At 44.9% G+C, this 50,659-nt stretch carries 47 protein-coding genes and 3 tRNA genes; 19 read left to right on the top strand and 31 right to left on the bottom strand.

What is annotated here, in order from left to right; all coding sequences use genetic code 11:
• Nucleotides 1-507: 507 nt before the first annotated feature.
• The 14 genes from R7E00_RS20370 to R7E00_RS20305 all read right to left on the bottom strand — a co-directional run bounded on the left by R7E00_RS20370 (nucleotide 508) and on the right by R7E00_RS20305 (nucleotide 15,129).
• Nucleotides 508-1,662, bottom strand: a complete 1,155-nt coding sequence (locus R7E00_RS20370) for a flagellin (protein ID WP_005382038.1) — start codon at nucleotides 1,660-1,662, stop codon at nucleotides 508-510.
• Nucleotides 1,663-2,089: 427 nt separating this feature from the next.
• On the bottom strand, nucleotides 2,090-3,283 hold the full coding sequence (flgL, locus tag R7E00_RS20365; RefSeq protein ID WP_005382037.1) for a flagellar hook-associated protein FlgL: 1,194 nt from the start codon (nucleotides 3,281-3,283) through the stop codon (nucleotides 2,090-2,092).
• A gap of 13 nt (nucleotides 3,284-3,296) precedes the next feature.
• Nucleotides 3,297-5,237, bottom strand: a complete 1,941-nt coding sequence (flgK, locus tag R7E00_RS20360; protein WP_065274248.1) for a flagellar hook-associated protein FlgK — start codon at nucleotides 5,235-5,237, stop codon at nucleotides 3,297-3,299.
• A 160-nt stretch (nucleotides 5,238-5,397) separates the two neighbouring features.
• Nucleotides 5,398-6,324 (bottom strand): flagellar assembly peptidoglycan hydrolase FlgJ, encoded by a 927-nt coding sequence (gene flgJ, locus R7E00_RS20355; protein WP_054579495.1) that lies wholly within the window; start codon nucleotides 6,322-6,324, stop codon nucleotides 5,398-5,400.
• 16 nt (nucleotides 6,325-6,340) lie between these two features.
• On the bottom strand, nucleotides 6,341-7,432 hold the full coding sequence (locus R7E00_RS20350; RefSeq protein WP_262606272.1) for a flagellar basal body P-ring protein FlgI: 1,092 nt from the start codon (nucleotides 7,430-7,432) through the stop codon (nucleotides 6,341-6,343).
• Nucleotides 7,433-7,475: 43 nt separating this feature from the next.
• Nucleotides 7,476-8,255 (bottom strand): flagellar basal body L-ring protein FlgH, encoded by a 780-nt coding sequence (gene flgH, locus R7E00_RS20345; RefSeq protein ID WP_005382033.1) that lies wholly within the window; start codon nucleotides 8,253-8,255, stop codon nucleotides 7,476-7,478.
• A 30-nt stretch (nucleotides 8,256-8,285) separates the two neighbouring features.
• Nucleotides 8,286-9,074 carry a flagellar basal-body rod protein FlgG gene (gene flgG, locus R7E00_RS20340; RefSeq protein ID WP_005382032.1) on the bottom strand — a complete coding sequence of 263 codons (789 nt, stop codon included), beginning with the start codon at nucleotides 9,072-9,074 and terminating at the stop codon, nucleotides 8,286-8,288.
• An 18-nt stretch (nucleotides 9,075-9,092) separates the two neighbouring features.
• Entirely contained in the window at nucleotides 9,093-9,842 is a 750-nt protein-coding gene (gene flgF, locus R7E00_RS20335; RefSeq protein WP_005382031.1) for a flagellar basal-body rod protein FlgF, read from the bottom strand.
• 331 nt (nucleotides 9,843-10,173) lie between these two features.
• Nucleotides 10,174-11,487 (bottom strand): flagellar hook protein FlgE, encoded by a 1,314-nt coding sequence (gene flgE / locus R7E00_RS20330; protein ID WP_005382030.1) that lies wholly within the window; start codon nucleotides 11,485-11,487, stop codon nucleotides 10,174-10,176.
• A 30-nt stretch (nucleotides 11,488-11,517) separates the two neighbouring features.
• Complete coding sequence (gene flgD / locus R7E00_RS20325) at nucleotides 11,518-12,228, bottom strand: flagellar hook assembly protein FlgD (RefSeq protein WP_005382029.1); 711 nt, start codon at nucleotides 12,226-12,228, stop codon at nucleotides 11,518-11,520.
• Between the two features lie 17 nt (nucleotides 12,229-12,245).
• Nucleotides 12,246-12,659 carry a flagellar basal body rod protein FlgC gene (flgC, locus tag R7E00_RS20320; RefSeq protein WP_005393132.1) on the bottom strand — a complete coding sequence of 138 codons (414 nt, stop codon included), beginning with the start codon at nucleotides 12,657-12,659 and terminating at the stop codon, nucleotides 12,246-12,248.
• Between the two features lie 5 nt (nucleotides 12,660-12,664).
• Nucleotides 12,665-13,060, bottom strand: a complete 396-nt coding sequence (gene flgB / locus R7E00_RS20315; RefSeq protein WP_005382026.1) for a flagellar basal body rod protein FlgB — start codon at nucleotides 13,058-13,060, stop codon at nucleotides 12,665-12,667.
• A 303-nt stretch (nucleotides 13,061-13,363) separates the two neighbouring features.
• The gene (locus tag R7E00_RS20310) at nucleotides 13,364-14,191 is read right to left on the bottom strand and encodes a CheR family methyltransferase (RefSeq protein ID WP_005382024.1); all 828 of its coding nucleotides are present in this window, start codon (nucleotides 14,189-14,191) and stop codon (nucleotides 13,364-13,366) included.
• 11 nt (nucleotides 14,192-14,202) lie between these two features.
• On the bottom strand, nucleotides 14,203-15,129 hold the full coding sequence (locus R7E00_RS20305; protein WP_005382022.1) for a chemotaxis protein CheV: 927 nt from the start codon (nucleotides 15,127-15,129) through the stop codon (nucleotides 14,203-14,205).
• Nucleotides 15,130-15,205: 76 nt separating this feature from the next.
• Between R7E00_RS20305 and flgA the strand changes: the two genes are divergently transcribed.
• The 3 genes from flgA (at nucleotide 15,206) to R7E00_RS20290 (ending at nucleotide 16,836) form a co-directional block, all read left to right on the top strand.
• Nucleotides 15,206-15,952: a flagellar basal body P-ring formation chaperone FlgA gene (gene flgA / locus R7E00_RS20300; RefSeq protein WP_005382020.1), complete on the top strand. Its 747-nt coding sequence runs from the start codon at nucleotides 15,206-15,208 to the stop codon at nucleotides 15,950-15,952.
• Nucleotides 15,953-16,068: 116 nt separating this feature from the next.
• A complete protein-coding gene (gene flgM / locus R7E00_RS20295) occupies nucleotides 16,069-16,383 on the top strand; it encodes a flagellar biosynthesis anti-sigma factor FlgM (protein ID WP_017819976.1) in 315 nt (104 codons plus the stop codon).
• 27 nt (nucleotides 16,384-16,410) lie between these two features.
• The gene (locus R7E00_RS20290) at nucleotides 16,411-16,836 is read left to right on the top strand and encodes a flagella synthesis protein FlgN (RefSeq protein WP_005382015.1); all 426 of its coding nucleotides are present in this window, start codon (nucleotides 16,411-16,413) and stop codon (nucleotides 16,834-16,836) included.
• A gap of 102 nt (nucleotides 16,837-16,938) precedes the next feature.
• Here R7E00_RS20290 and flgP read toward each other — a convergent pair whose 3' ends face one another.
• A complete protein-coding gene (gene flgP, locus R7E00_RS20285; protein ID WP_005382014.1) occupies nucleotides 16,939-17,370 on the bottom strand; it encodes a flagellar assembly lipoprotein FlgP in 432 nt (143 codons plus the stop codon).
• Between the two features lie 9 nt (nucleotides 17,371-17,379).
• Nucleotides 17,380-18,018, bottom strand: a complete 639-nt coding sequence (locus R7E00_RS20280) for a FlgO family outer membrane protein (RefSeq protein WP_005382013.1) — start codon at nucleotides 18,016-18,018, stop codon at nucleotides 17,380-17,382.
• 169 nt (nucleotides 18,019-18,187) lie between these two features.
• On the opposite strand from R7E00_RS20280, the gene R7E00_RS20275 reads away from it, so the two are divergent.
• The 3 genes from R7E00_RS20275 to R7E00_RS20265 all read left to right on the top strand — a co-directional run bounded on the left by R7E00_RS20275 (nucleotide 18,188) and on the right by R7E00_RS20265 (nucleotide 20,360).
• On the top strand, nucleotides 18,188-19,321 hold the full coding sequence (locus R7E00_RS20275) for a flagellar assembly protein FlgT (protein ID WP_005382012.1): 1,134 nt from the start codon (nucleotides 18,188-18,190) through the stop codon (nucleotides 19,319-19,321).
• Nucleotides 19,322-19,497: 176 nt separating this feature from the next.
• Nucleotides 19,498-19,574: transfer RNA gene (locus tag R7E00_RS20270), tRNA-Arg, on the top strand.
• A 279-nt stretch (nucleotides 19,575-19,853) separates the two neighbouring features.
• Nucleotides 19,854-20,360 carry a hypothetical protein gene (locus R7E00_RS20265; protein WP_005382011.1) on the top strand — a complete coding sequence of 169 codons (507 nt, stop codon included), beginning with the start codon at nucleotides 19,854-19,856 and terminating at the stop codon, nucleotides 20,358-20,360.
• Nucleotides 20,361-20,475: 115 nt separating this feature from the next.
• Here R7E00_RS20265 and R7E00_RS20260 read toward each other — a convergent pair whose 3' ends face one another.
• From R7E00_RS20260 to chiP, 4 genes are all read right to left on the bottom strand, one after another.
• A complete protein-coding gene (locus R7E00_RS20260) occupies nucleotides 20,476-21,438 on the bottom strand; it encodes an OmpA family protein (protein WP_005382010.1) in 963 nt (320 codons plus the stop codon).
• A 640-nt stretch (nucleotides 21,439-22,078) separates the two neighbouring features.
• Complete coding sequence (gltX, locus tag R7E00_RS20255; protein ID WP_005384075.1) at nucleotides 22,079-23,506, bottom strand: glutamate--tRNA ligase; 1,428 nt, start codon at nucleotides 23,504-23,506, stop codon at nucleotides 22,079-22,081.
• 177 nt (nucleotides 23,507-23,683) lie between these two features.
• Nucleotides 23,684-24,280, bottom strand: a complete 597-nt coding sequence (locus R7E00_RS20250) for a DUF2057 domain-containing protein (RefSeq protein ID WP_005382008.1) — start codon at nucleotides 24,278-24,280, stop codon at nucleotides 23,684-23,686.
• Between the two features lie 123 nt (nucleotides 24,281-24,403).
• A complete protein-coding gene (gene chiP, locus R7E00_RS20245) occupies nucleotides 24,404-25,525 on the bottom strand; it encodes a chitoporin (protein WP_005382007.1) in 1,122 nt (373 codons plus the stop codon).
• Nucleotides 25,526-26,003: 478 nt separating this feature from the next.
• Here chiP and R7E00_RS20240 point away from each other — a divergent pair, with 478 nt between their 5' ends.
• Nucleotides 26,004-28,700 (top strand): heavy metal translocating P-type ATPase, encoded by a 2,697-nt coding sequence (locus R7E00_RS20240; RefSeq protein WP_262606271.1) that lies wholly within the window; start codon nucleotides 26,004-26,006, stop codon nucleotides 28,698-28,700.
• A gap of 21 nt (nucleotides 28,701-28,721) precedes the next feature.
• Nucleotides 28,722-29,171 (top strand): DUF411 domain-containing protein, encoded by a 450-nt coding sequence (locus tag R7E00_RS20235; RefSeq protein WP_047102912.1) that lies wholly within the window; start codon nucleotides 28,722-28,724, stop codon nucleotides 29,169-29,171.
• A gap of 65 nt (nucleotides 29,172-29,236) precedes the next feature.
• On the opposite strand, the gene R7E00_RS20230 is transcribed toward R7E00_RS20235, so the two are convergent.
• Both R7E00_RS20230 and R7E00_RS20225 read right to left on the bottom strand, forming a co-directional pair.
• Nucleotides 29,237-29,929 carry an oligogalacturonate-specific porin KdgM family protein gene (locus R7E00_RS20230; RefSeq protein ID WP_206971054.1) on the bottom strand — a complete coding sequence of 231 codons (693 nt, stop codon included), beginning with the start codon at nucleotides 29,927-29,929 and terminating at the stop codon, nucleotides 29,237-29,239.
• 438 nt (nucleotides 29,930-30,367) lie between these two features.
• Nucleotides 30,368-33,019 (bottom strand): beta-N-acetylhexosaminidase, encoded by a 2,652-nt coding sequence (locus R7E00_RS20225; RefSeq protein ID WP_262606270.1) that lies wholly within the window; start codon nucleotides 33,017-33,019, stop codon nucleotides 30,368-30,370.
• Nucleotides 33,020-33,513: 494 nt separating this feature from the next.
• On the opposite strand from R7E00_RS20225, the gene R7E00_RS20220 reads away from it, so the two are divergent.
• Both R7E00_RS20220 and R7E00_RS20215 read left to right on the top strand, forming a co-directional pair.
• Entirely contained in the window at nucleotides 33,514-34,386 is an 873-nt protein-coding gene (locus R7E00_RS20220; RefSeq protein WP_054576682.1) for a TraB/GumN family protein, read from the top strand.
• Nucleotides 34,387-34,523: 137 nt separating this feature from the next.
• Nucleotides 34,524-34,907 (top strand): hypothetical protein, encoded by a 384-nt coding sequence (locus R7E00_RS20215; protein ID WP_005384085.1) that lies wholly within the window; start codon nucleotides 34,524-34,526, stop codon nucleotides 34,905-34,907.
• Between the two features lie 442 nt (nucleotides 34,908-35,349).
• Here R7E00_RS20215 and R7E00_RS20210 read toward each other — a convergent pair.
• Nucleotides 35,350-35,426, bottom strand: a tRNA-Pro gene (locus tag R7E00_RS20210).
• A gap of 259 nt (nucleotides 35,427-35,685) precedes the next feature.
• On the opposite strand from R7E00_RS20210, the gene R7E00_RS20205 reads away from it, so the two are divergent.
• The 3 genes from R7E00_RS20205 to rluF all read left to right on the top strand — a co-directional run bounded on the left by R7E00_RS20205 (nucleotide 35,686) and on the right by rluF (nucleotide 37,792).
• Nucleotides 35,686-35,826: a DUF3149 domain-containing protein gene (locus R7E00_RS20205; RefSeq protein WP_005382236.1), complete on the top strand. Its 141-nt coding sequence runs from the start codon at nucleotides 35,686-35,688 to the stop codon at nucleotides 35,824-35,826.
• A 132-nt stretch (nucleotides 35,827-35,958) separates the two neighbouring features.
• On the top strand, nucleotides 35,959-36,540 hold the full coding sequence (gene smrA, locus R7E00_RS20200; RefSeq protein ID WP_005382233.1) for a DNA endonuclease SmrA: 582 nt from the start codon (nucleotides 35,959-35,961) through the stop codon (nucleotides 36,538-36,540).
• Nucleotides 36,541-36,634: 94 nt separating this feature from the next.
• Nucleotides 36,635-37,792, top strand: a complete 1,158-nt coding sequence (gene rluF / locus R7E00_RS20195; RefSeq protein WP_158173715.1) for a 23S rRNA pseudouridine(2604) synthase RluF — start codon at nucleotides 36,635-36,637, stop codon at nucleotides 37,790-37,792.
• Nucleotides 37,793-37,858: 66 nt separating this feature from the next.
• Here rluF and ybaK read toward each other — a convergent pair whose 3' ends face one another.
• The 8 genes from ybaK to hemA all read right to left on the bottom strand — a co-directional run bounded on the left by ybaK (nucleotide 37,859) and on the right by hemA (nucleotide 45,714).
• A complete protein-coding gene (ybaK, locus tag R7E00_RS20190) occupies nucleotides 37,859-38,332 on the bottom strand; it encodes a Cys-tRNA(Pro) deacylase (RefSeq protein WP_005384092.1) in 474 nt (157 codons plus the stop codon).
• 102 nt (nucleotides 38,333-38,434) lie between these two features.
• Nucleotides 38,435-40,117: a bifunctional UDP-sugar hydrolase/5'-nucleotidase UshA gene (gene ushA / locus R7E00_RS20185; protein WP_262606269.1), complete on the bottom strand. Its 1,683-nt coding sequence runs from the start codon at nucleotides 40,115-40,117 to the stop codon at nucleotides 38,435-38,437.
• 220 nt (nucleotides 40,118-40,337) lie between these two features.
• The gene (gene kdsA, locus R7E00_RS20180) at nucleotides 40,338-41,189 is read right to left on the bottom strand and encodes a 3-deoxy-8-phosphooctulonate synthase (protein ID WP_005384095.1); all 852 of its coding nucleotides are present in this window, start codon (nucleotides 41,187-41,189) and stop codon (nucleotides 40,338-40,340) included.
• A 53-nt stretch (nucleotides 41,190-41,242) separates the two neighbouring features.
• A complete protein-coding gene (locus R7E00_RS20175; protein ID WP_005384098.1) occupies nucleotides 41,243-42,052 on the bottom strand; it encodes a SirB1 family protein in 810 nt (269 codons plus the stop codon).
• A 5-nt stretch (nucleotides 42,053-42,057) separates the two neighbouring features.
• Nucleotides 42,058-42,441 (bottom strand): SirB2 family protein, encoded by a 384-nt coding sequence (locus R7E00_RS20170; protein WP_005382225.1) that lies wholly within the window; start codon nucleotides 42,439-42,441, stop codon nucleotides 42,058-42,060.
• 40 nt (nucleotides 42,442-42,481) lie between these two features.
• Complete coding sequence (prmC, locus tag R7E00_RS20165) at nucleotides 42,482-43,336, bottom strand: peptide chain release factor N(5)-glutamine methyltransferase (protein WP_017634841.1); 855 nt, start codon at nucleotides 43,334-43,336, stop codon at nucleotides 42,482-42,484.
• 3 nt (nucleotides 43,337-43,339) lie between these two features.
• A complete protein-coding gene (gene prfA, locus R7E00_RS20160) occupies nucleotides 43,340-44,428 on the bottom strand; it encodes a peptide chain release factor 1 (RefSeq protein WP_005382222.1) in 1,089 nt (362 codons plus the stop codon).
• Nucleotides 44,429-44,457: 29 nt separating this feature from the next.
• Entirely contained in the window at nucleotides 44,458-45,714 is a 1,257-nt protein-coding gene (gene hemA, locus R7E00_RS20155) for a glutamyl-tRNA reductase (RefSeq protein WP_005384104.1), read from the bottom strand.
• A gap of 134 nt (nucleotides 45,715-45,848) precedes the next feature.
• On the opposite strand from hemA, the gene lolB reads away from it, so the two are divergent.
• The 6 genes from lolB to R7E00_RS20125 all read left to right on the top strand — a co-directional run bounded on the left by lolB (nucleotide 45,849) and on the right by R7E00_RS20125 (nucleotide 50,533).
• Nucleotides 45,849-46,487: a lipoprotein insertase outer membrane protein LolB gene (gene lolB / locus R7E00_RS20150; protein WP_017634843.1), complete on the top strand. Its 639-nt coding sequence runs from the start codon at nucleotides 45,849-45,851 to the stop codon at nucleotides 46,485-46,487.
• Nucleotides 46,484-47,356 carry a 4-(cytidine 5'-diphospho)-2-C-methyl-D-erythritol kinase gene (gene ispE, locus R7E00_RS20145; RefSeq protein ID WP_064369040.1) on the top strand — a complete coding sequence of 291 codons (873 nt, stop codon included), beginning with the start codon at nucleotides 46,484-46,486 and terminating at the stop codon, nucleotides 47,354-47,356. Before lolB ends, ispE begins: the two co-directional genes overlap by 4 nt.
• A 27-nt stretch (nucleotides 47,357-47,383) precedes the next feature.
• Nucleotides 47,384-48,328, top strand: coding sequence for a ribose-phosphate pyrophosphokinase (locus R7E00_RS20140; RefSeq protein ID WP_005393176.1), 945 nt, complete (start codon nucleotides 47,384-47,386; stop codon nucleotides 48,326-48,328).
• 151 nt (nucleotides 48,329-48,479) lie between these two features.
• Complete coding sequence (gene pth / locus R7E00_RS20135) at nucleotides 48,480-49,070, top strand: aminoacyl-tRNA hydrolase (RefSeq protein ID WP_104978865.1); 591 nt, start codon at nucleotides 48,480-48,482, stop codon at nucleotides 49,068-49,070.
• A gap of 10 nt (nucleotides 49,071-49,080) precedes the next feature.
• Nucleotides 49,081-50,172 carry a redox-regulated ATPase YchF gene (ychF, locus tag R7E00_RS20130; RefSeq protein ID WP_005393178.1) on the top strand — a complete coding sequence of 364 codons (1,092 nt, stop codon included), beginning with the start codon at nucleotides 49,081-49,083 and terminating at the stop codon, nucleotides 50,170-50,172.
• Between the two features lie 284 nt (nucleotides 50,173-50,456).
• A tRNA-Met gene (locus R7E00_RS20125) sits at nucleotides 50,457-50,533 on the top strand.
• Nucleotides 50,534-50,659: the final 126 nt, after the last annotated feature.

Genomic DNA, 50,659 nt, shown 5'->3' with positions numbered 1-50,659 from the left:
TGGTGATTTCTCCAATTGATTTTCCGGTGTAGCGGTTTCCGACGTCTCGGAAAACCAAGTAGTTCTCTCAAAGTTACCTCTATTAACGACACCAAATTCAGAAGCTTTAGAAAAAAGTTTAAAAAAATAACATTGCGAGATTTAGCTAATAAAATTGAAGAAAAGTAAGAAAAAGTGCTCAAGTTTCCACAAATCGAGCCGAGAGGGCTAAATTGTATAGAAAATCAGCAAAAGGAAACAATTAAAGGTAAGTTCGCAGACGATAGACGTGAAGATTAGAAAAGAAAAAGCCCCTTTTCCTTTGAGAGAACTGGGGCTAGGTTGGTCGCCAGAGCCTATGTGGAGATCAAGAGAAATGAACACATTTCCGGCATACCGAGTGCAACTTTACATTGAAAATGATTGGCAGGTGAGAGATGAGAGAGCCGCTCATTCTATTGTAAAGCTGCTTGCCAAAAGCCTGCATTCCCATCCACGTCTGAATGTATTGAGTACAGGCTAAGTAAACTACTGCAATAGTGACATTGCAGAGTTTGGCAACTGTTTCGCTTGAGCAAGAATCGATGTACCTGCTTGTTGCAAAATTTGTGCTTTGGTCATTTGCGTGGTTTCTTTCGCAAAATCTGTATCTTTAATTCGGCTGTTCGATGCGTCAACGTTTTCTTGGATGTTTGCCAAGTTGTTGATGCTGTGACTCAAACGGTTTTGCTTCGCACCTAAGTCTGCACGTTGCGAGTCTACGTATTTCAGTGCCGAATCCAGCACAGAAATCGCGTTTTGAGAACCTTGTACCGTGGTCATATCAATATCTTGTACTGACGTTCTGATAGGTTCGTCACTCAGGCCAAGCTCAGATGCTAATCCACCAGAAATAGAAATCTCACCCTGAACGTTTGGATGCGCGACAAAAACTTGCAACTTGCCATCTTCACTTACAGACGCATTAATCATATCAGACTGACCATTAATGTAAGTGGCAAGCTCTTCGATGTCGTCGCCCGCTTTGGCATTAATGTTGATTTCTAGATCATCAACATTGCCGTCTTCGTCTTCACCCATACCTGGTAGCGTGATCTTCAAGTCAGATTTAGCTGGGTCAACACTCCAGTTTTTATCTTTACCGTTCTCAGATAAGAAGGTCACACCGCCCATGCGAGTATCGTCCGCACGAATGCTGGTGAGTCCCATGATCATGGCTTCACCTGAGCTCGCACCAATCTGGAATGCCGCTTCACCGAATGAGCCGTTCAATAGACGACGACCACCAAATGAAGTGGTTTCTGCAATACGGTTTAGCTCGTCAATCAATGCCATTGACTCTTCGTTGATCGCCTGACGCTCAGCCGGAGAGTTAGTACCGTTCGATGATTGAATCGCAAGGTCACGCATTCGTTGCATGACAGAGGTTGCCTCATTCATCGCACCTTCAGCGGTTTGTGCAATCGAGATACCATCGTTCGCGTTACGCATTGCGACATCTAGGCCACGAGACTGTGCAGTTAAGCGGTTAGAGATCTGTAGACCTGCCGCATCATCTTTTGCACTGTTAATCTTATGTCCTGAAGATAAGCGCTCCATCGACGTGTTTAATTCATCAGTCGCTTTGTTTAGGTAACGCTGCGCGGTCATCGCGGAGACGTTAGTACTAACTGTTACAGCCATTTTGCTCTCCTGTTGAGTTCGCAAGCTTTTGCGAAGCGGCCAGCTTTACTCTCATTTGGATAAGCACTGACCGTAAAAGTTACTTGCTAAATCTGCCTTAAACGCAGGGTTTAGAATCTCTAAATCTGTTCTGATATTTTCAATACAATTTGTGTGCCAACTTGCGTAAATTATTTAACTACTTTTAAAAGAATCAAATAAACAATAAGTTAGCTTTATCATTAAGCTATTTCCGGTTTGTCAGACTCATCTTAGCCCAAGGGTATTGAACGCTGCCCTGTTGCCGCCCGACTTGCCTCCCGCATCATTGCCGCTTTGGGTAAAATCGTGCCGCATGACATCTCAGACTCTCAGGTTACGTCGACTTATCGCGCTTAAGGCTTTGCACATAAGGCATCAAAATCAGACAATGTGTATGAGTGTCATACTAGATGTAGTTAAACAACGTTAGATCTTTGGTCTTACCGAATGCTTGTTGCGATGCCTGTAACGCTCGCGAGTTTTCACTGAACTCGATCACGGCTTTAGAGTAATCCAAGTCCTCAAAGTTGCTCTTCGCTTTTGCCAGAGACAAATTAAAGTCTTCATGATTTTGCTCTTGGATATCCAGCGTACTCAATCGAGCACCGGCATCTGTACGCGCTTTATTCAAATGGATAAAAGCAGCGTGGAATTCTTCTGTCATTTGGTGCAATTTAGCAGTCGCCGACGTATCCGAAACCGATTTGTCTGACCATGCCATTGCATCCTTGAAGGTATCGAAAATGCTGAACTCTGCCCGCTTTTCGATCTCAATGCTGTCACCAGGCGTAATTTGGCCTTTTACGTGCACTTTCAGGCCTTTGTATTCAATCCCTTTCTCTGGAGAAAACTCATCGGCATCCACTACTTTGCCGTTACGCTCTAATTGGTAACCAAATTTGCCGTTATTCATATCGACAAATGTCACGCGATACGCGGCATCATCCTTCGCGTCAACGTTAGTGGCTTTGTTTAGCAACAGCTCAGAGCCGTTTTGTAGATCGTAATTCGGCTGATAGTCGCCAAATGGGTTTGGTATCTCCATAAACAGCTTGCTGCCAGGATCGTTCATTGGCATCTCGAGCATGCTAGAGACTTTCATTTTGCGCTGATAATCGTCTCCAGCGTACTGAACACTACCGTCTTTATCGCGATAGAATGGTTGACTTTTTGGCTTAGTGCCCGCAAACACGTAGTTACCAGATTCATCTTGCGAGTTCACTAAGTTAAGGAAGTTGTTCGCAATCTCTTCTAACTCACGCTTCTTTGCTTGTCGGTCTTCAGCAGAAAAGGCACCGTTAATCATCTCCATCGTTAAGCGCTTCGACTCGTCGGCAAAATTCTCCGCATTGGCGATATTAACTTCGTGGTTTTCTAAACGATTACGCACCAACACTATCGAGCTAAGATATTGTTGTAGCTGTTCTTGTTGCTGACTAATGTTTTGGATGTAATGCGCAGCGAGGGGGTCGTCACTAGGTTTCAGTAACTTTTTCCCTGAAGCAAGTTGCTCTTGGTTGTGGTGAACCTTATTCTCTTGACGACGCAGATCATTTTGTACGGACTGATAGTTATGGAAACTAGAAATTCGGGTTAGCACTTATCTCTTCTCCTTACCTCAGTTGTAAAATGGTATTGAAGGTATCATTCGCCGCTTGCATCACACGTGATGAAGCCATGTACGCTTGTTGAAACTTCATCATGTTGGCCGCTTCTTCATCGAGGTTAACACCAGAAATAGAAGCAACGCGCTCTTGCGCCGCTTCATGCTCTAAACGAGCGACGGAGGCTAAACGGTTTGCTGTAGAAGACTTCAGTCCAACTTCGGTATTGAGGTTATGATAAACATCGATCAAGGTACTGGATTTTCCATCCATCATCTTGTCTGTTTGGATCTTCTGCATTTTTCTCAAGTTGCCGTTACCACCTTCAGAAGGCACCAAGTTTGCGGTGAATTTATCATTCATCAGAGCGCCTTCGCTCAACTCAAACACGGTTGCATCGCCGTTTTTATACAGCGGATGGCTTTTCGGCACTGATATTTCAATCATCGGGTTATCTTTATCTAACGGGTATGAGTATTTGTCCGATAGTAAATTACCCTTGTTATCCGTGATCTTTAACCACGGCTTATCATGCTTCTCGTCGGCTGGTTGTACGGTAACCTCAAACTCTTTAACATCCCCCGCCTCACGAATTTTAAACTTGGCGTTACCTTGGGCAAAAGTGGTTGAGGCTTCATAACTTTGTGCGGCAATAGCTTTTGCGTCATTGGTTTCCATCTTTATGATGGCTGCACCACTTCTCGTTGGGCGTAGCAATACGCGCTCACCGGCGGCAAGGCCTTCACCAATTTGCACTTTCATACCATCCAGAACAAACGACGAATCCGAACGGTCGATGTTCAACGACATTTGCTCACCTTTCGGTGTTGTCACGCTGTATTGGTCGCCATCATAACGCAGCGAATATTCACCACCTTTGATCGCGGAAATATCCTCGATGTAAACCGCAACATCAGCTTGAGAGTCAGGCGCAGCAAAAACTCGAGATTTTGCCACCAGCTCAGAGTTCACATCGGTAAATACGTCTTTACCTATCTTACCGTTGAGATCCAGACCTTGAGATTGCAGCTGATTAATTTTGTAGGAGAAGCCCGTTGCTAAACGGCCCATTTCATCTTGCAGTTGTGGGATGTGTTTGTCACGCATTTCAAGTAAAGCGCCGATTTTTCCATCCATATCATCAGACTTGATCGCTTTAATACCATTCCCTTCCACCATTGCTAATCGTCTTTGATGAACATCCGGATAGCCATCGATCATTTTGAGCTGGCTTGCTTCCGTGCCAGAAACAAGAGTGTGTCCATTACCGATATGAACATTAAACCCTTCGGCATTTTTGCGTGGGGTTACGGTAACTTTGGTGTACTCTGACAGCTCAGTAACCAGCTTTTCATGCTGATCCATCAGGTCATTATGTGGGCCGGGGGTGCGCATCATCAGTCGATGAATATCGCGAATTTCCAACGCAAGTTGGTTAACGCGCTCAATGCCCATATCCAATTTTTTATTGGTGACATCAGATTGCAGTCGCACGGTTTCGTGGAAATCATTTAATGTATCAGAGAAGATTTTCGCCTTTTCCAATACCACTTTTCGTGCCCCTAAATCGTTCGGGGTATCTGCCATGGTTTTTACCGCATCGAACCACTCATTCAGGTTCTCGGGAATTTTCTTCGATGCCACAGAGCTCAACATGCTAGAAAGCATATCAAGATTATCTTGGGTATCCGTTTTGTTGGCATTGTTGGTCGACGACAGGTTCAGTTCATTCACGGCAAACTGATCCCACGAGCGGCGAACATTTTCCACATGCACACCCATGCCGTAGGTAGAACCACCGAACATGCGCGGATCATTCGTGCCTTGGATAACAGACTGACGGCTATAACCCTCTGTATTAACATTAGAAATGTTATGACCAGTGGTGTTTAATTGTCTCTGAGCAGTAAGCACACTTTGAGTACCTACATTCAGAAGATCTGACGCCATACATGCCCCCAAAAACGAAATATAAATCGGCAAAACCGATCACCTAGACACATTAAAAGCAAAAGATGTGCCAAGTGATAGAAAGGCGTAGATGTTCAGATAAAGTGAAGGCTTGCACTATGGCAAGCCTTCGAGAACGTCATAAATTGTCGCAGAGACATTACATACTTTCGATTTTATCCTTCACCTGCAGGACTTTATCTGCGTAATTCGGATCGGTCGCGTAACCCGCACTGTGGATACCGCGAATAAACGACTCTGAATTCCCGCGTTGCTGCAATGCTGTATCGTAACGTGGGTTGTCATTCAAAAATCGTACAAAGTCATTAAAGCTGTCTTCGTAACTTGAGTAGGAGCGAAACGCTGCCGTCTCTTTCACTGGCGTGTTATCGTGGAACTCTAAAGTTTGAGTCGTCACTTTGTCACCCTGCCAGCTTCGATCTGCTTTGATATTAAATAAGTTGTTGCTGCTGCCACGCGCGTTCTTCACGACCTTTTGTCCCCACCCCGTTTCCAAAGCGGCTTGCGCAAGTAGCAAAGATGGCTCGACACCTAGGGCTTTCGCAGCTTTCTCCGCGTATGGCTTCATCGAGTTAACAAAGGATTCTGGTGAATCGAATCGAGTGGGTTCATTGCTTGGTCGAGATAGTTGACCAGATTCAATCAAGCGCTGTTCAATCTCGCGCGCTTTTTTCGGGTCAACACGACGATATTCCGCAGCATTGTTTGCCGCATCACGCATAGCCGTTTCTTTTTTGTCGTTCCCTTGCCCAGCCGTTAATTGCTTAACAATCATATCGGCCAGTCCCATTGAACCAGACGAACTCAATTCACTCGCCATCTGTTCATCCAACATTTGTCGATAGAACTTCTCGTTTTGGCTGTTCATCATGTTGGACTCAAAGCCCTCATTGGCTTCTCGCATGGATTTCAACATCATGGAGGTGAAAATAGATTCGAACTGACGAGCTGCTGCACGCAGTGCTTCTTGCTCGCCATCTTTACCTTCCTTCACTGCTTTTTGACGCAAGGTATCCAGCGAACTGATGTCATGAATAAAACCAATGTCGTTAGGATTGTTCATTATACCTACCTCCTAACCATTAAATGATGATCAACTGGCCTTCAATGGCACCAGCTTGTTTCAATGCTTGCAAGATAGCCATCAAATCCGACGGCGCTGCGCCGACTTGATTCACTGCACGGACCAAATCATCCAACGTTAAGCCTGGCTCAAACTTAAACATCTTGCCCTGCTCTTCGCTGACTTCGATATCCGAGTCTGGTACGACAACGGTTTGCCCACCAGAAAAGCCGTTAGGTTGGCTAACATGCAGGTTTTCTTTGATCGCAACCGTCATGCCGCCATGCGTTACTGCTGCAGGTTTAAGACGCACATGCTTACCAACTACGATGGTGCCCGTTCGTGAGTTAACGATGATTTTGGCTGCACCATCTGCTGGGTCGAACTCTAGGTTTTCGATTGCCGATAAGAACGCAACACGCTGGCTGACGTCACGAGGAGCACGCACGCGCACTGATGTCGCGTCAACAGCGCTCGCCATTTGTGGGCCAAGGAAGTTGTTTACAGCATCCGCCATACGTTGAGCCGTTGTGAAGTCTGACTCAAGCAAGTTGAACGTGATGTAATCACCACGACCAAATGGGTTTGGAATTTCGCGCTCTACTGTCGCACCACTAGAGATAAGACCAACGGTTGGATTGTTACCTACGATTTTAGAACCGTCAGCGCCTTCAGCACTGAAGCCGCTCACTACTAAGTTACCTTGAGCAACCGCGTAAACTTGACCGTCGAGACCTTTGAGGAACGTTTGCAGCAAGGTGCCGCCACGCAAACTTTTAGCACTTCCGATGGAAGAGACAGTCACGTCCACTTGCTGACCCGGTTTAGAGAAAGGCGGCAATTCGGCCGTAACCATGACTGCGGCAACGTTTTTAATTTTTGGCTTTGTGCCCGGCGGCATCTGAATGCCGAAGTTTTGCAGCATGGCGGCGAAACTTTGCTCTGTAAACGGGTTCGCTTCACCCGTACCAGGTAAGCCTGAAACCAAACCATAACCCACGAGTTGGTTGCTTCGTACACCTGCCACTTGCGCGACGTCTTTGATACGTGCGGCTTGGGCTACGGTAGAAAACAGAGCAACGCTCATCAGTACTAAAAGGAGTTTTTTCATGCTTACTTATCTCTTGCAGTCAAATTGCCGTCAGCACGGCGTGTTATAGCGCTACATTAAAGAATCGTGCCAAGAAGCCTGGCTCTTGCATATCTTGTTGCAAACCAGTGCCAGAGTACTGAATTCTTGCGTTAGAAACGCGATTTGATGCAATGGTGTTGTCGAAATTAATATCATCCGGACGAATAGTGCCACTTAAACGTATGTACTCATCACCCGTATTTAGCGTCATCCACTTCTCACCGCGGATCACGAGGTTGCCGTTTGCCAGTACTTCGATCACCTCAACAGTGATGTAACCACTGATGCTGTTGCTCTGCTTTGCAGAAGAGTCACCTGCAAATGAGTTGGAGTTGTTTAAGTCATAAGAGAAATTATATTTTCCGCCAATTTGCAGCTCTTCTCCGCCCACTTGAAGCGGGTCCATTTGCGCTTCATTGGTTTTCGATAAATCGGCATTTGCGCTTTTCGTCGCACTGGTTGTCTCATCCAGTGTTACGGTAATAATGTCGCCAATACCACGTGGTTTAGAATCGTCGTATAGGTCGGTAATGTGCTCGGCGCTAAACAACGAACCTGTTGCAGCAGCGTAATGCTCAGGCTTGTTTTTCGGATGAATTGGAGCCCAAGCAGGGTCGCCAGCAACCGGATCACTTCTACCACGTAAAGTATCTACAATACCGCTGCTCTCTTCTTTCGATTTATCGCCTTCTACTGCGTCGACCACAGTGGTTGCTTGTGTCACTTCATCCGTTTCAATCGGTTCCAACATGGCACATCCCGACATCGTAGCAATCAAAGCGAGTAGGCAAATACGTTTCATCGTGAGCTCCTCAAATCTTGCTCTTAATCGTTACAATTGCTGGTTAACGAAGCTCATCATTTTATCGACTGACGAGATCACTTTTGAGTTCATTTCGTAAACGCGCTGGGCTTCGATCATGTTGACCAACTCTTCCGTTACATTCACGTTGGACGCTTCCAGCATGGATTGACGAATTTCCCCCAAACCGTCCAAACCAGGAACACCCTCTTGTGGATCGCCACTGGCACCCGTTGGTAAGTAAAGGTTCTGACCAATTGGCTCTAGGCCACCCGGGTTAACAAAGTCTGTAATGGTTAGCTGACCAACGACTTGGTTGTCTTGCTGACCTCGGACGCGAACCGACACTTCACCATCCGTACCGACAGTAATAGAAATCGCATCTTCTGGAATCACAATTTCAGGCTCTACAGGGTAGCCAGAACCCGACGTGACTAACGTGCCTTCACCATTTAGCGTGAACTGACCGTTACGGGTATAACCGATGTTGCCGTCCGGCAATGTCACTTGGAAAAAACCGTCGCCTTCCACCATCATGTCCAGTGCGTTGGTCGTTGTCTGTGCATTGCCGTGCGTGTGCACTTTTTGCGTCGCAACCACTTTAGAACCCGCACCTAACATCAAGCCACTTGGCAGTTCCGTGTTCTGAGATGACTGGCCGCCAGGCTGGTTGATGTTCTGATAGAACAAATCTTCGAATACTGCACGGCTCTTTTTGTAGCCGACAGTAGAAGCGTTCGCCAAGTTGTTCGAAATCGTGGCAATGTTGGTTTGTTGGGCGTCTAGACCTGTTTTACTTACCCATAGTGCTGGATGCATAGTGAACCTCTAACTCTGTTAACTCATACGAAGCAGTGAATCTGAAGATTTATCCATTTCTTCAGCTGTGCTCATCATCTTGACTTGCATTTCAAACTGACGTTGTAAGTCAATCAATGCGGTCATTTCACCTACGGCATTCACGTTACTGCCTTCTATCGCTCCCGTCTGGAGACTAACAGTCGCGTCTGCTTCGTAAGGTTGGTTTGGAGTTTTATGGCGAAATAAGCCATTGGTGTCTTTAAACAAGCTTTGATCATTAGGCTTAACGAGCTTAATGCGATCAACCGCTTGGAATTCTTCTGCCGGGGCACCTTGAGGAAGTACAGAGATGGTGCCATCCCGACCGATTTCAATTTTGGAGAGAGGGATAGGCAAAGTAATCGGCGCGTCGTTTTCACCCAGCACCAAATGACCACTTGCGTTGGTAAGCATGCCATTTTGATCGACTTTTAGGTTGCCGTTACGGGTCAACCCTTCTTTCCCTGTATGATCGAGTACCGATATCCAACCGCTGCCTTCAATCGTCACATCCAGATCACGCCCTGTTGTAATCACGCTACCTTGAGCAAAGTTATGCCCTGGACGCTCTGTCATGCTGAATACACGTGAAGGATGGCCTTCACCATAAGCCTGCATTGAGCGAGCCTGTGCTAAATCAGCCCGAAATCCGGTCGTGCTTACGTTAGCCAAGTTATTAGCGCGCAATTGTAGTGCCTGCATATTTTGCTTGGCGCCACTCATTGCGAGAAACAGTGCGCGATCCATAAATTACTCCAAAAAATCTCTCTGTACACGGAGTAGAAAGCAATAGTTATGCCAAAACAAAAATAAACTTATTAATCAATACTTTGAATTAAAAATCAACAATGAAAAGAGGTCAATAGGGGCAGAAAACTGTAACGAGAGGCAAGGTTTTGATCCATACGGCGGCAACAGCGGCAAATCGTAGATCAAAGCATGCTTAGCCTGAGTGAGGTGTATTAAGGCTAAGCATCAGATGAATGTCATGATGAAAATGAACAAAGCGGTAATTACTAAGAAGCAATCACACGCCATTGCTTACTCAAGCAGAGTATCGAATGACCCAGCTAGTGCTCTAGCGGATCTGTAAGATATTCTGTTGTAGTTGGTTGTGTACTTCGAGCGAACGTGAGTTTGCTTGGAAGTTACGCTGAGCAGAGATCAGGTCCACCAACTCCTGCGTCATATCAATGTTTGACTGTTCCAGCATACCGTTATTGATGGTGCCGAAAGAGCCTTTATTTGATTCACCCCAGATCTTGTCACCAGAGAACTGCGTTGAATCCCATTGAGTACCGCCTTTCTTATCCAGACCTTGCTCGTTTGGAACACGTACGAGAGCAACACGACCCAATGTAACGTTTTCACCGTTTGAGTAAGTTCCCAATACGCTGCCGTTTTCATCGAAGTCAACTTTGGTTAGGAAGCCCGTTGTTGCACCGTCTTCGTCAAACTTAGTCAGTTCGAACGGAGCCGCAAACTGTGTTGCTGAGCCTAAGCCGAAGTTAAGCGTCTGCGCAGGATCGGCACCATTCATATCGACTGGTGTCGTGTTCGTCGCCGGATCACCCAGAGCCACAGAAGTGATTGGCTGACCATTGTTCAAGCTCGCCAACGTACCATCGTTGTTGAACTTCATGGTATGCCCCACATGACCTGTTGGCGTTTGCGCATCACCAGCCGCAACATTTAAAGGCTTTTCACCTTCTTTATCTGTCACGGTGTAGTAAGTGTTCCATGTATTTGGCTGAGTCTGATCTTTCAAGTAATACGTCGTTAGCTTGTAAGACTGACCCATCGAGTCATAAATTGTCGAAGAGGTTGAACGGTTGTATGTATCTGGGTCTGAAAAATCAAACTGCGTTGGATCTTTCAAATCGCCGTTCGCTGGCAAGTTCACACCCACTTCAATGTTTGCTGTTTGTTTTGGCTTACCAAATTCAGCAGGAATATTGATGGGTTGTGGCTCGTATGAAGAAACCTCACCAGAGCTTGGGTCCACTTGGTAACCTAACAAGAACTCGTCGTTCGCGGTCACCATGTAGTTTTCTTTATTTAAGTGAAATGCACCATTACGTGTCAGTTCATTCTGTTGTGGAGTTAGACGCTCTTTCGCTACAGCGAAAAAACCTGTCCCCGAAACACGCAAATCCATTGGGTTGTTGGTGTAAATGCTAGAGCCTTCATGGAACTGCTGTGCCACTTGGCTTGCTTGCGCACCACCACCCGGTGTGGTTTTTGCGTTAGTAAATAAAGAGTTAGAGTAAACATCAGCAAACTCAGCACGGGACTCTTTAAAGCCGTACGTGTTGGCGTTCGCAATGTTGTTACTGGTGGTGTTCAAATCCAGTTGGGCGGCGGACAAACCGCTTAAAGATACATATGACATTCCAAAATCTCCTAATCTAGCGAGCTATGACTACGCTTTGCCGACTTCCAATACTTCTGCAAGTCGAACTGGCGATTCAAAACCAGCCAGATTGAGTAATACGTTTCCGTCACCTTTGCCAAGCAATACGCTGTTTACGTTGGCATACGTCGATACTGGGAACTCTTGCGACTCCCCCTCAACTAAGCCAGACGCTTTCACTTTGTATTTGCCAGCTGGCAGTGGATTTCCGCTTTCATCTTTACCGTCCCAAAGCACACGCGTGTCGCCGGCTGGTTTCGCCCCTACCTCAAAGGTACGAACCAGTTGGCCAGCTTCATCCTCTACACGAACAAACAAATTATCGATAGATTGTGAAAGCTTAACCATTGCCGCCATTGGTGCGTCGTCCTGCTTCACACCTGCTGCTCCTGGGACCAATACGTCACGCCCTACCAAAGAGGAAGCTTGTAACGCTTGATTTGATGTCATTGACGAATTCAAACTCTCAAACTGAGTGTTCATCTTGCCAATGCCATCAACGGTCGCAAATGAAGCCATTTGCGCAATCATCTGGTCATTACTTACCGGCTTAAAAGGGTCTTGCTGAGACAGTTGCTTCGTGAGCAATGATAAGAAGTCTTCCTGTTTTAGGTCCTGCTTACCCGTGCTCTCTTCCGCTTTCTTGTTACTCTCTTGTAGACTTTTAAGCTGGTCGATATAGGACAAGCCGCTTTGACCAACGTTGTTAATTCCGGCCATACGCTACCCCCTTATCCTTATTGACCCATCTGCAGCGTACGCAGCAGCATTTGTTTACTAGAATCAGCGACTTGTACATTAGTCTGATATGCACGAGAAGCTGAAATCATGTTTGCCATTTCTTCCATTACATTGACGTTAGGCTTGTAGATGTAGCCTTCTTCGTTTGCAAGGGGATGGTCTGGGTTGTACTCCGCACTCAGCGGTTTATCACTTTCTACAATACCCATCACTTTCACTGGCACCGTATCACCGCCACGCATGGCGTTACTTAACTCTGCACCAAACACGGCATGACGCGCTTTGTAAGTGTCTTTCGCAGAGCTGCTGACACTGTCGGCGTTCGCCAAGTTGCTTGAGGTAGTATTCAGACGAACGGATTCAGCGCTCATTGCGGAACCTGTCACATTGAAAACGTTAAATAAGCTCATCTAAATTATTCCCCTTTGATTGCTTTGGTTAAGTTCTTGAATTTGCTGCCTAGAAAGTCGAGTGATGCTTGGTGTCTGATTTGGTTTTGCATAAACAAGTTACGCTCTAAATCCAAGTCTACCGTGTTGCCATCTCCCGTATCTGGTTGCGTAGGAAGACGATATAACTTGTCCCCAACCAACGTTGTAGTGGCAGGAATATGCCGACCATCTGTGCGACTAAGACCAATGCTTGCCCCAGATGTTGCCGCTTGCAATTCCTTCGCAAAGTCTAAACCTCTTGCTTTGTAACCAGGCGTGTTTGCTTGTGCGATGTTGGTGGAAATCACCTCTGCATTGCGCTCACGTACGCCCACCGTGTGCTGGTGGATGCCTAGTGCATTGTCAAAAGATATAGCCATGTTTGCCTCTACAATTAAGAACTGACCGTGATTGATAACCAAAAAGCAATTAGCATGCCAAAACCTAAAGCATTACACCAACCTAGTGGTTACCGTGAATTGAAATAGCAATAAGTGAGCCAAAGTAACTGGAATGTCATGTCGTATCACTTTGCTCACTTAATAAAGATACACCGTGTTGAGGGCACAAGGCAAAAACGCGCTTCAACTAATTGAGTGATACATGAAGCGCTCGGCGCAGAAAGGTAACAAACAAAAAAGCCTGACACGAAGTCAGGCTTTTCTATCAATGAAGAGATACCGCTATTTAAGCTTGTAAATGATGCCCGGATTACAGCGCACCATTTCAAATTTATCAGTCAGACCAGTTAGCGACTCTGATGCCCCTAACAGCAAGTAACCACCAGGGTTTAAACTGCTCGCCATTTGGTTAAGCACTTTAGATTTCATTTCTGGAGAAAAGTAAATCAATACGTTACGACAGAAAATGATGTCGAACTTACCCATCAGTGCGTAACTGTCCATCAGGTTTTGTGGACGAAAGTTCACCAAACGCTTGACGTTATCTTTGACTTTCATGCGACCACCGTCCGCATTTTCAAAGAAGGTGCGACGACGTTCTGGTGAAAGCCCGCGACCCAAAGCCAAGTTGTCGTACACCCCTGCACGACACATCTCGAGCATACTTGCCGAAATATCTGTGGCTGTAATGGACACGTTTGGTAACAAGCCCGGCTTGCGCTGTTGCGTTTCCAGGATCGTCATTGCAATAGAATACGGTTCTTGGCCCGATGAACTGGCAGCAGACCAGATCTTAATTGGGCGCTTGCTTGCCGCTACTTCTGGCAATAATTTGTCAGCTAAAACCGTGAACGGATAAGTATCTCGAAACCACAAGGTTTCGTTAGTCGTCATCGCATCCACAGCGGCGACTCGTAATTCTCGATTACGCCCTGTAACAACATCACGTAGCAAATCTGATAACGATGCGAGCTTAAACTTCGTCACTAAAGGACTCAGTCGGCTACGCACGAGGTATTGCTTGCTATCACCTAACACGATGCCACATTGCGATTCTAGAAAACGGCTAAAGTCACGATACTCTTGATCACTGATTGTAATAGCAGTCATTAATGTCTCTTTTATTGTGTTAATGCAGATTTAACCGCGTTACCCAACTCATCTGGGTTAAATTTCGCAATGAAGGTGTTGGCACCTACACGCTCAACCATAGCTTGGTTGAATACACCACTTAATGAAGAATGGAGGATAACATAAAGGTCTTTCAAATCGGCATGTCTGCGAATTTCAGCCGTTAAGGTATAGCCGTCCATTTCTGGCATTTCAATATCGGAAATAACCAACGAAATTTGATCGTAGATATTGCCTTCTTGAGCCATTTCAATCAACTTATTGTACGCTTCTTTGCCGTCTTTGACAGATACGACCTCAAAACCGATGGATGTAATCGCACGCTCTACCTGTTTACGCGCGACCGTCGAGTCATCAGCAATCAGTATGCGGCGTACAATAGGCTTTTCTTGTTCTGCTTGTGCGATTTCTTCGCCAATAGCGGAATCCATCGTTTCATCAACTGGCGCAATTTCTGCCAGGATTTTTTCAACGTCAAGGATTTCAACCAGCTCATTGTCAATGTTTGTCACGGCAGTCAAGTAGTGCGCTTTACCTGCACCGTCTGGCGGTGGCAAAATCGCTTCCCAATGCATATTGATAATACGCTCAACCGATGATACCAAAAATGCTTGGATCGTACGGTTAAATTCTGCAATAACAACAAAACATTTATCTAAATCAGTGGTTGGGCGGCCACCAATTGCCAGGCTCAAATCAATAACGGACACGGTATGGCCGCGGATATGAGCGATACCTTTAACCAGAGGGTGTAGATTTGGCATTGAAGTCAGCTTAGGGCACTGTAGTACTTCTTTCACTTTGAATACGTTAATGCCGTAGCGCTGTCGGCCCATCAGTCGAAAGGTCAATAATTCCAATCGGTTCTGACCGACGAGTTGCGTACGCTGATTCACCGAGTCAAGAATCCCCGTCATATGCTCATCTCCATCTCAAACTTTTTGTTTTTAAATGATACTCTACCACTGGCAAGCACGATACCAGGGAGACAGTATGGCGTATTTCACTTTCACTTCGACACCATTGACTATGACAATATGTAGAGCGCTAATTACAAAGTACGCTAAGTCTATCGGCATTTTGCTCAGTATGTTTAGCTTTTTTGTTCATTCAGCTTCAGATAATCAGATCGAGCAAATAAAAACAGCAGCAGAACAACATATTCTTGCTACGGTTGATCAGCCTGATGGTGGCGAGCTATCTGTTAATGCGGCAGAGATCGACTCGAGAATAAAAGCAACGGATTGCCCTGTTCCGTTAGATACATCTGCCTCTTCCACCAGCAGCACGAGAAGTAACATCAATGTGTTAGTGGAATGCCAACCGGATGACTGGAAAGTCTATGTTCCTGTGAGGATCTCGGTATCAGTACCAATGATCGTCGCGACACGAACACTAGGGAGAGGAGAAATCGTCAGCGCATCGGATGTTACCACTTCCATGATCGAGCTACAGCGCTTTCGTAAAGATGGATTTTCTAGCTACGATCAAGTGGTTGGGGCAAAGCTAAAGCGTAATGTTCGCTTAGGCGATGTCGTAGAGAGAAATGATGTTTGTGTGGTATGCCGAAATGAAAAGGTCATTATCAAAGCGGTGAATTCTGGCATGACGATCACAACGCAAGGCACAGCATTGCAGGATGGTTCAGCTGGCGATCAAGTAAGAGTGAAAAATGATAAGTCACAACGTATAATAGAAGGCATAGTGACTGACATTGCGGAAATCACTGTTAATTTTTAATACCCACTGGTAGCGTGTTTAAACTGATCAATAAAAATGCAAAAAATGACTAAAGTTATTTTTGCGCTGGTCGATAGTCTGGATACCAGTATTACGATACAAGGCAAAGGTTAAACATGGCAGGTATAGATAATATACGTTCAGGGCAAATGATGACGACAACAAGTCGTGCTCCTACACGTAACGATTCCAATGCTACCAGCACGACAGAATCAAAAAAGGCGCCAGCGCAACAAGACGCAGTATCACTCAGCCAGCAAAGTAAAGCCGTCAGTAAACTCCAGAAGGATATGGCAGCTTCTCCGGCATATGACAGCGCCAAAGTTGCAGCAATCAAAGAAGCTATCACAAACGGTTCATACAAAGTCGATCCTGAAAAATTGGCTGACAACATGATTAAGTTTGAAAACGAATTGCAAGGCAAAAGCTAACTGGCTTAGGCCGAAGGTAAGTGTTTTATGGCAGCATTAGTCGATCTCGTTAATTTCCAGCTAGAAAATGCTAAGGCACTTTCCGCTGTTTTACGCCAAGAAACACAAGCAATAACGGCGCGTGTCTCTACCGAGATTGAGAACATTGCCAAACAGAAGATGACGCTCATTGATCAGCTCAGAACAACTGATCAGCGAATCGCCTCTCACCCGCACGTCAATCAACTTACTGAAGATGAGCACCTAAGTCAGGTTGTTGCTCAAATCCAATCGATCGTCCTCGACTGTCAACAAGTTAACCAAGTAAATGGCGAATCGCTTAGTCGCGCACAGCTGAGCTTCAATAAACTCAACAACATGCTTCAGCGAACTCATGGCAAAGTTGGCATGACCTACAATGCGGGCGGAAAAACCCACACTATCTCGACGCTTGGCACCAATATAAAAGCTTAAACGTCACTCCTACCCTCAATTCCCGCGCTCACGTAGATATAAAAAAGCGACTCATTGTTACCAATAAGCCGCTCAAAAAGATTATCTGTCTAGTGAAATGGTTTAAAACAAGGTTTGCTGACGCTTCTCAGGCACCTGCTGAACTTCTCCATAATCACGTAGCTTATCCATCTTACGGATATCCAGACGCAGCTCAGTCACATAACTGTCTTCAACAAGATAACTACGCACAACTTCTGCACCACGAATTACACCATCGACGGCACCAGTGGTGCTTTCAATACCCAAACGCTGGTCTTGCAGCTCTGCACGTCCACTAACACGCATGCCATAAACTTGCTCTGCTAGCTCACGATAAGCATCAATTTTTGATGCGCGCATTGCTCGTACACGCTTTTCTTCTACTGTGCGGCCTGTTTGCTCACTGACGCTAGCGTAGCCCACCGCAACTAAGATTTCATCTTGACGCATCTGTTGTAATGGCTGACACCCAACCAATATCAGTGTGGCAACAATAAATAATAACTTCTTCATGCTTCTATCCTATGGACGGAGAATCACAGTGTACGGCTGACGAATGGTAGGGTCAGAACGAATCAACACACCATCTTGTGTGCGGATGCTATTTAACGTATCTAAGTCACGCCCAATACGGTCAGCCGGAAGGAAACCTTGCGCTGTCGCTACAACTACACGGCTTTGCATGCCAACCACGCGTGCATTGACAAGCACTCCGCCCTCTTGGCGCAACATTGTTCCGGTCAGTACATACTGAATTTGCTGCTCTTGAGCTAAATCTTGCCAATCACGACTTAAAGCAAAATCGCCCTGCTGCGTCACTTGAATAGAGCCCGTAGTTTTGAAATCAACCACTTTAAACCCTCGGCGCTGAAACTGATGGATAAAACCTTCAGAGACCGAGTTACCTAACCAGTTTGTTGCATCCATATTTTGTAGATCAACAAACGAGGTAATCGCAATCGGTGTCCGCGCTGATACTGCCACATTAGAAACCATCAGGTCTTCTGTCATGCTCTCAATGAAAAAGTCCATCGTATGACGCGGACTATCCATCAGCATGAACTGGCTTCCCGAGTACGGTTCTTTACCATTGTAAATCGGTGAGTACGCGCACGATGTCAGAAGCGTCATCATCGATGCGGCGACAAGCCACTTTTTCATGGTTTGATTCTCCAGATAATCTTAGGTGATACCGTTCTTTATTAATTCCTTTCCAAGAAAGTGAATATTGGAACAGTCTTTGCTTTTCTTTGTTTGCCTAACGAAGAAAAACCCACCAAACTTCACTGAATTTGTTAAAGCAATATTTATACCCGAACGGTTGTAACCAATGAAAAAAATATTAAACAGTCTGTTTTCAATCACTTTAGTGATGCTTGTGCCTTTTAAGGTAATGGCATCTTGGTATGAAGTCACAGGCGTTGCCACCATCGTTTCTTCAGAAGAGACGGCAAGGCTCCATGCGTTGGAAGACGCGCTGTTCAAAGCCGTCAATTTTTCGGGCGCAGATATTGGCAGTATTAGCAACTTGATGCCGCTATTAGAAGAAAGCCGCAACGAATACCAGTTTACCAATCATGAAGTCCGTTACATTTTGGTCGAATCTGAACGCAAACGTCGCGGTAAAGTCGAGGTAAAAATCCGCGTTGATATTTATCCATCGGCAACGGGTTGCCACACCGATCAATACAAAAAGACAATGCTGGTCGGCAATATTGAGGTCGCATCACCACAACAAGCAGTGATGGGACAAATTTATCAAGTTGGTGACGATTTTAGCCACGTAGTGAACCGTCAACTTGATCAAACCTCACGCAGCTTTGTGTCTGTTGGTACAACGGACTACTCAATAAGCAGCAACTATCCTGCTCGCACTCAAATGATCGCGCAAGACAATGGCGCACAATACATCATTGGAGGGGTCATCACCGATCTCACTGCAACGGTCGAATCTCAACTATTGCAAGATGACATCATCAATCGTCAGTTTGCGTTAGAAATGAAAGTATTTGATGGTAAAACTGGCCATGAAATCTTCAACAAAGCCTACCGTGAGGTCGCGCGTTGGCCATTTGCTAAGACGAGTCAAGTGGACACTCGTAGTGCACGTTTTTGGGCATCGACCTATGGCGAGATGATGCTTCGCGTTAGTCGCAATATTATGTTGGATCTGGAGTCGGAGCTGTCTTGCAAAATTACACTGCCAGAGGTTGTGGCAGTCTTCGGTAATACCGTAACGATGGATCTCGGCCGCATGCACGGCGTAAAAGAGGGAGACAAATTGCAGCTTTGGCACACCGCGTCGTTTATCGACCAAAATGGATTGCCAAGAAACAAAGTCTCGCAAAGCGAAATTACATTAACGGTATCACGCATATACGAACACGAAGCGGAACTGACGATTGATCAGCCAAATTTAGCGTCTAGCGTTCAAATTGGCGACGTAATGAACAAGATCCTATAAAAGCAAACATTAAGTCTTGAGATATGCTCACTTTTGAATATCATAGGCAGCGCATCTTATTTGATTATACCAATGACCGTAGCGAATCGTTCAACGTGATGCTGATACAGATCTAAGTAGATTGCTAGATTTGAACTCAGTAAAACAGTGCAATGAACTGCAACTATTGGTATTACGCCCCCATGGCACAGCTGGATAGCGCAGTCCCCTCCTAAGGGACAGGTCGTAGGTTCGAATCCTACTGGGGGCGCCATATCATAGCCTTAGCTCCCACTTGAGCTAAGGCTTTTTTGTATCTTCAATTTCAAGCCTCGCACTGCTCCCCCTAGTACACCGTGTTAGATAATCTTCCCAGTAATCAATATGATCGGATCGGGTGTTTCGGTTACGGGATAAACCCTTCTACTGATCTGACTTCTTCCCCTTGAAATCATTTCAACAAGCCCTATTTACAGTTTTGTATTTTATTACTTTAATTATCTATGAGTTTTGCTTACCCTTTTAGCTATTAATAAAATTATTAGTTAGCACTATGTCTAAGAGCAATTTAATAACTAACACTGGACACCGCTTTATTTCTAAAGGCAAGACAGCCTTTAAGATACATATCCATACCCCCGAGGATACGGTACTACACCGCTCGGTAGGATTTGTTCGTATTGGAGAAAAGAAAGGCTTACAAAAAGCCATTAAGCTGAGAAACGAGTTAGGCCGGCAAATGTGGGGCAAATTCTGGCGACGTCTTTTGAAAGACCCTTACCTAATGACTAGGCTTCCACATAGCGTTGAGCCTAAAATCGTTCACAAGCCTAACCCTACTCTTGAAAACCCTGACAACCGAGATACGTGTTACATCGCCAAGTGGCGAGAGTTCAATGATGACGGTGAGTATAAATATAAAACGGTGGTTCGCTCTATTAGTAAGTACGGCAAACTTGCCGCCTACATGCAAACCAAAAAAGCGTTGTTAGAAGCACATAAAGATAACTTGGAGATCCTGACATTTATGGGGCGTTTAAACAGCATTGATCTTAAGTAATACCTGGCCACTTTGAACATTTCAGTCAGTTTTTTGAAGAGAAATAAAAAGCCCCAAAGAGCGAACTCTTTGGGGCTTTCAGCTTCAGTCTTCTATACTACGGTCGAATAGGAGCTTATTGCTGAACTTGGTATTCAAATTCTGGAACAACGACTTCTACGCGACGGTTTTGTTGACGACCTTCACGAGTGTCGTTTGAAGCGATTGGGTTGTTTTCACCTTCGCCACGAGCTTGGATACGTGATGAATCAATACCTTTTTCAACGAGTGCGTTAGCAACAGACTCAGCACGTTTTTCAGAAACTTTTAGGTTGTAAGCTGCTGGACCAGACGTATCTGTGTAACCTACAACTTCAACGTTCGCTTGTGGGTGCTCGTTTAGGAAAGCAACTAGGTTATCAAGTTTTGCAGCGCTCTCTGGTTTTAGAGTTGTGCTGTTTAGATCGAAGCTACCTGTACCAATTGTTTGAGTTTCGAATGTTTTCGTAACTACAACTGGCTCTTCTACCACTTCTTCTACAACCACTTCTTCTACAACAACTGGCTCTTCTACGATTACTGGCTCATCGTTGCCGCCGAATTTGAAAGAAACACCTAGTGTTGCAGTGTTACCTGTCGCACGAGTTACATCGTTGCTGATGTCAGTCAGTGTTTGGTATTCCGCACGAGCTGTTACGTTTTGGCTTAGGTTGAATTCAAGACCAGCCGCGCCTAGGTAAGAGTAATCATCTTTGCCATCAAACATTACGTAAGCGCCACCCACTTTACCGTAAAGTGCGATGTCTTCAGTGATTGGTAGGCTAAATTTAGGAGCAAGAGTGATTGCTTCTACGTGGCCACCGAAAGAAGTTTGGTTAAAATCACCGATGTTGTCGAAACCCGCTTCTACTGCGAAGTATTTATTCATTTCGTAACCAACAAAAGCGCCAAGAGTAGAATCGTCTTTGTCACAAGCCTGGCCCGCTACACACGCGTCTTCCATCCATGACTTACCCATCTTACCACCAACGTATACTTCTGCTTGTGCTGCTGAAGCCATAAGTAGAGACGCTGAAATTACCGCTGCTAATTTTTTCATTATTGATTCCTCTAAAGAAGTTCTTTTGTTAGATGCCGAAATGCGCCGTCTGACTGACGTTGTATTTCAATTCTTTTTATTCATTCCTTGAGTGAGATACTTAGTCAGCTTCTTTTTATGCACATGCATTTTTTTTATGGAAGCAACTTACGTATATTTCCTGTTCAGTGATACATATCGCCATCTCGGTATCGCTGACGGGATGAACTATAACGCTAAGAAATCGCGAGAAAAATCCCAATTCTGTCAATTTATTGTCATCAAAAATCTCGACAACATGTGATCTTAAGCAAAAAAATCCCCACGCAATCACCACGCAAACGTTTGCTTTGTTTTTTGAAACAAAATAGCTAAAGCAAAGGTTTTTCTTAAAAATGAGACAAACAAAATGGAACTTTAAGGAACATGGATAAAAATCAATCAGATATTTGATATATAATCGCTCGTTTTTTATTCATGCCAACGATATTTGGATTAAAAAATCTTATCCATATTGAGGTAAATTACAGGTGAAACCATCTCTTCATTCACCAATATGAGAGAAAGTTTCTCGTTATCTAAATTGAAGATACAAAAAAGCCGCGGTTGCTCACCGCGGCTTTGTGACTATTTATTCAAAAGAACGTTCAGTTCAAAGCAATTATGCGTTTGCTTCACGCTCAGCAATGAACTCAAGCGCCATCTTAATGCGAGCAATACAACGCTCTTTTCCAACCAGCTCCATTACTGCATCGACAGAAGGAGACTGACCCCCGCCTGTTACAGCAACACGTAATGGCATACCGATTTTGCCCATGCCGATTTCCAACTCTTCACATACTGCTGCGATAACGCCATCTTTGATGTTCGCTGTCGTCCACTCAGTTAGTGCTTCCACTTTCGCTAATGCAAGTTCTAGAGGCTCTTTAGCCACGCCACGTAGGTGTTTCTTCGCTGCGCCCGCTTCAAACTCAGAGAAATCTTCATAGAAGTAACGGATTTGCTCAGCTAGCTCAACTAGTGTGTTGCAACGCTCACCCACTAGCTTGATCACGTCAGTGATAGCAGGACCATTCGTTACGTCTAGTTTTTGTTGATCTAGATGCCATTGTAGATGCTCAGCAACGTACGCAGGGTCTGAGTTCTTGATGTAGTGGTTGTTCAACCATTGCAGTTTGTCAGTGTTAAAAGCAGACGCTGACTTAGATACTGCGTTTAGGCTAAATAGATTGATCATCTCTTCTTGAGAGAAGATTTCTTGGTCCCCATGAGACCAACCAAGGCGCACTAGGTAGTTGTTTAGTGCCGCAGGCAGGTAGCCCATATCGCGGTATTGCATGACTGATACAGCGCCGTGACGTTTAGACAGTTTCGCGCCGTCATCACCCAGGATCATTGCACAGTGTGCAAATGTAGGTACTGGCGCACCTAGTGCTTCGTAGATGTTGATTTGACGAGGCGTGTTGTTGATGTGGTCTTCGCCACGAACAACGTGAGTGATACCCATGTCCCAGTCATCCACTACTACACAGAAGTTGTAAGTAGGTGAACCGTCAGTACGACGAATGATTAGGTCATCCATTTGATCGTTGCGGATTTCAATGCGACCACGGATTTGATCATCAAATACTACGCTACCTTCTTTCGGGTTACGGAAACGGATAACACATGGATCGCCATCTTTTGCCGCTTCGTTTGCTGCTTTGATTTTTGGATGGTTAGCATCGTAGCGAGGCATTTCTTTATTTGCTTCTTGCTCTGCACGGATTTCATCTAGCAGCTCTTTAGACGCGTAACATTTGTAAGCTTTGTCTTCAGCAAGAAGCTTATCAACCATTTCGTTGTAACGGTCAAAACGTTGAGTTTGGTAGTAAGGACCTTCATCCCACTCCAAGCCTAGCCATTCCATGCCTTCAAGAATTGCATCAACCGCTTCCTGAGAGTTACGCTCAAGGTCTGTATCTTCGATACGTAGAACGAATTCACCACCTTGGTTTTTAGCGTATAGCCAAGAGTAAAGTGCAGTACGCGCACCACCAACGTGTAGATAGCCAGTTGGGCTAGGAGCAAAACGAGTTTTAACCGTCATTTGAGTTCCTTAGGGGTAATGAGCAACGAGAGATCTCTCGTTGTAATGTCAAGGATAAAAGTGGCGACATTTTACCACCGTAAGTCAATTCTACAATCGGTTTGACAACAGAAATAAAAACAGGGCAGAACCAAAAAGGCACAGCCCTGCTATTTACTGTTAAAGCACGAGACGAAATTACTTCAGGTTACGCATTGCCCATTGCATAAATTCTTGCTGCTCTTCACGGCTCAATTCATTAAACGATGCTTTGATTGTTTTGGTTTCCGCTGGAGAAGACGCAATGCTTGCCTTAGTCGATTCTTTATTCATTGCGTTATTATAGTCGGCAACTTCTCGTTCGTAATCACGAAAACCTTGCAAACCACCTTTACGAAGTTGAACCATAGAGAATGCCACTTCTTTTCCGTTTTTGTCTTTCAATACCACTTTAGGATCGAGTTCGAAGGCTCTCGCCTCTTCAATAGTACGGAATGTTTGATAAGTCAGAGAAAGCTCGGTGTCTTTTTCTGCATCAAACTCTAATACCAGCGGCTGCGAATCGAATTTACGGCGCTTTCCATCTTCAAATACGATTTGTCCAACCGTTACCGCTAATTGGTTTTCCCCATCTTTTAACTCGATGCTGTTGTTCTTGGATATCCACTCAGGGTAGACGAACTCGCCGTTGAGAACGCGAGGAACTAATTCAGATTGCAGAGTGAGTTGAGCAGCAAAAGCTGGCGCCGAAAGCATTGCGCAAAGTCCGAGAAGTGTCGTTGTTTTTTTCATCATGGTTTCTCACTTTATACCAATTTAGATAAGCCTCTAAAATTTACAGGCCAGTCATTTCAAAGGCTTATTTGAATAAGTATCAAGATAAAAAGGGCGTTTCCGCCCTTTTAGCTGCTTCTTTAATTAGAAGTAGTATTCAACACCTACAGAGAACTCGTCGTAGTCAGCAGACTTCCAACGTGCTTCTGTTGGTTTATCTAATTGAGACGCACCGTCGCCAAAGTCTAGAGTACGAGCACGTACGTACAGCACTGCCGATGGGTCTACGAAATACATAACTTGTGCTGATAACACATCGTCCGCTGTATCGTTAATTTTCTTACCATCACGCTCTAGATCAAAGTTAGCGGCGTAAGCCAGTTTGTATTGCCAATCACCCGTGGTGTACATGATAGCGGCAGACATTGCATCTTGCTTTTCACTCACACCATTGCTTGCGTCCGCTTCCATGTATTTGTATTGCGCAAAGAAAGAGATCCCGTTATCAAACCAGCCTTGTGCCCCTACCAAGTACGTGTTGTTTTCCCACGTTTGGCTTTCCATCTTGATATTACGGTTACCTTCATATGCCGCATCTAACTGGATAGGACCAATTTTGTAGTGTGCTGCGATACCACCCCAGTAGTCATCCCCTTCACCTAGACCTGCTTTATCACCTGCACCAGCTGCGATATCTAGGGAGAATTTGTCAGCAAACATTGGAGAGTCCCAGCGGATAGTGTTTGATTGACGGTCTTGGTACTTGGCGCCACCAATAGCACCACCCCAGTCGTATACATCGCCGAGGCCAGGGTTAGATGCTGGCCAGTCAACCAATTCGTACATAGGTGTCAAAACACGACCCAGGCGAATTTGCCCCCAAGATGCACTTTCAAAACCGACGAATGTGTCACGTTCACCAAGACCTGCGCCCTCGCCACCAAAGCTAGGGTCTACATAACCGCCTTCGATTTGCCAAATAAAAGTAGGGTCGAAGTTAGCAAATTGTTTTTTACCACGGAAACCAATACGAGACTCGTTGTTTAGCTGCATGCCACCCAAATCATCGTCCGTTGCTTTGCTGCCAGAATCGTAATCGCGGTACGCGGCCTGCATCGCGATGATTCCGTAAACTTCATAAGAAAATGAATCTTTGGTTAGAAACTCTTTTGCTGCGTCACTGTTTGCACCATCAGCAAATGCAGCACCACTGAACATCATGCCGGTAATTGCCGTGGCAAGTAGGCTTTTCTTTAGGTAAGACATTATAAACCCCTATATTTTTAGTTTTTTCCATTTTCAAATTCACTAACTAGGACATGGCAGGAACTTGAAACAGTGTTTGGACGGGGCAAATATGACAAACTTTTTTCGCACTAAAAAACTTTCCCTACAGCAATCTGAGCGACTTCAAAATGAGAAGATCAAAAATAAAATAAATCAATAAAAAACAATTAGTTAAAATCAAATATAAAAAATAAAAAACGTTAAAAGTACGTTTTGACACTGAACTGACATTGAGAGCATCTAAAAAACGTGAGCGACTTCATTCATCTTTTAGGTGTTTTAACGGAACTTTATATTCAAAGAGAAAAAACCTTGAGATCACTCGCAAGTAAAATGACCGTGCACTTGTGGGATTCGAGAGATTTTGACGAAATTGTTGTGAGTAGCAAATGGGTATTGACCTTACCCTTGCAGGAAGGTTTAAGCTCATAGCATCACTACTATTGAGGTGCAGATTATGTATCAGTTAGTTATACCTTTATCAGGGCTCAACTGCATGGGCTGTGCGAGAAAAGTTGAGAATGCTTTACATGCGAATCACGATGTGGAGATCCTCAATTTGTCCCCGACGCAAGTAGAGGTCAAAACCGAGTCTTCTCTTAAAGAGCTCGTCTCGTCGATTGAATCTCTTGGTTACCAAGCAGGAAATCACTACGAACTAAACCTTTCAGGCTTAAGCTGTGGCGGTTGCGTCAAAAAACTTTCATCTTTATTAGAATCTAATCAAGACGTTATTTCTTTTGAGGCTTCAACAACGCACTTAGAGATTCGTACCCTCCTCTCCGAGCAACAAGTGATCGACTTAATAGCAACACTCGGCTATACCGCCAACCTTGATTCTGTTGAAGTAGAGAACGAAAGCTCACCAGAGACCGAACAGGTAGAACAGCAAAGCAATATTAAAGATACGCAGGTGCCACCAGCGAGTATTCAATTGCAAATGCTGATTCAAGGCATGACGTGTGCGAGTTGCGTATCTTCAGTAGAGAAAGCACTTACTAACGTGGAAGGTGTTGAGAAAGCACAGGTCAACCTTGCAGAACAAAGCGCACTAGTATTCGCAAGCCAAGACTCTGATGACCTCCTTAACGCAATTGTTGAATCGGTAAAACAAGCCGGTTACCAAGCAGAGATCCTACAAGACGCCGCAACCCAGCAAGAAAAGCAAGCACAGCAACAACGTCAGCAACAAAAACGCTTTAAACTGGATGCTATTGCTGGCCTTGTCGTCGGAGCCCCTTTAATGATTTGGGGCGTTGCTGGCGGCAATATGATGATTCGCAACACCAACGACCAATTAGCTTGGGGAGTGATCGGTATCGTATGTTTACTCCTTCTTGCCACAGCAGGGAAACACTTCTTCAGTAACGCTTGGTTAGCTGCTACTCACAAGCGCGCCACCATGGACACGTTAGTCGCGCTCGGTACTGGCGCAGCGTGGTTCTATTCGATGCTTGTGGTGATTTTCCCAGGCTGGTTCCCTCTTGCTTCACGCCACGTGTACTTTGAAGCGAGTGCAATGATCATCGGCTTAATTTCTCTTGGTCACTATATAGAAGCAAAAGCCAAAGCAAACACAACACGCTCATTGCAAGCTCTGATTAACCTGCAACCTCAGCAAGCTACGGTAATCACGGAACAAGGCGATCAACAAATAACGGTTGAGCAAATCACGCTAGGCATGAAACTGCGTATCAAACCAGGCGAGAAAGTGCCTGTTGATGGTGTTGTGATTCAAGGTGAATCATACATTGATGAGTCGATGCTCACTGGTGAACCAGTACCAGTGTTAAAAGCGCAAGAGGCTCAAGTGTCTGCTGGGACATTAAATACCGATGGTGGATTAGTCATTGAGGCAACGGGCATTGGCGCAAATACCATGCTGGCTCGTATCATCCGCATGGTGCGCACAGCGCAAAGCAGTAAGCCAGCCATCGCGAAACTGGCAGACCAGATTTCATCGGTGTTTGTCCCTGTCGTTGTTGGCATAGCAATACTGGCCGCGCTCGTTTGGTTTGCCGTTGGCCCAGAGCCAAAAGCGAGTTATATGCTGGTGGTCACCACAACCGTCCTGATCATCGCATGCCCTTGCGCTCTAGGCTTAGCAACCCCACTTTCTGTCACGGTGGGAGTGGGTAAAGCCGCAGAGCTCGGCATTCTGATCAAAGACGCCGACGCCCTGCAATTGGCAAGCAAAGTCGACACGGTTGTGTTCGACAAAACTGGCACTCTTACCCAAGGTAAACCTAGCGTTCAGCAAGTGTTTACTCACGCCACCAGCCAAGAAGATCTATTGGCTTTAGCGTATGCGGCAGAGCGTCAGTCTGAGCACCCACTGGCAAAAGCGGTATGTGATTACGCCAAACGACACGACGCAAAAGACGTCTCATTAGACAAGTTTGAGAACGTTCGCGGGCGCGGCATTTTGGCGACGTATCAAGATAAACCGCTGCTCATTGGTTCGCTTCAATTTATGCAAGCAGAGAACGTCGAGACTAGCGCACTAAAACCTGCCATCGATGAATGCGCAAAAAATGCGTGGACTCCGGTAGCTGTGGCATTGAACGGCGAACTGATCGGTCTGATCGCCATTGCCGACCCGCTCAAATCAGATGCGAAACAAGCGCTCTCTGCATTAAAATCGCAAGGCATCAAAACGGTAATGCTGACGGGCGATAACCAACACGTTGCCAATGCTATCGGCCAAGAACTTGGTATTGATGAAGTGATTGCCCAAGTAATGCCAGATGAGAAAGCTCAGCACATTGAGCAACTTCAATCTCAAGGACATGTCGTGGCAATGGTGGGGGATGGCATTAACGACGCCCCTGCTCTCGCCTTAGCCAACCTTGGTATTGCCATGGGTAGCGGCAGTGATGTCGCCATTGAAAGTTCGCAAATGACCATCCTGAACACGTCACCAATGGCGGTAGTACATGCGATTGAACTCTCTCGCGCTACACTTAAGAACATGAAGCAAAACCTATTTGGTGCCTTTGTTTACAACTCGTTGGGTATTCCAGTTGCCGCAGGTGTGCTTTACCCAGCGTTTGGATTTTTGCTCAGTCCTGTTGTCGCAGGAGCGGCAATGGCACTGTCTTCAATTACTGTCGTTAGTAATGCAAATCGACTACGACTGTTTTCAGTAAAGTAACCACTTCTTTTTGAGGGTATTATGAAGTTGAAACTATTGACCTTTGCAATGCTTGCGACCGTGTCCGCCAACGTATTGGCAGCCGATGTCATTAACCACAAATCGCCATACTGTGGCTGTTGTGGAGAATGGACAAAACACATGGAAGAGAACGGCTTTACGGTCGAAGAAAAATTGCACGATGACATGAACGCCATCAAACGCGAGCTAGGCATCAAGAACGAACAGCTTTACTCTTGCCACACGGCAGAGATCAACGGCTATCTGTTCGAAGGTCACATTCCAGCCGAAGACATTAAAGCGTTTTTGAAAAATCCACCACGTAACGCAAAAGGCCTATCAGTACCGGGCATGCCAATGGGCTCCCCTGGTATGGAATATGGCGACAAAAAAGACAGCTACACCGTTTACGCCTTTAACGAAAAAGGCCAAGTGTTCGAATATAGCCACCACGAAGGCAACGACCAATAAAAACAAAGCCCAGCGAGATAAACCGTTGGGCTTTTTCTTAATGGACAGTTAAGACAAATATAAAATTAGAAGCCGTAAGAGGCACCAAATACAAAAGCGTTATTCACTAGGCTGTCACCACTCGCGTTTTCTGCACCGTGTGCTTGACTACGGAACTCAAAGTAAGGTTGAACACCTTTACGAGTCCACGTTGCACGAAGCTCGTGGTCCATGGTTTCCGCTTCAATCATGTAGACGTTGTTGTAGCTTAGCGTCACATCCTCATTCATCACGTAACCGATGCGGTTGTCCATGCGGTAATCTGTATCCGCATCTGCGCCTGTCGCATCAATGTGCGCACGAGTACGGTTACTTAAGGAGATGCCGTTATCGAAGTTGTAACCGATCTTAACCAATGGACGGTACTGTACGTTCTCGCCAGCAGAGAACAGGTGTTGGTAACCCGCGGCAACCCATAAATGATCGGTAATATTAAATGACTGCTCACCACCCACAGTGATTGCTGGTGTTGTGTTACCTGCGCCACCGTTTTCTGTTTCCAGTTTACCCAACTGAATACCATCAAATTCGGTGTAAACCGTAAAGCCGCCGAATTGGTTATCAAAAGTATGACCAGCTTCCAGTGTAGACGTAACGTCCGAACCATGAATTCGACCATCATCGTGGAATTGAACATTACCTGTTACGTAAGAAGAACCAGCAAAAGCGTTAGAAGCGAAAGCGAGAGAAAGAGCACTCAGTGCAAAAATGTTTTTCATAATTACTGCCTTTATTTATTCACGTTATGCGATAGTTTTAGAGGGCATCTCTTCCCTTTTATCGCAAACTTTGGAATGTGCCTCCTTGGCGTTCGCAATATTGTTTTAATTAATTCGCGATGGAAAATAAAACATTTTAAAAAGTGATCTTGTTCAAACCGAGCTCAACAACCCTGATAAAAACATGGGAAATACAGGCACTTATCGTATTTTTATAAAATTATTCAAAAAATAGAAGTGTGATCATAAACAGGTTGTTTATTGATATTTAGCAGATTAAGTCGATCCAGTTCACAATAACCTTGACCATTACAACCAAAAACTTATTTATCAATGAAAAATAACTAGACATCGATCACGCTTAATTTCCTCAAAAAATAAAGAAAGCCCCAACATGATGTTGAGGCTTTGCCAAAAAATTAACTTACAAGAATCGAGTTATTTCACGCTGGTCACTCGACTTGCTTTCTCACCGGTTGCTGACACAGAACGGATAAACATTTCACCTTTCACATTTGGACGAGCATTATCTGCGTAAGTTAGCCAGTTCTTGCCGTCTAGAGAGTATTGAAGCTTCACACCCGGGAACTGAACGTTCATTGCCAGTTTACCCTCTTCAACTTTCGCGCCTGGTACAGGTAGACGGTAGTCGATACCTGATTTCTCTAGCTTAGCCAGTTCACGTTGGCCAAGTACGTTCGCAAAGCGGTTGTAGTCTTGGTTTAGCGCAGCTTTGTCTACTAGGTTAGAGCTTTGCGAGTATTCAACACCCACTTTGTAGTCGTTTTCCCAATCAGCACGGTGCCATGCACGCTCAGCTGCTGCTAGTACGCGAGGGAATACCATGTACTCATATTGCTCATCGTTGCGTACTGTCTCAGACCAAAGCTGTGCTGATAGGCCATAGAATGGTTTCGCTTCGATATCACCTTTACCAGTGAAGCCATTGCCATCACGGTCTATAGAGGTTTCTGCGTTCTGAGGCATGTTCTCTGGTGCAAAGCCAAACATCTTACGAGTATCTGTTGCACGTGTAGCCCAGTAGTAACCACGCTCTTTCGGGTCAACTTCGTACGGCATGTCCATGTACACGTAGTCTGGGTTAGAAACGATCACGTCGTAACCTTTCTTAGACCATTCGTACACTGATGATGTGCCACCCCAGTAAAGAACGTCCCAGAAGTTAACACGCGTGTTTTCTGTTGCGAACGCTTTCTCACCTTCACTGTATTTAAGACCATCTTGCCAAGCTTGGAAGTTTGGAATGCCTTTCTCTGCCACCATCTTCGACACTTCTTCTGCAAAGTGGCTTGGTAGATGAGCAAAATCGCTTACCGTACCGTCTGCAATTAGCGTCTGACATTGTGGAGACTGTGCGAATGGCTTGTCTTGCTTAGACAAATCAATGTTACCCTTCCAGCTTACTTTGTCTTCTGCGTTGATATCTTGCAGACCAGCGCCTAGCTTGATGTTCTTCGCTTCGTCACCACCAAAGTGCCATGTTGTTAGCGGCGTGCCCGCTTCTTGGTGCATTGCTGCTACTTCTGAAATCACTTTATCAACAAAGCGAGTTGAAGATTCCATACATGGGTTGATGAAGCTTTGCTTGTTGTAGAACTGAACCGTCGTTACGTTCGATGTATCTTGAGGGTCCATCAGGCGGTACTCGTTCGCTTCGGCTTCTTTGCCTTCTTCCATCAGACGGTCGTAACGTGCTTCCATTGATATCACTGCTGCACGTGCGTGCGCTGGCATATCGATTTCAGGAATCACTTCGATGTTACGCGCTTTCGCGTACTTCAAGATGTCCACGTAGTCTGCTTTGCTGAAGAAGCCAGAGCCAAAGTTGTCTGTCGTTGCGCCTGAGCCAAGCTGAGGCAGTAAACAGCTTTTCTCTTCCAAATCGAAACAACGGTTAGCACCCACTTCAGTCAGCTCAGGCAGACCCGGGATTTCTAAACGCCAGCCTTCATCATCCGTTAGGTGAAGGTGTAGTTTGTTCATCTTGTACGCGGCCATTTGGTCAAGCGTTGCAAGAATTGCGTCTTTAGAGTGGAAGTTACGAGCCACGTCCACCATCACACCACGGTAATCAAAACGCGGCGCATCTTTAATAGACAGTTGTGGTAGAGAATCAGCATTTTGGCTATCTACCAGGCCAAAGATAGATTGTACTGCGTAGAAAGCACCTGCTTGGTCAAACGCTTTAATCGCAATACCGTCGCCTTTGATGCTCATTTCGTAAGCACCAGATTTTGCCAATTCACCGGTGAAGTCTGCAGGAACAACAGTGATGCTTACAGGAAGATCACCACGAACATCCACACCTACCACTTCTGCACGACCTTGAATTGCTGCGTATTGAGCCGCATCGAATGCGTCTTTAGGCAGCGCAATACCCGCCGCGATATCTACCGTACCTTTACCTGCTTCAACAGACATTGGCGTTGGTAGTAACGTGGTTGATACGTCTTGTTTTGCTAGATCTTCGTTCTTCTCGAAACGAGACACAGCGCTCGCAAATACGTTGTTGTCATCTGGCGTACGTTTTAGGTTGTTACCCTCAAGGCCAGTCACGAAAGATGCAACGTCTTCTGTGTTAAGAGAAGCGATCATCTTAGGCTCTGCATTTGGTGCAGCAACGAAAGCGCCTGGCATGAAGTCAGTTTCAAATAGCTGCCAGTATTCAGCAACAAGAGGAAGCACAACCTCTTCACCCGCAGCAAAACCATCAAACTTATCTGTTGGTTCTAGTTTGTGTAGATCACCCGTTACGCGAGAGATTTTAAACTGTTCGTTTTCAACATCCAGAATCAGACGAATGCTATGGAAGTAAATAGCCCAATCTTTTGAGTCAACCGCTTCACCTTGGTTAACCAGCGTCATGTTTACCTTGTTACAAGACGCCCACTCAGCCCCTAAGTCCTGACAAGCAAGACCTTCGTTTGCACCGTGGTTAGTCAACACTTGGTATTGAATATCAAGATTATTAGCCAACGAATTTACAACTTGTTGTTCAGAGCTTTGCAGCGCAGAGCAACCTGCTAATGTAGTGATAACAGAAACAGCAATCAGACTAGGTTTAAACATCTTACTTCCCCAAAAAAGTCAGTGGTTCAAAACGACAATGATAAAAATCTCGGCCCCTCAAATGCGAGGTGCCTAACCGTTACATTCAACATACAACCTGTTATTTCTAAGCGTAAAATAAATAGAAATAGGAAGTGATCCAGTTCAAAAAATGACACTCAGAAAAAATAATAAAAACCTAATTTTCATGGGGTTACAATACACGTCAAAATCGAACAACTTGTTTTGACGAGTTTGCTGCGATCTAGGTCACTTATATTCATGAGTTACGACTGATTTTGTAAGATTTGGATCACGCCTAATTATTTTGTGAGCCATTAGTAAGCGAATTACCTATTTACCTTTCGTGAAGTGACTCTCATTTATTCGTCGTCAAAACTCGTCAATATTTTTAGAAATGACGATTTTGTCGAATACCCCACTGGAGAAATTGCACTTAACCTCACGCTATTTTGCGTATAAAGTTTAAAGGTATCTTATCTGAGGACCATTCTATGTTTCGTCTCTTGACGCTCATATCATCTCTACTTGTTACTTTGACTCCTTTTTCATCTTATGCAGAGCCACAGCATTGGTTAGCAAAAAAAGGGGAAACCGAACTTATGATTATTGGCTCGGTACATGTGGGGGATAAAACGATGTACCCACTCCCTAGAACGGTCATCCAGCATTTAAGCCAAAGCACAGGGTTGATTATTGAAGCAGACGTCAGGAATTCTGAAGGCTTGGTTTACCCACAAACAACCATTCTTTCTAAAGATGTTTTAGACAGAGCTCAACGTCGCCACTTAATTGAAATTGCCCAAGATTTAGGTTTGCCAGAAACTCAACTCCTAAATTCCCCACCTTGGATGGCCGCATTCACCATCCAACTCGCTTTAGTCAACAAACTGGGGTATGTCTCTGATAAAGGGGTCGACATGCACTTAATAGGACTCGCTGATAAAAAGCAAATCCCGGTCATTCCACTAGAGTCCGTGCAATTCCAAATCGATTTAATCGCAGGTCAATCAGAAGGCGGTAAAGAGATACTTCTCTCATCAATTGAAGAATATGATGGCGGAGAAGAGTTGGTTCAATGCTTGATAGAGAGTTGGAAGAGTGGTGATGGTAGCATGTTGGTCGAAGCCTCTTTGACCGATCATACAACAGAAGAGTTTAACCAAGCCTTTTTATACGAGCGTAATCGAGATTGGGCTAAAAAACTCGACACTGGCAGTGTTCTACCTCAGCAATCGGGTCGTTACACCGTTGTTGTTGGTGGCTTGCATTTAGTAGGTAAAGATAACCTGATTGAACTGCTTAAAAATCGGGGATTTAACATCAAACCACTGGGTAAGACGCGCCAAGCAAATTGTGATATCTAGTGATTGTTTGAAAAATGCCATTTAAATACAACCATTTAAAATTCATTCAAACTTTCTTATAAAACGCCGTTAAGCTAAGTGGATACAAAACAACTCATATGAAATTTAAATATTTATTCCTATACACGATTGGAATTATGCTCACTTCTTCGCTGTCTTATGCTAAACCGCCATGCAACGTAGAAGCTTTTCAAGCTATTGATATAACTCCGGAAGTAAAAGGCGGTGTTTTAGATAAAGAGAGTGGTCAATTTCTTATTACCGAAAAACCAATGATGCGTTGCGCGAACATCACGTTTTCAACAGCCCACACTCGAAATCGCGTTGCACATATGATGAACCAAGGCTTTGAAGCGGTTTACTATGATGGAAATACAAGCAAATCTCACTCAGTAACGTTTGATGAAGACGATTTAAAAGCGGGTTACGTCAAGATTGGGCCAAATCACCCAAAGACCGCTTATGTCTGTTTCACTACTTCTGAAACTCCTATCAATACTATCTCGTGTGACATCAAGTAATAAATTTACTCGCTCTTAAAAAATGAAAAGGCCCTACATTTCTGTAGAGCCTTCCTCTCAATACGTGTCGGTGAAGAGCCATGTTCTAACTTCAAGCGAACCCCATTTGGTTCGATACTATTGAAGTCTAAAATTACTAGCACTAAAAACGACGAAAGCCTGCTCATTGAGCAGGCTTTCTGAAAGTGGTCGGTGAAGTAGGGATTCGACGCGACTGGGCTTCCAGAGGACTGGCATTCCAGACCCCGATCCTCTGGTTCCAAATAAATATCACCAAATACGAAAAAGGCTCTACATTTCTGTAGAGCCTTTTTCTCAATATGTGTCGATGAAGAGCCATATTCTAACTTCAGGCGAACTCCATTTGGTTCGCTACTATCAAAGTCAAATTTGCTGCCGCTAAAACGACGAAAGCCTGCTCATTGAGCAGGCTTTCTGAAAGTGGTCGGTGAAGAGGGATTCGAACCCCCGACCCTCTGGTCCCAAACCAGATGCGCTACCAAGCTGCGCTATTCACCGAGATGTTTAACTGAGGAATTGTCCCCGTCAACGAGTGCGTATATTACGGATTCTGAACTGTGGCGCAAGTGCTTTTTACAAAAAAACCTTAGGTCTTAATTCGTTTGATGAATAACTGAACACTAGCACGTAAAATGTGACTGATAACTCACAACAAAATACAGTTTATTAACCTTAGCAACATAATTGATCCAGATCAGTGTGCAACAAGACACCGCCATTTAGTTTATTCCTGTCGGGAACATCTTGGAGGAAACGTATGGACTTTTGGCTTGATCTCCTATTTGGTAATGCAGTGGGTCTATCGTCAATGATAGTAATTTTTGGGGCAATTGGTCTGATGTTATTTTACGGCGGTTTCTTCATATACAAGATCATGAACGACAAATCTCCTCACTAGATCTCGCTTAGCTCTAGAAACGCTTTGCACCGGAGTCGGTTACTTGCCTACTCCGGTTTTTTATTTGATCTCAATGCACCACTCATTGATATAATCCTATTATTCTTCCCTGTTCTTAATGAGATTACTGCTATGTCTCACGACGACGATTTTGATCTATTTCAACAGATGATGGGCGATGTAAAGCCAATCACTCAAGACACCACCGAACACAAAAAAGTACACCAAGTAACAGAAGCACAGCTCGCAAAACGAGAAGCAGCAATCTGGTTAACGGAAGATGACCCAGAATACCTATCACTTGATCACGCTGAAATGCTCAAGCCAGAGGACTTTGTTGAGTTCAAACGTGATGGTGTACAGGACGGGGTTTACCGCAAACTTCGCCTTGGTAAGTATCCAATCCAAGCTCGCTTGGATTTGCACCGTAAAACATTGAAAGAAGCACGTGATGAAGTCGTGACGTTTTTAAAGCAATGCCTATCAATGGACATTAGAACGGTCGTTATCGTCCATGGTCGAGGAGAACGCTCAAATCCACCTGCAATGATGAAAAGCTTTGTTAGCAGTTGGCTACGACAAATAAAGGAAGTCCAATGCGTCCATAGTGCGCAACGCTTTCACGGTGGAACTGGAGCCGTTTACGTCCTACTTAGAAAAAGTGCGGAAAAGAAATTAGAAACCCGCGAACGTCACCAAAAACGGTTAGGCTAAATTTCACCCTAATGCTAGAATGCCCGCCCTTATTCTTCCTTCCCCTTAAAGGAAGGGAGCTTCATTCGCCGTTGTGAAACGTTAGGAGACAAAAATGTCACAAGACAACGCTAAACGATTAAATAAATTCATCAGTGAAACGGGGTTTTGCTCACGCCGTGAAGCAGACAGACTGATTGAGCAAGGCCGTGTCACCATTAATGGCAACAAACCTGAAATGGGGACAAAAGTGCTACCTGGTGATGATGTTTGTGTGGATGGTAAGCCAGTGGCAGCAAAAGAGAAGCCGATTTATATCGCTCTCAATAAACCAACAGGCATCACCTGTACAACTGAGAGAGACGTCCCTGGAAACATCGTTGATTTCATCGGCCACCAAAAACGTATCTTTCCGATCGGCCGCTTAGACAAACCCTCTGATGGTCTGATCTTTTTGACCAACGATGGCGACATCGTGAACAAAATCCTTCGCGCAGGCAACAACCACGAAAAAGAGTACGTCGTACGCGTGGACAAGCCAATTACAGGAGAGTTTCTCAAACAGATGTCGAGTGGCGTTAAGATTCTCGACACAGTCACCCTACCTTGTAAGGTAACGAAAGAAACTAAATTCTCTTTCCGTATTGTGCTCACTCAAGGACTTAACCGTCAGATCCGTCGCATGTGTGAAGCGCTGGGCTATGAAGTATTCAAGCTGCGTCGCGTACGCATCATGAATATCTCTCTTGATGGTATTCCGAATGGAAAATGGCGTTACCTAAGTGACGAAGAAGTGGCAGAGATCCTAGCAATGTGTGAAGGCTCTGTAGGTACAGAAGAAGCATCAAAAACAGACTCTAGAGGTCGCAACATTCGTAAAGCGACCGACGCGAAGCTGTTTGATAGCCGTGAAGAAAACCAAGATTCTACTGCTCGTCGTAACCAGAAGACACGAACTTTCCGCGGTAACAATGCTGATGAGTTCCGTCATGCACCAAACTCGAAAAAAGGTCAACAAAAGCGTCGTCAGCGTGATGATGAAGGCGGACGTCCAGCTAAAGAACATTACAAAGCGAAACCACAAGGTGAACGCAGCAGACCGCAAGGCGAGCATGGTAAATCGCACCGTAAACCAGATGCATCGAGCAATACGCATTCAGCAAACAAGCCTCAATCACCGAGTAAGCCTAAGCAGCATTACATGAATCCAAATGCCGCGAAACCAAGCAAACCAGCTAAACGCACTGGTGGTACATTGAGTCTGAAGAAGTAACACTTCACTGACACAGGCAAGATCAAAAAAGGACGCTCATGAGCGTCCTTTTTATTTGTCATGAGTTTACAAACAAAGAGGTGCAAACTGACCACGAGTTAAGCTCAGCAAATCTCTCGGGGCTAACTCAATTTCTAAACCACGTTTACCAGCACTCACACAGATTTTGTCTTGCTCTGCTGCGCTTTCGTGCAAAAAAGTAGGTAAGGCTTTCTTCTGCCCTAGTGGGCTAATTCCACCAACGACATAACCTGTGGTCTTTTGGGCGATTTCCGGATCAGCCATATCGGCCTTTTTGCCCTTCGCTGCTTTCGCCGCCAGTTTTAGGTTCAGCTTTTGATCAACAGGGATAATCGCAACCGCAAGGTTCTTTGGCTCCCCGTTCAAGCAGAACAACAAGGTTTTAAATACTGTTTTCGGATCCTGTCCTAGCACTTCAGCAGCCTCCAAGCCATAACTATCGGCTCTAGGGTCATGCTCATACTGATGAATCGTGTGTGGAATTTTTTTCTTTTTCGCAAGATTAATGGCCGGAGTCATCAAGATTCTCCTCATAAAAACAAAAAGCGCAGATTGAATTGGATCTGCGCTTTTAGTTAATGATATCAGCGAGTTTGAGTCAATCGCTTTTTCTCTGTTGGGTTACTGCTCAATCGCCGTATCAACTAAATACGTGATTTCACCCGAAGGGGCATACTCATTAACATCAATAGGGCTGTGTGTTTCTAAATAATCCTTCAAAACTTCAGCATCGGTAAAACCTGTATTTACATACCCTGGATGATCGTCGATTTTAGGGTAACCATCACCACCAGCAGCATTGTAGCTTGGTACGGTAAAGCGGTAATTACCATCTAAGCGAAGTTGCTTATTACCAATAAACACATTGGTTACCTCACCATTATTGATACTCATCGCAATGCCGGCAAACTGTGCATAAGCACCAGAGTCAACAGGCTTAGTTGCAACGACATTTAGATAATCTAATACCTCTTTACCCGTCATATCAACGTAAGAAACCATATTGCCAAATGGCTGAACAGTGAGCACGTCTTTATAAGTAATATCACCCGCAGCAATCGAATCTCGAACACCACCAGAATTCATTACGGCGAAATCTGATTTCGCACGTTCCATGTGAGCCGTTGCAATTAATCGACCTAAGTTTGTTTGCTGGTAACGAACCACATTGCGGTCACCCTCAAGCTTACCGTTAGATTCTGCAATCTTCACGTTTAGCTTGCCCTGACCTTTTTCTTGATAAGGACGAAGAAACTCAAGCATCATTTCGTCTTGTTTAATCTCTTCTTGGATAAAGACTTGTTGTGACTGACCATCAACTTTAACTTTCTTTTTCAAGTTTACAGGGATCAGATCGTAGCTCACCATCGAGAGTTCGCCATTACGAAACTCGTAATCGGCGCGTCCCACATATTTCCCCCACTCATGTGCCTGAACAATAAAGGTACCATTTTGTTTATCGGGCTGACATTCATCACCTGGTTTAAAGTTCTTTTTGATAACGTTTGGACCTTCCATGCACACAGGTTCTTGTGAGTGTCCTCCAACGATCATGTCGAGATCGCCGTCATTCAAATAACGAGCTAACGCCACATCGCCAGGAGCATTGATGCCTCTATTACCATTTTCATAGTGTCCCATATGCGTGACAGCAAAAATCAGATCTGGATACTCTGTCTCTTTCAGTTCTGCAATCAACTCCTTGGCTTCTTCTTTCGGGTCACGGAAGTCAATTTGTTCAATGAATTCAGGGTTGCCAAGTTTCGCAGTGTCTTCGGTTGTAAGACCAATGACCGCAATTTTAATGCCCTGCTTTTTAAACATCGCGTATGGTTGGAATAAACGCTTGCCAGTATTTTTATCGTAAATATTGGCAGACAACATCGGAAAGTTTGCCCACTCTTGCTGCTTGAATAGCACGTCCAATGGATTATCAAACTCATGATTACCTAGAGCCATCGCATCGTAACCAATTTTGCTCATGCCTTTGAAATCCGGCTCGGCATCTTGTAAATCAGACTCAGGTACTCCTGTGTTGATGTCACCACCAGAAAGCAATAACACGCTCCCCCCCTCAGCCTGTATTTCTTCGCGCAAATCATCGATTAACGTTTTACGCGCCGCCATGCCATATTCACCGTATCGATTTTGCCAAAAGCGACCATGATGATCGTTAGTGTGCAATACGGTCAATTTATAGGTTGTATCGGCATTCCATTCTGGTGCAGGTTGCGTAGCACACCCAGCTAACGAGGCCAAGATAGCGGCACTCAAAACAGTTTTGATCATCAGACGCTGATTCATTTATTTACCTTTTTCTTATTGGGATTACTGATGCACATTTTAAGCATTGGATCTATTTGAAAACCACGTGCACCCTAACACATTGATTTAATAATTATGATGCATTGTTTAGCAATAACAAATTCATCAGTAACAAGTTTGAGAATTCACGGCTTTTCAGATAAAAAAATAGCCAACACTCGGTTGGCTATAGTATTTGTTACCACCAGTCATCTGGCGTTTACTTGATATCGATATCTGCAAAGCTCTTGATCAGATCATCAAGCGATTTCATTTGTGCTAAGAATGGCTCTAACTTGTCTAGAGGCAGTGCAGATGGGCCATCACAACGCGCTTGGTCTGGGTTTGGGTGCGCTTCGATAAATAGACCTGCGATGCCTGTCGCTAGACCCGCTTTAGCAAGCTCAACTGTCTGCTCACGACGACCGCCAGATGCTGCGCCTGATGGGTCACGCATTTGTAGTGAGTGCGTTACGTCAAAGATGATTGGGCTACCTTTCGAAGCATTTTTCATCACACCAAAACCAAGCATGTCTACAACTAGGTTATCGTAACCGTGGCAAGAACCGCGCTCACATAGGATGATCTTGTCGTTACCGCATTCTGCGAACTTCTCAACGATGTTACCCACTTGACCTGGGCTCATAAATTGAGGTTTCTTCACGTTGATAACCGCACCTGTTTTGGCCATAGCTTCAACAAGGTCAGTTTGACGAGCTAGGAATGCAGGAAGCTGAATAACGTCTACCACGTCAGCGACAGGTTGAGCTTGCGCTTCAGTGTGAACGTCCGTGATGATCTTTACACCAAAAGTGTCTTTCAGCTCCTGAAAGATTTTCATACCTTCTTCCAGACCTGGACCACGGTATGAATGAACAGAACTGCGGTTTGCTTTGTCAAACGACGCCTTAAATACGTAAGGAATACCAAGTTTTTCCGTTACTTTTACGTAGTGCTCACAGATCTGCATCGCAAGATCACGAGACTCAAGAACGTTCATACCTGCAAATAGGGTGAATGGCTTGTCGTTAGCAACCTGAATGTCGCCGATATTAACGATTTTCTGTTCCATTTTGATTCTCTTTTTCTGTCCACGATACGCCACCGTTCGGCACATCGATAAAATTAGTGAAGTGTGACGTGCGTTTCACTCATCACATTAACTTGTGATTTTAGTAGCTCGGAAGCCGGATCGTCAGGGCATTGGTCAATAAAGTACTGAAAATCTGATACCGCTACTTGAGGGCACTCTAGCTGTTGGAAAATAAAACCACGGTCACGAATTTCGTATGGGTCATCTGGCACAAATGTTAGAGCAAGATTTGTACAACGTAATGCCAGCGTATAATGCTCTTCACGCAACATCGCACTTTTAATCAATGCCAACCAGCGACCAATAATTGTTGGGTTGTCAGCTTCCTCAAAATGTTCAGGCTTTAGCTGAGCTAACGGTCCTTCCTGGCCAATAAGCCAAGCTTGAAGAATCCTTTCACCTACATACTCACCATTAAATGGGTTGATGTAGTCTGGCTTCTTATGCATCCAATCGACTTTTAACAGGAACTGAGTAGGGAAAGTAACTCCCTTCAACGGGAACCCCAGCTTTTTGCCTAGGTATAACAAAATCGAACCTAAGCTCACAGGAATACCTTTTCTGCGCTCCAACACTTTATCGATGAAGCTGTTGTCCGAAATAAAGTATTCCTGCTCGTCGCCTTTGAACCCCCACTCGTGGAAAAACAGTCGTAGGAATGCATCAAATCGTTGCTCTTCATCGGTTTCATGAACAAGCGTGGCTTCTGCATCTTTGTAAAGACGCTCTAACTCTTGTTTCGCCCAATGTACTTTGGTTTCTGGGTTAATCGCTTTGTTTAGCTCAAGCGCACCTTCCACCAACGGTATATTGTCAAAATCTTCGTCAAAAAACTCTAACATGACGTCTATCCAAATAACGTAGGGCTCTTAGACACAGCAATGTTTGCAGCCATGACCAACCAACCTAATGCGCCGAAAAAGCCAAATATCTTCAGTAGGTTGTTTTTCGCAAGTTTCAATGAGAAGAATCCAAGCGCAATGTACGCCAGTACGCAGGTGATTTTGTTTGTTAACCACGGTGCGGCATCGGTAAACGGGATGAAACCCGTAATGAAAATAAGCGCGATACCTGACACTAGCAATGCAGTATCAACGATGTGGGGAAACACTTTCAAAAAGCGATTATTTCGCTTCGGTGAGTTCATCATCATTAACACGAATCGGATCGATAGTAGCGTCGCGCTGAGAGCGATCGTCACTAAGTGTATGTGTTTTAGAGCTACGTACATTTTTCTTCTCTTTTTAGTTAGTGTTTGCTGACTTCCATGATTAACTGGCCAGACAACCAAGTGTTACTCGATCGTTACCGCCATAATCTTTTTCCGTAGCGACCTGTTGGTAACCAAAGCCACGCATTATCTCACGCACCGCCTCACCTTGATCATAACCATGTTCAAATGCCAGCCAACCGCCCACTTCAAGATACTGACGAGCAAGATCCGAGATATGACGAATATCAGCTAAGCCATTCTCTTTAGCAACTAATGCAGATTTTGGCTCAAAGCGCACATCGCCTTGGGATAAATGTGGATCTTTTTCATCAATATATGGCGGGTTGGAGACAATTAAAGCAAACTTCGTACCTTCTGTAATAGGCTCAAACCAACTGCCTTGAGCAAAGGTCACATTTTTGATGTTTAGCTGCTCAGCATTGTACTCTGCAAGTGCTTTCGCTTCTTGCTTAAGGTCTACGCCCATCACTTGACGCTTTGGCATTTCAGATGCAAGCGCGATGGCGATAGCTCCCGTCCCCGTTCCAAGATCTAAAATAGGCCCAGTCTGCTCGTAGGTCTTATCGAGTGCAACTTCGACCAAACGTTCTGTATCCGGTCTTGGGATCAAGGTAGAGGGAGAAACTTTGAATGGTAAAGACCAAAACTCTCGCTCACCAATAATATAAGCGACGGGTTCACCAGTTAAACGTCGTTCAAGTAGAGCGTCAAACTGAGATTTTTGCTCTGCTTCTAATGCTTTTTCTGGCCAGGTCAGCAGGTAAGTTCGTGGTTTGCCAAGGACATGGCAAAGGAGTACAGCTGCATCGAGAGAAGGCGACTCTTTGCCGCCTTCTGCCAGTTTCGCCGTCGCACTTTTCAGTGCTTGCTCAATCGATTGAACTTGGCTCATCGATTAGCCGTTCTCTGCGAGCGCCGCAAGTTGGTCTGCTTGGTGCTCTTGAATCACAGGATCAATCAAGCTCTGCAGGTCACCTTCCATCACTTCGTTCAAACGATAGATGGTCAGGTTGATACGGTGATCAGACACACGACCTTGTGGGTAGTTGTATGTACGAATACGGTCACTACGGTCACCAGAACCTAGAAGGTTACGACGTGTATCAGACACTTCTGCGGCACGACGCTCTTCTTCCGCTTGAACGATACGAGCAGCAAGAACCGCCATTGCTTTCGCTTTGTTCTTGTGCTGTGAACGCTCATCCTGACACTCTACTACCGTACCCGTTGGTAAGTGGGTAATACGAATTGCAGAATCCGTGGTGTTAACGTGCTGACCACCCGCGCCAGATGCACGGAACGTATCGATTTTCAGGTCTGCTGCTTTGATTTCAGGCAGATCCGCTTCAGGGATTTCCGCCATTACTGCTACTGTACAAGCAGAAGTATGCACACGGCCTTGAGATTCAGTTGCAGGAACACGCTGTACACGGTGACCGCCTGACTCAAATTTCAACACGCCGTATGCACCGTCGCCGCTTACTTTCGCGATCATCTCTTTGTAACCACCGTGCTCTGCCTCGTTTGAAGACATGACTTCGATGCGCCAGCCACGCTTTTCTGCGTACTTGCTGTACATACGGAATAGATCACCCGCGAAGATACCCGCTTCGTCGCCACCCGCACCTGCACGAATTTCTAGGAAACAGTTACGATCATCGTTCGGATCTTTTGGCAGAAGAAGAATCTGTAACTCATCAGTAAGACGCTCAATCGTCGCTTTCGCTTCTTTGATTTCTTCTTGCGCCATTTCACGCATTTCTTCGTCGTCTTCGTTTGCCATCTCTTCAGCGGCGACAAGATCTTCTTGTGCTTGTTGATAAGCTTGGAAGCACTTGGTTACTTCTTCTAGCTGAGAGTACTCTCTTGATAGAGCACGGAATTTGTCCTGATTTCCAATTACATCAGGATCACCAAGAAGATGTTGAACTTCTTCGTAACGTTCTACTAGCGTTTCTAGCTTAGTCAGAATAGAGGCTTTCATAGTGTCGTTTTCTTAATAAAAAGCGTGAGTTATAGATCATCCAAGCCAAGTGTTTGGCGGATAATCGTTAATTTTGCTGGTTCGCCTTGCTCTGCTGCACTTTGCAATGCGCGAGTTGGAGCGTGAATCAGTTTGTTGGTGAGTTTATTACTCAGCTCGCGCAGCACTTTCTCCGGATCTGCGCCTGCCGCTAAAGATTGCAAACTTTTGCTCAGTAACTCTTCACGAATTTCGTTGGCTGATTTGCGATAGTCGCGAATACTATCGACGGCTTGCAGTGAACGCAACCATGTCATAAATGCAGCGCTTTCTTCACTAACAATCGCTTCAGCTTGAATCGCTTCGACTTTACGCTGCTCAATGTTGCTGTCGATGATAGATTGCAAGTCATCAACAGAATACAGATATGCGTCGTTCAGTTCACCGACTTCCGACTCTACATCTCGCGGCACCGCAATATCTACTAACAAGATAGGTTGATGTCGGCGCTGCTTTAGAGCCGTTTCGACCATACCTTTGCCAATAATAGGCAATGGGCTCGCCGTTGAGCTAATCACAATGTCCGCTTTCGCCAAATGTTCAGGAATTTCGTTCAAACTGATCACTTCTGCGCCAAATTGGTCCGCTAAGCCTTGCGCGCGCTCTTTAGTGCGGTTCGCGACAATCATTTTTGTGCAACCGTTGGACGCTAAATGCTTCGCGACCAATTCAATCGTCTCGCCCGCACCAACTAAAAGCACGGTTGAATCTGATAACGACTCAAAAATATGTTTTGCCAGTGTACATGCCGCATAAGCCACGGACACGGCATTACCACCAATATCTGTCTCTGTTCTTACCCGTTTGGCGACTGAGAACGTCTTTTGAAACAGTTTATCAATCGAGGCATCGACAGCTTGATGATCTCGCGAGTCAGAAAATGCTTGCTTTACCTGCCCCAAAATTTGAGGCTCACCCAACACCAGAGAGTCAAGACCGCACGATACGCGCATCAAATGCTTTATTGCAGCTTGTTCTTCATGAACATACAAACTCGGCATTAAATCTTCGCGGCTCACTTGATGAAATTGAGCAAGCCAATCGATCAACTTGTTTCGCGCTCCTTGCTTAACATCGCAGTACAACTCAGTTCGGTTACAGGTTGAAACAATCACACTGCCGTTAACCGCTTCGTGCTCTCTAAGTTGCTCGAGTGCAGGGCCGAGTTTATCCGGACCAAACGCCACCTTCTCTCGCAAGTCGACAGACGCTGTATTGTGATTAATTCCAATAGCAAGCAAGGACATCTAACGTGGTATCTCTGGGATAGGTTATAAAATAGGTCCAGAATTTTACTGTAAGCACGCATTTATTGAAAGGGTAAGCCGGATTTGTTTTCCTAAGTGCGACTTTTCAATGCTATAGTTGTGAGCGATTCCCGATGAAACTGATTAATAAGCCATCAAACATGACGTTACGCTCCTTTATTCTTTTTTTCTTGTCGAGCTTACTGCTCGCTGGTTGTTCGTCCGTTCCTGAAAGTGTTACCAGCGTTGAATGGCAAGCTCATGAGCAGCGACTCGAAACCATCCAAGATTTTCAAGCAACGGGGAAACTTGGTTATATTGGCCCAGACCAAAGACAAAATTTAAACTTCTACTGGAAACATTCTTCAGCACTAAGCCAGTTGCGTTTAACAACGATTCTCGGACAAACGGCATTAAAGCTCACCATCACCCCACAAGGCGCCACAGTAGAAACTTACGATGATCAGGTCCTTTCTTCTCGCAGTGCTAATCAGCTGATTTACCGTCTTACAGGGTTGATGATGCCCGTCGATCACATGCCTGACTGGCTATTAGGTCTACCGACCGATGCCGACAAATTCCAACTGTCTCCAACCAATACACTGCAAGCGTTAAACAAACAAATTGGTTTAAATGATTGGAGTATTGCTTATCAACGATATGGCGACGTTCAATGGCATGAACAGTCTCTCCCTCTGCCAAATAAGCTGAAACTCACCACAGCTGATGTCAAAATAAATCTAGTGATCACAAAATGGAACATCACCCAATGATTGAACTTTCAACACGCTGGCCATCACCAGCGAAATTGAATCTCTTTCTATATATCAACGGCCGTACAGAGAATGGCTACCACGAGTTACAAACCTTATTCCAATTCGTCGATCACGGCGATGAGCTCACCATTCAAGCGAACCATTCTGGTGATATTACGATTTCTCCAGACATAGAAGGTGTGCCCCTTCAAGACAATTTAATTTGGAAAGCAGCAACCGCGCTTCAAACTTACTCAAACTGCCCTTTTGGCGCGCATATTGAGCTACAGAAAGTGCTGCCTATGGGTGGAGGCATTGGTGGGGGCTCATCGAATGCAGCTACAGCATTAGTGGCACTGAATTACTTATGGCAACTGAATCTAACTGACGACGAACTGGCTGAAATAGGTTTAAAACTAGGCGCAGACGTGCCCGTATTTGTGCGCGGATTTGCAGCTTTTGCTGAAGGTGTTGGTGAAAAACTCTCTCCTGCTTATCCCGAAGAAAAGTGGTATTTAGTCGTCAGACCGAATGTATCTATTGCAACCGTCGACGTTTTTTGTCATCCAGATCTGACGCGAAACACCCCAAAACGAGATCTAGAAACACTTTTAAATACGCCAAGCGTAAACGATTGCGAAAAAATTGTACGAATGCTCTACCCAGAGGTTGATAAGCAACTTTCTTGGCTGCTACAATACGCGCCGTCAAGATTGACGGGGACAGGATCTTGCGTTTTTGCTGAATTTTCGAGCAAATCTGAAGCAGAAACTATCCTTGCACAACTCTCTGATAAAGTCTCGGCATTTATCGCTCAAGGGCGCAATATTTCGCCATTAAAAGAGACTTTGGCTGAATACCAATCAGCCTCACACCGACCTATTTAAACTGGACGCAAACCCGAGGTTTCCACCGTGCCTGATATGAAGCTATTTGCTGGTAACGCAACACCTGAACTAGCCCAACGTATTGCTGATCGTCTTTACATCTCTCTTGGTGATGCATCTGTTTCTCGCTTTTCTGATGGCGAAGTTGCAGTTCAAATCAATGAGAATGTTCGTGGTAGCGATGTTTTCATCATTCAATCCACTTGTGCACCGACTAACGACAACCTAATGGAATTGGTTGTTATGATTGATGCAATGCGCCGTGCTTCAGCAGGCCGTATCACTGCAGTTATCCCTTACTTCGGCTACGCTCGCCAAGACCGTCGTGTACGTTCTGCGCGTGTGCCAATTACTGCAAAAGTTGTTGCTGATTTCCTATCTAACGTTGGTGTTGACCGCGTTCTAACTATCGACCTACACGCAGAGCAAATTCAAGGCTTCTTCGATGTACCTGTAGACAACATCTTCGGCACGCCAGTGCTACTTGAAGATATGCAGGCTCGCGGTCTAGATAACCCTGTAGTGGTATCTCCTGACCTAGGTGGCGTTGTTCGTGCTCGTGCAACAGCAAAAGCACTAGGCGACATCGACATCGCAATCGTAGATAAGCGTCGTCCACGTGCAAACGTTTCTGAAGTAATGAACCTAATCGGTGATGTTGAAGGTCGTGACTGTGTGATCGTTGATGACATGATCGACACAGGTGGCACACTATGTAAAGCAGCTGAAGCACTAAAAGAGCGCGGTGCTAAGCGTGTATTCGCTTACGCTACTCACGCAGTATTCTCAGGCAACGCTGCGGATAACATCAAGAACTCAGTTCTTGACCAAGTTATCGTAACTGACTCTATCTCTCTGTCTAAAGAGATGGCTGCAACAGGTAAAGTGACAACACTAAGCCTATCTCGCATGCTGGCTGAAGCGATTCGTCGTATCAGCAACGAAGAGTCAATCTCTGCAATGTTCAACTAATACGAACATTTCAGTTACACTGATTTCAAAAGCACCCCTCTTTGGGGTGTTTTTTTATTTGTACTGATAACTAGAAAATCCCTTGGTCGCCCACCGCGAGTTTTCTGTGCTATCATACTGCGCTTTTTGAGATTCCAGAGAGATCCTAACCTTGAGTCAACAAATCAAACTTCTTGTTGGTCTTGCTAATCCAGGACCAGAATACGCCAGAACTCGTCACAATGCGGGCGCTTGGGTTGTAGAAGAATTAGCACACGTTCACAACGTTACACTGAAGAACGAACCAAAGTTTTTTGGTCTAACAGGACGCATTATGGTCAATGGCCAGGATCTCCGTTTGCTTATCCCAACCACCTTCATGAATCTATCAGGTAAATCGATCGCAGCGCTTGCGAAATTTTATCAAATTAAACCTGAAGAGATCATGGTTGCTCATGACGAGCTAGACTTACCGCCAGGTGTCGCTAAGTTTAAAAAAGGTGGGGGTCACGGTGGACACAACGGTCTGCGTGACACCATTAGCAAACTGGGCAATAACAAAGATTTTTATCGTCTTCGTATTGGCATTGGTCATCCGGGACACAAAGATAAAGTGGCGGGTTTTGTATTAGGTAAAGCGCCAGCTAAAGAGCAAGAGCTTTTAGATGCAGCAGCTGATGAGGCTGTTCGTTGTCTAGATATCCTGATTAAGGATGGCCTATCTAAAGCACAAAATCGCCTCCACACGTTCAAAGCTGAATAAGGTTACTATCATGGGTTTTAAATGTGGCATCGTTGGTCTACCTAACGTAGGTAAATCAACTCTGTTCAACGCACTAACTAAAGCGGGTATCGAAGCAGCAAACTTCCCGTTCTGTACCATTGAACCAAACACTGGTGTGGTTCCTGTGCCAGATCTACGTCTAGACGCACTAGCTAAGATCGTTAACCCACAGAGAGTTCTTCCAACGACGATGGAGTTCGTGGACATCGCTGGTCTTGTTGCTGGTGCATCACGTGGTGAAGGTTTAGGTAACAAATTCCTAGCTAACATCCGTGAAACAGACGCGATTGGCCACGTTGTACGCTGTTTTGAAAACGAAAACATTGTTCACGTTTCAGGTAAAGTTTCACCTATCGAAGATATCGAAGTGATCAACCTTGAACTTGCAATGGCTGACCTTGATTCTTGTGAGCGAGCGATTCAACGTAACGCGAAGAAGGCAAAAGGCGGCGATAAAGACGCAAAATTTGAACTAACCGTACTAGAAAAACTGTTACCAGTACTAACTGAAGGCGGCATGGCACGCACAGTTGAGCTATCTAAAGAAGAGTTAGCAGCAATCGGCTACCTAAACTTCCTAACACTGAAGCCAACTATGTACATTGCAAACGTAAACGAAGATGGCTTCGAAAATAACCCATATCTAGATGCGGTTCGTGAGTTCGCAGAAAAAGAAAACAATGTCGTTGTACCTGTATGTGCAGCTATCGAATCTGAACTATCTGAACTAGAAGATGAAGATCGCGAAGAATTCCTAGCAGATATGGGGATCGAAGAGCCGGGCCTGAACCGTGTAATTCGCTCTGGTTACGAACTACTGACTCTACACACCTACTTCACAGCAGGTGTTAAAGAAGTACGTGCTTGGACAATCCCTGTTGGTGCAACTGCGCCTCAGGCGGCAGGTAAGATCCACACTGACTTCGAGAAAGGCTTTATTCGTGCAGAAGTAGTCGGTTACGACGATTTCATCCAATTCAATGGTGAAAATGGCGCAAAAGACGCAGGTAAATGGCGTCTAGAAGGTAAAGACTACATCGTAAAAGATGGCGATGTTGTACACTTCCGCTTCAATGTTTAATTAAATGAATGAATTCTAAACACTTCATTTACACTAAAAGCCAGCTGTTAAGCTGGCTTTTTTAATACCTTAAGTAAATGAACAAAAATAAATTACGCAACTGCAAGCTAATTTATTTCCAGTTTTAGATCATAAACACGCCTCTTTGTTTAAAAAGGAAGCGAACGAGGTTTTTTCCGAAATTTATTAAAAAAAACTGTTGACGGATCTCACTCAACTTCGCATAATGCGCGCCGTTCCCAACGACAAGGCAACAAAGCGTTGAGAACAAAAAATATGGTTTTGGCTACGTAGCTCAGCTGGTTAGAGCACATCACTCATAATGATGGGGTCACAGGTTCGAATCCCGTCGTAGCCACCATGAACAACGTTATTTAGGTTTTTACCAATTACCTTGATAACTACAGAATAAGTTGCGGAAGTGGCGGAATTGGTAGACGCACCAGATTTAGGTTCTGGCGCCGCAAGGTGTGAGAGTTCAAGTCTC

This window comes from Vibrio sp. Vb1755, from assembly GCF_033338635.1.
In the GTDB taxonomy this organism is placed as follows: domain Bacteria; phylum Pseudomonadota; class Gammaproteobacteria; order Enterobacterales; family Vibrionaceae; genus Vibrio; species Vibrio alginolyticus.
The sequence above is the reverse complement of the archived record's forward strand: the minus strand, read 5'-3'. Positions and strand labels throughout refer to the sequence as shown.

Bases quoted from the DNA above. Each gene is read 5' to 3' on its own strand.
- R7E00_RS20175 (WP_005384098.1), bottom strand. From the start codon at position 42,052: ATGTTAGAGTTTTTTGACGAAGATTTTGACAATATACCGTTGGTGGAA.
- flgD (WP_005382029.1), bottom strand. From the start codon at position 12,228: ATGGCCGGAATTAACAACGTTGGTCAAAGCGGCTTGTCCTATATCGAC.
- R7E00_RS20310 (WP_005382024.1), bottom strand. From the start codon at position 14,191: ATGACTGCTATTACAATCAGTGATCAAGAGTATCGTGACTTTAGCCGT.
- flgE (WP_005382030.1), bottom strand. From the start codon at position 11,487: ATGTCATATGTATCTTTAAGCGGTTTGTCCGCCGCCCAACTGGATTTG.
- flgH (WP_005382033.1), bottom strand. From the start codon at position 8,255: ATGAAACGTATTTGCCTACTCGCTTTGATTGCTACGATGTCGGGATGT.
- R7E00_RS20280 (WP_005382013.1), bottom strand. From the start codon at position 18,018: ATGAAAAAGTGGCTTGTCGCCGCATCGATGATGACGCTTCTGACATCG.
- R7E00_RS20220 (WP_054576682.1), top strand. From the start codon at position 33,514: ATGTTTCGTCTCTTGACGCTCATATCATCTCTACTTGTTACTTTGACT.
- prfA (WP_005382222.1), bottom strand. From the start codon at position 44,428: ATGAAAGCCTCTATTCTGACTAAGCTAGAAACGCTAGTAGAACGTTAC.
- R7E00_RS20235 (WP_047102912.1), top strand. From the start codon at position 28,722: ATGAAGTTGAAACTATTGACCTTTGCAATGCTTGCGACCGTGTCCGCC.
- R7E00_RS20215 (WP_005384085.1), top strand. From the start codon at position 34,524: ATGCTCACTTCTTCGCTGTCTTATGCTAAACCGCCATGCAACGTAGAA.
- smrA (WP_005382233.1), top strand. From the start codon at position 35,959: ATGTCTCACGACGACGATTTTGATCTATTTCAACAGATGATGGGCGAT.
- flgB (WP_005382026.1), bottom strand. From the start codon at position 13,060: ATGGCTATATCTTTTGACAATGCACTAGGCATCCACCAGCACACGGTG.
- R7E00_RS20275 (WP_005382012.1), top strand. From the start codon at position 18,188: ATGAAAAAAATATTAAACAGTCTGTTTTCAATCACTTTAGTGATGCTT.
- flgM (WP_017819976.1), top strand. From the start codon at position 16,069: ATGGCAGGTATAGATAATATACGTTCAGGGCAAATGATGACGACAACA.
- gltX (WP_005384075.1), bottom strand. From the start codon at position 23,506: ATGACGGTTAAAACTCGTTTTGCTCCTAGCCCAACTGGCTATCTACAC.
- flgF (WP_005382031.1), bottom strand. From the start codon at position 9,842: ATGGATCGCGCACTGTTTCTCGCAATGAGTGGCGCCAAGCAAAATATG.
- flgK (WP_065274248.1), bottom strand. From the start codon at position 5,237: ATGGCGTCAGATCTTCTGAATGTAGGTACTCAAAGTGTGCTTACTGCT.
- R7E00_RS20290 (WP_005382015.1), top strand. From the start codon at position 16,411: ATGGCAGCATTAGTCGATCTCGTTAATTTCCAGCTAGAAAATGCTAAG.
- R7E00_RS20265 (WP_005382011.1), top strand. From the start codon at position 19,854: ATGTCTAAGAGCAATTTAATAACTAACACTGGACACCGCTTTATTTCT.
- kdsA (WP_005384095.1), bottom strand. From the start codon at position 41,189: ATGGAACAGAAAATCGTTAATATCGGCGACATTCAGGTTGCTAACGAC.
- R7E00_RS20225 (WP_262606270.1), bottom strand. From the start codon at position 33,019: ATGTTTAAACCTAGTCTGATTGCTGTTTCTGTTATCACTACATTAGCA.
- chiP (WP_005382007.1), bottom strand. From the start codon at position 25,525: ATGTCTTACCTAAAGAAAAGCCTACTTGCCACGGCAATTACCGGCATG.
- lolB (WP_017634843.1), top strand. From the start codon at position 45,849: ATGAAACTGATTAATAAGCCATCAAACATGACGTTACGCTCCTTTATT.
- R7E00_RS20170 (WP_005382225.1), bottom strand. From the start codon at position 42,441: ATGTACGTAGCTCTAAAACACATACACTTAGTGACGATCGCTCTCAGC.
- R7E00_RS20370 (WP_005382038.1), bottom strand. From the start codon at position 1,662: ATGGCTGTAACAGTTAGTACTAACGTCTCCGCGATGACCGCGCAGCGT.
- rluF (WP_158173715.1), top strand. From the start codon at position 36,635: ATGTCACAAGACAACGCTAAACGATTAAATAAATTCATCAGTGAAACG.
- flgA (WP_005382020.1), top strand. From the start codon at position 15,206: ATGGCGTATTTCACTTTCACTTCGACACCATTGACTATGACAATATGT.
- ychF (WP_005393178.1), top strand. From the start codon at position 49,081: ATGGGTTTTAAATGTGGCATCGTTGGTCTACCTAACGTAGGTAAATCA.
- ybaK (WP_005384092.1), bottom strand. From the start codon at position 38,332: ATGACTCCGGCCATTAATCTTGCGAAAAAGAAAAAAATTCCACACACG.
- R7E00_RS20305 (WP_005382022.1), bottom strand. From the start codon at position 15,129: ATGACGGGGATTCTTGACTCGGTGAATCAGCGTACGCAACTCGTCGGT.
- flgG (WP_005382032.1), bottom strand. From the start codon at position 9,074: ATGCATCCAGCACTATGGGTAAGTAAAACAGGTCTAGACGCCCAACAA.
- ushA (WP_262606269.1), bottom strand. From the start codon at position 40,117: ATGAATCAGCGTCTGATGATCAAAACTGTTTTGAGTGCCGCTATCTTG.
- flgC (WP_005393132.1), bottom strand. From the start codon at position 12,659: ATGAGCTTATTTAACGTTTTCAATGTGACAGGTTCCGCAATGAGCGCT.
- hemA (WP_005384104.1), bottom strand. From the start codon at position 45,714: ATGTCCTTGCTTGCTATTGGAATTAATCACAATACAGCGTCTGTCGAC.
- ispE (WP_064369040.1), top strand. From the start codon at position 46,484: ATGATTGAACTTTCAACACGCTGGCCATCACCAGCGAAATTGAATCTC.
- R7E00_RS20350 (WP_262606272.1), bottom strand. From the start codon at position 7,432: ATGAAAAAACTCCTTTTAGTACTGATGAGCGTTGCTCTGTTTTCTACC.
- R7E00_RS20230 (WP_206971054.1), bottom strand. From the start codon at position 29,929: ATGAAAAACATTTTTGCACTGAGTGCTCTTTCTCTCGCTTTCGCTTCT.
- R7E00_RS20250 (WP_005382008.1), bottom strand. From the start codon at position 24,280: ATGATGAAAAAAACAACGACACTTCTCGGACTTTGCGCAATGCTTTCG.
- prmC (WP_017634841.1), bottom strand. From the start codon at position 43,336: ATGAGCCAAGTTCAATCGATTGAGCAAGCACTGAAAAGTGCGACGGCG.
- R7E00_RS20240 (WP_262606271.1), top strand. From the start codon at position 26,004: ATGTATCAGTTAGTTATACCTTTATCAGGGCTCAACTGCATGGGCTGT.
- R7E00_RS20260 (WP_005382010.1), bottom strand. From the start codon at position 21,438: ATGAAAAAATTAGCAGCGGTAATTTCAGCGTCTCTACTTATGGCTTCA.
- flgP (WP_005382014.1), bottom strand. From the start codon at position 17,370: ATGAAGAAGTTATTATTTATTGTTGCCACACTGATATTGGTTGGGTGT.
- R7E00_RS20205 (WP_005382236.1), top strand. From the start codon at position 35,686: ATGGACTTTTGGCTTGATCTCCTATTTGGTAATGCAGTGGGTCTATCG.